42 protein-coding genes and 5 tRNA genes are annotated in these 57,671 nt (G+C 24.5%); 23 read left to right on the top strand and 24 right to left on the bottom strand.

Annotation, left to right across the window (positions count from 1 at the left end; translation table 11 throughout):
• Nucleotides 1-985 precede the first annotated feature (985 nt).
• Nucleotides 986-2,014: a tRNA (adenosine(37)-N6)-threonylcarbamoyltransferase complex transferase subunit TsaD gene (gene tsaD, locus AB4W63_RS00235; RefSeq protein WP_367681029.1), complete on the bottom strand. Its 1,029-nt coding sequence runs from the start codon at nt 2,012-2,014 to the stop codon at nt 986-988.
• Nucleotides 2,015-2,219: 205 nt separating this feature from the next.
• Here tsaD and rpsU point away from each other — a divergent pair, with 205 nt between their 5' ends.
• The 3 genes from rpsU to rpoD all read left to right on the top strand — a co-directional run bounded on the left by rpsU (nt 2,220) and on the right by rpoD (nt 6,301).
• On the top strand, nt 2,220-2,435 hold the full coding sequence (rpsU, locus tag AB4W63_RS00230; RefSeq protein WP_367681028.1) for a 30S ribosomal protein S21: 216 nt from the start codon (nt 2,220-2,222) through the stop codon (nt 2,433-2,435).
• Nucleotides 2,436-2,522: 87 nt separating this feature from the next.
• Nucleotides 2,523-4,259: a DNA primase gene (gene dnaG / locus AB4W63_RS00225; protein WP_367681027.1), complete on the top strand. Its 1,737-nt coding sequence runs from the start codon at nt 2,523-2,525 to the stop codon at nt 4,257-4,259.
• Nucleotides 4,260-4,453: 194 nt separating this feature from the next.
• Nucleotides 4,454-6,301: an RNA polymerase sigma factor RpoD gene (gene rpoD / locus AB4W63_RS00220; protein ID WP_367681026.1), complete on the top strand. Its 1,848-nt coding sequence runs from the start codon at nt 4,454-4,456 to the stop codon at nt 6,299-6,301.
• Between the two features lie 849 nt (nt 6,302-7,150).
• Here rpoD and argH read toward each other — a convergent pair.
• From argH to AB4W63_RS00205, 3 genes are all read right to left on the bottom strand, one after another.
• The gene (gene argH / locus AB4W63_RS00215; RefSeq protein ID WP_367681025.1) at nt 7,151-8,533 is read right to left on the bottom strand and encodes an argininosuccinate lyase; all 1,383 of its coding nucleotides are present in this window, start codon (nt 8,531-8,533) and stop codon (nt 7,151-7,153) included.
• 55 nt (nt 8,534-8,588) lie between these two features.
• Nucleotides 8,589-9,812 carry an argininosuccinate synthase gene (locus AB4W63_RS00210; RefSeq protein ID WP_367681024.1) on the bottom strand — a complete coding sequence of 408 codons (1,224 nt, stop codon included), beginning with the start codon at nt 9,810-9,812 and terminating at the stop codon, nt 8,589-8,591.
• 1,615 nt (nt 9,813-11,427) lie between these two features.
• Complete coding sequence (locus tag AB4W63_RS00205) at nt 11,428-12,249, bottom strand: methylenetetrahydrofolate reductase (RefSeq protein ID WP_367681214.1); 822 nt, start codon at nt 12,247-12,249, stop codon at nt 11,428-11,430.
• A gap of 670 nt (nt 12,250-12,919) precedes the next feature.
• Here AB4W63_RS00205 and AB4W63_RS00200 point away from each other — a divergent pair.
• The 14 genes from AB4W63_RS00200 (at nt 12,920) to purH (ending at nt 27,930) form a co-directional block, all read left to right on the top strand.
• Nucleotides 12,920-12,992, top strand: a tRNA-Thr gene (locus AB4W63_RS00200).
• 45 nt (nt 12,993-13,037) lie between these two features.
• Nucleotides 13,038-13,120, top strand: a tRNA-Tyr gene (locus AB4W63_RS00195).
• Nucleotides 13,121-13,247: 127 nt separating this feature from the next.
• Nucleotides 13,248-13,322 (top strand) — tRNA-Gly (locus tag AB4W63_RS00190).
• Nucleotides 13,323-13,330: 8 nt separating this feature from the next.
• A tRNA-Thr gene (locus tag AB4W63_RS00185) sits at nt 13,331-13,405 on the top strand.
• A 189-nt stretch (nt 13,406-13,594) separates the two neighbouring features.
• Nucleotides 13,595-13,978, top strand: coding sequence for a preprotein translocase subunit SecE (secE, locus tag AB4W63_RS00180; RefSeq protein ID WP_367681023.1), 384 nt, complete (start codon nt 13,595-13,597; stop codon nt 13,976-13,978).
• Nucleotides 13,979-13,980: 2 nt separating this feature from the next.
• Nucleotides 13,981-14,526 (top strand): transcription termination/antitermination protein NusG, encoded by a 546-nt coding sequence (gene nusG / locus AB4W63_RS00175; RefSeq protein WP_367681022.1) that lies wholly within the window; start codon nt 13,981-13,983, stop codon nt 14,524-14,526.
• An 81-nt stretch (nt 14,527-14,607) separates the two neighbouring features.
• A complete protein-coding gene (gene rplK, locus AB4W63_RS00170) occupies nt 14,608-15,036 on the top strand; it encodes a 50S ribosomal protein L11 (RefSeq protein ID WP_367681021.1) in 429 nt (142 codons plus the stop codon).
• Nucleotides 15,037-15,038: 2 nt separating this feature from the next.
• Nucleotides 15,039-15,743: a 50S ribosomal protein L1 gene (rplA, locus tag AB4W63_RS00165; protein ID WP_367681020.1), complete on the top strand. Its 705-nt coding sequence runs from the start codon at nt 15,039-15,041 to the stop codon at nt 15,741-15,743.
• 262 nt (nt 15,744-16,005) lie between these two features.
• Nucleotides 16,006-16,512: a 50S ribosomal protein L10 gene (gene rplJ / locus AB4W63_RS00160; protein WP_367681019.1), complete on the top strand. Its 507-nt coding sequence runs from the start codon at nt 16,006-16,008 to the stop codon at nt 16,510-16,512.
• Nucleotides 16,513-16,575: 63 nt separating this feature from the next.
• Complete coding sequence (rplL, locus tag AB4W63_RS00155; RefSeq protein ID WP_367681018.1) at nt 16,576-16,947, top strand: 50S ribosomal protein L7/L12; 372 nt, start codon at nt 16,576-16,578, stop codon at nt 16,945-16,947.
• Between the two features lie 272 nt (nt 16,948-17,219).
• Nucleotides 17,220-21,248: a DNA-directed RNA polymerase subunit beta gene (gene rpoB / locus AB4W63_RS00150; protein WP_367681017.1), complete on the top strand. Its 4,029-nt coding sequence runs from the start codon at nt 17,220-17,222 to the stop codon at nt 21,246-21,248.
• Between the two features lie 74 nt (nt 21,249-21,322).
• Nucleotides 21,323-25,546: a DNA-directed RNA polymerase subunit beta' gene (rpoC, locus tag AB4W63_RS00145; RefSeq protein ID WP_367681016.1), complete on the top strand. Its 4,224-nt coding sequence runs from the start codon at nt 21,323-21,325 to the stop codon at nt 25,544-25,546.
• Nucleotides 25,547-25,878: 332 nt separating this feature from the next.
• Complete coding sequence (locus AB4W63_RS00140) at nt 25,879-26,151, top strand: HU family DNA-binding protein (protein WP_367681015.1); 273 nt, start codon at nt 25,879-25,881, stop codon at nt 26,149-26,151.
• A 201-nt stretch (nt 26,152-26,352) separates the two neighbouring features.
• The gene (gene purH / locus AB4W63_RS00135) at nt 26,353-27,930 is read left to right on the top strand and encodes a bifunctional phosphoribosylaminoimidazolecarboxamide formyltransferase/IMP cyclohydrolase (RefSeq protein WP_367681014.1); all 1,578 of its coding nucleotides are present in this window, start codon (nt 26,353-26,355) and stop codon (nt 27,928-27,930) included.
• Between the two features lie 216 nt (nt 27,931-28,146).
• Here purH and metE read toward each other — a convergent pair whose 3' ends face one another.
• The 3 genes from metE to ftsY all read right to left on the bottom strand — a co-directional run bounded on the left by metE (nt 28,147) and on the right by ftsY (nt 33,711).
• Nucleotides 28,147-30,426 (bottom strand): 5-methyltetrahydropteroyltriglutamate--homocysteine S-methyltransferase, encoded by a 2,280-nt coding sequence (gene metE / locus AB4W63_RS00130; RefSeq protein ID WP_367681013.1) that lies wholly within the window; start codon nt 30,424-30,426, stop codon nt 28,147-28,149.
• Nucleotides 30,427-31,424: 998 nt separating this feature from the next.
• The gene (gene rpoH / locus AB4W63_RS00125; protein WP_367681012.1) at nt 31,425-32,279 is read right to left on the bottom strand and encodes an RNA polymerase sigma factor RpoH; all 855 of its coding nucleotides are present in this window, start codon (nt 32,277-32,279) and stop codon (nt 31,425-31,427) included.
• A 157-nt stretch (nt 32,280-32,436) separates the two neighbouring features.
• Nucleotides 32,437-33,711, bottom strand: coding sequence for a signal recognition particle-docking protein FtsY (ftsY, locus tag AB4W63_RS00120; RefSeq protein ID WP_367681011.1), 1,275 nt, complete (start codon nt 33,709-33,711; stop codon nt 32,437-32,439).
• An 88-nt stretch (nt 33,712-33,799) separates the two neighbouring features.
• Here ftsY and rsmD point away from each other — a divergent pair, with 88 nt between their 5' ends.
• The 3 genes from rsmD to dnaC are packed head-to-tail and all read left to right on the top strand — an operon-like array spanning nt 33,800 to nt 35,719.
• Complete coding sequence (gene rsmD / locus AB4W63_RS00115) at nt 33,800-34,387, top strand: 16S rRNA (guanine(966)-N(2))-methyltransferase RsmD (protein WP_367681010.1); 588 nt, start codon at nt 33,800-33,802, stop codon at nt 34,385-34,387.
• Nucleotides 34,388-34,421: 34 nt separating this feature from the next.
• On the top strand, nt 34,422-34,979 hold the full coding sequence (locus tag AB4W63_RS00110) for a DnaT-like ssDNA-binding domain-containing protein (protein WP_367681009.1): 558 nt from the start codon (nt 34,422-34,424) through the stop codon (nt 34,977-34,979).
• On the top strand, nt 34,979-35,719 hold the full coding sequence (gene dnaC, locus AB4W63_RS00105) for a DNA replication protein DnaC (protein ID WP_367681008.1): 741 nt from the start codon (nt 34,979-34,981) through the stop codon (nt 35,717-35,719). Before AB4W63_RS00110 ends, dnaC begins: the two co-directional genes overlap by 1 nt.
• A gap of 76 nt (nt 35,720-35,795) precedes the next feature.
• Here the strand turns inward: dnaC and efp are convergent, their stop codons facing one another.
• The 3 genes from efp to AB4W63_RS00090 all read right to left on the bottom strand — a co-directional run bounded on the left by efp (nt 35,796) and on the right by AB4W63_RS00090 (nt 38,548).
• Nucleotides 35,796-36,362 (bottom strand): elongation factor P, encoded by a 567-nt coding sequence (gene efp / locus AB4W63_RS00100; RefSeq protein WP_367681007.1) that lies wholly within the window; start codon nt 36,360-36,362, stop codon nt 35,796-35,798.
• A gap of 138 nt (nt 36,363-36,500) precedes the next feature.
• The gene (gene groL, locus AB4W63_RS00095) at nt 36,501-38,147 is read right to left on the bottom strand and encodes a chaperonin GroEL (RefSeq protein WP_367681006.1); all 1,647 of its coding nucleotides are present in this window, start codon (nt 38,145-38,147) and stop codon (nt 36,501-36,503) included.
• 110 nt (nt 38,148-38,257) lie between these two features.
• Entirely contained in the window at nt 38,258-38,548 is a 291-nt protein-coding gene (locus AB4W63_RS00090; RefSeq protein ID WP_367681005.1) for a co-chaperone GroES, read from the bottom strand.
• Between the two features lie 294 nt (nt 38,549-38,842).
• On the opposite strand from AB4W63_RS00090, the gene AB4W63_RS00085 reads away from it, so the two are divergent.
• Nucleotides 38,843-38,915 (top strand) — tRNA-Phe (locus tag AB4W63_RS00085).
• A 462-nt stretch (nt 38,916-39,377) separates the two neighbouring features.
• On the opposite strand, the gene mnmE is transcribed toward AB4W63_RS00085, so the two are convergent.
• The 4 genes from mnmE to rpmH form a co-directional block, all read right to left on the bottom strand.
• Nucleotides 39,378-40,742, bottom strand: coding sequence for a tRNA uridine-5-carboxymethylaminomethyl(34) synthesis GTPase MnmE (gene mnmE, locus AB4W63_RS00080; protein ID WP_367681004.1), 1,365 nt, complete (start codon nt 40,740-40,742; stop codon nt 39,378-39,380).
• A gap of 96 nt (nt 40,743-40,838) precedes the next feature.
• Nucleotides 40,839-42,344: a membrane protein insertase YidC gene (gene yidC, locus AB4W63_RS00075; RefSeq protein ID WP_367681003.1), complete on the bottom strand. Its 1,506-nt coding sequence runs from the start codon at nt 42,342-42,344 to the stop codon at nt 40,839-40,841.
• Between the two features lie 333 nt (nt 42,345-42,677).
• A complete protein-coding gene (rnpA, locus tag AB4W63_RS00070) occupies nt 42,678-43,022 on the bottom strand; it encodes a ribonuclease P protein component (RefSeq protein WP_367681002.1) in 345 nt (114 codons plus the stop codon).
• 11 nt (nt 43,023-43,033) lie between these two features.
• On the bottom strand, nt 43,034-43,177 hold the full coding sequence (gene rpmH / locus AB4W63_RS00065; protein ID WP_367681001.1) for a 50S ribosomal protein L34: 144 nt from the start codon (nt 43,175-43,177) through the stop codon (nt 43,034-43,036).
• Between the two features lie 1,082 nt (nt 43,178-44,259).
• Between rpmH and dnaN the strand changes: the two genes are divergently transcribed.
• A complete protein-coding gene (gene dnaN / locus AB4W63_RS00060; protein WP_367681000.1) occupies nt 44,260-45,366 on the top strand; it encodes a DNA polymerase III subunit beta in 1,107 nt (368 codons plus the stop codon).
• A gap of 230 nt (nt 45,367-45,596) precedes the next feature.
• Nucleotides 45,597-48,011 (top strand): DNA topoisomerase (ATP-hydrolyzing) subunit B, encoded by a 2,415-nt coding sequence (gyrB, locus tag AB4W63_RS00055; protein ID WP_367680999.1) that lies wholly within the window; start codon nt 45,597-45,599, stop codon nt 48,009-48,011.
• Between the two features lie 169 nt (nt 48,012-48,180).
• Here the strand turns inward: gyrB and atpC are convergent, their stop codons facing one another.
• From atpC to mnmG, 10 genes are all read right to left on the bottom strand, one after another.
• Nucleotides 48,181-48,588 carry an ATP synthase F1 subunit epsilon gene (gene atpC, locus AB4W63_RS00050; protein ID WP_367680998.1) on the bottom strand — a complete coding sequence of 136 codons (408 nt, stop codon included), beginning with the start codon at nt 48,586-48,588 and terminating at the stop codon, nt 48,181-48,183.
• A 113-nt stretch (nt 48,589-48,701) separates the two neighbouring features.
• A complete protein-coding gene (gene atpD / locus AB4W63_RS00045) occupies nt 48,702-50,102 on the bottom strand; it encodes a F0F1 ATP synthase subunit beta (protein WP_367680997.1) in 1,401 nt (466 codons plus the stop codon).
• 21 nt (nt 50,103-50,123) lie between these two features.
• Complete coding sequence (gene atpG, locus AB4W63_RS00040; RefSeq protein ID WP_367680996.1) at nt 50,124-50,993, bottom strand: ATP synthase F1 subunit gamma; 870 nt, start codon at nt 50,991-50,993, stop codon at nt 50,124-50,126.
• Between the two features lie 44 nt (nt 50,994-51,037).
• Nucleotides 51,038-52,579, bottom strand: coding sequence for a F0F1 ATP synthase subunit alpha (gene atpA / locus AB4W63_RS00035; RefSeq protein ID WP_367680995.1), 1,542 nt, complete (start codon nt 52,577-52,579; stop codon nt 51,038-51,040).
• A 14-nt stretch (nt 52,580-52,593) separates the two neighbouring features.
• On the bottom strand, nt 52,594-52,980 hold the full coding sequence (atpH, locus tag AB4W63_RS00030) for an ATP synthase F1 subunit delta (RefSeq protein WP_367681213.1): 387 nt from the start codon (nt 52,978-52,980) through the stop codon (nt 52,594-52,596).
• 14 nt (nt 52,981-52,994) lie between these two features.
• On the bottom strand, nt 52,995-53,129 hold the full coding sequence (locus AB4W63_RS00025; RefSeq protein WP_367680994.1) for a hypothetical protein: 135 nt from the start codon (nt 53,127-53,129) through the stop codon (nt 52,995-52,997).
• A 9-nt stretch (nt 53,130-53,138) separates the two neighbouring features.
• Nucleotides 53,139-53,612 (bottom strand): F0F1 ATP synthase subunit B, encoded by a 474-nt coding sequence (gene atpF / locus AB4W63_RS00020; protein ID WP_367680993.1) that lies wholly within the window; start codon nt 53,610-53,612, stop codon nt 53,139-53,141.
• Between the two features lie 121 nt (nt 53,613-53,733).
• Entirely contained in the window at nt 53,734-53,973 is a 240-nt protein-coding gene (gene atpE, locus AB4W63_RS00015; RefSeq protein ID WP_158341557.1) for a F0F1 ATP synthase subunit C, read from the bottom strand.
• 44 nt (nt 53,974-54,017) lie between these two features.
• A complete protein-coding gene (gene atpB / locus AB4W63_RS00010; protein WP_367680992.1) occupies nt 54,018-54,836 on the bottom strand; it encodes a F0F1 ATP synthase subunit A in 819 nt (272 codons plus the stop codon).
• 733 nt (nt 54,837-55,569) lie between these two features.
• Complete coding sequence (gene mnmG / locus AB4W63_RS00005) at nt 55,570-57,441, bottom strand: tRNA uridine-5-carboxymethylaminomethyl(34) synthesis enzyme MnmG (RefSeq protein ID WP_367680991.1); 1,872 nt, start codon at nt 57,439-57,441, stop codon at nt 55,570-55,572.
• Nucleotides 57,442-57,671 lie beyond the last annotated feature (230 nt).

Raw genomic sequence — 57,671 nt, 5'->3', positions numbered from 1 at the left:
ATTTTATATATTATTTTAATATTTTTTTTTTTATTTTTTGAATGTATTAATTAATTTGTTTAAGTTAACTATATGTAATATATAAAATATAAATATATTATAATAAATTTTTTTATTAGTATTAAACAGTTTCTTTTGAATAAATAATATAAAAAACAATAAAAAATTAAAATTAATTGTTTTTAAATAAAATATTTAGAGTATTTGCTTATCGAATTAATACCAATCTAAATATTGAAACAGAAAGAAAATAATAACTTATTGATAATTGGTTGTATTTTATTATATAAAGTAAAATTGTTTGTAAAAAATTTTACTTTATATAAAATTATAGAAAAATTTTTATTGTCACATCTTGTTTAAGTAACGACTGAATAAATCTTTAGTCTAACTTTATTTTTGACAAAAAATAAAATATTAACAATGTTTCAAATCTAAAGTATATAAGATGTATCAAAAATTTAACTAATTAATTGTTTTGTTTAAAAATTATGAATATAACTTTATTATTAAATATAATGTAGTTTTATTTATGTATAGTACAATGAAATATATATATATATTTTATATTTAAATATTTTACATTAAATATAATTAATGATTTTTAATTAGTAATTCATAGTTTAAAACGTGTCATTGATACAAATCAATTAGGTATAAACAGTTAAATTAATTTAGTTACGTTGCGTGATTTAATTAAATTTGGTTTGAAATTAGAAAACATACTTTAATATAATTTTATTGTTCAGTAGAAAAATTAGTTTCAGTTCTATTTTAATATGTTAAACATAAGTTGATAAATAAATAGAAATATGTGACTAGTTATAGTAAACGTTTATTATTTTATGTATTTTTATTTTATGTGTAAAAGATGTAATGGTTTATATATTTTGCAAAATAAGTAATATTATTTAAATTATTGATAATATTAAAAAATAATGTATGATATTTGTTTCATATATTTATTTTTATGAGATAAAAAAAGTTATGAAATTATATGGGATTTTGAAATTGACCAAGTAGCATTAACTTGTATTTTTGGTGAAGTGAAAATTCCTTTTTTGAATTTTAAAAAACCTAAATATGCAATCATAGCACCATTATCTGTACAAAACTCAGGATCTGCGTAGTATAAATTTCCATCTACACTATAAGTTTCTAACATTTTTTGCAATTTGATTCTTAATCTTAGATTAGAACTAACTCCTCCAGCTATAACTAATCTTTTATATCCTGTTTGGATAAGGGCTTTTTTACATTTAAATACCAGTACATCTATTATAGCATCTTCAAATGATCTAGCAATATCTGATTTTATTTTAGAGTTAAGCTTATTATTTTGAACTATTTTTTTTGCATGTGTTTTTAATCCAGAGAAACTAAAATTTAAGTTAGGATGGTGTATCATTGGTCGAGGGAAAACAAATTTAGTATTTATACTTTTTGCTGCTAATTTTGATAATTGAGCTCCTCCTGGAGGATTTATTCCAAGTAAAAGAGCGGTTTTATCTAACGCTTCTCCAGCAGCATCATCAATAGAAGTACCTATAATTTTATAATTCGTCATACTAATAGCATTTATTATTTGAGTATGCTTTCCTGAAACTAATAATCCTATAAACGGAAATTTAATAGAATTGTTAAATCGTTTCATCATAAAAGTGAGTAAGTGAGCTTCCATATGATTTATAGGTATAACGGGAATATTCCAAGAATAAGCTAAAGAACTTCCTATTGTGGCACCGACTAACAGAGAACTAATAAGTCCAGGTCCAGCTGTATAAGCTATAGCACTAATAGTAGAAATATTGTAGTTTATATCGTATAATGCTAAACGAATTAATGGTACAATGTCATTTAAATGTTTTCTCGCTGCTAATTCAGGTACAATCCCTCCATATTTTATATTTAATTGAGATTGACTATTTAATTGATTAGTGATTAATCCAAGTTTTTCATCAAAAATAGCAATTCCTGTATCGTCGCATGACGTTTCAATTCCTAAGATTCGCATATTTAATATTTATTAGATTATTTATTTTTTAAAAGAATAATATGTATTATACATAATTATTAAATTATTAAATATTTTATTTTTTAATTTATGTAGATAGAGTATAGTTACTTTGAACAGTTAACCTAATATTTTTTTTTTATTTTTTTAGTTTTTCATATATAAAACTATAATATATTTAGTTTTCAAAGAGGTTTATTGAAATATGCCAATAATTAAAGTTCGTGAAAATGAACCGTTTGATATAGCTTTAAGAAGATTCAAAAGATTATGTGAAAAAGCTGGTGTTTTAGCAGAAATAAGAAGAAGAGAATTTTATGAAAAACCAACTACACAAAGAAAAAGAGCTAAAGCTTCAGCTATCAAACGTTTGTCCAAAAAACTTAATAGAGAAAATATTAAGAGATTGAGGATGTATTAATTTTTTATTAAATTTTTTAGTAAATTTAGTTTGACCGTTCTTTTGTAAAGTACGGTCATGTTTTCTTTATTAAAATAGATATAATATATGAAAAAAAAGATATCAAAAGAGTTTATAAACTCATTGTTACAGAAAACAAACATTGTTAGTATAATAGAAAATCGTATAAAATTAATAAAAAGAGGAAGAAATTATAGTGCTAGATGTCCTTTTCATGTTGAAAAGTATCCTTCTTTTACAGTTAGTTATGAAAAACAATTTTATTATTGTTTTGGTTGTCATGTTCATGGAAACGTAATTGATTTTTTAATTTCATATGACAGGAAGACTTTTATAGAGGCTATTTTTGAGTTAGCTAGTATAAATAATGTAGATGTTTCTGAATTAACAATAAAACCCTTAAAAAAAGTTAGTAATTTTAAATATGTTAAATATTATCGAGTTATGAACTTTGTAACAAGAGTATATCAAAAAAACATATTTTTATCTTGTAATAATAAGTTTTTAAAATATTTAATTAATAGAGGAATTAAAAAAAAAATAATTAATTTATTTATTTTAGGTTGTTCTAGTAATATTTCATATACTTTTTTAAAAAAGATAAAAAAAAATGAAATGTTATTAGATTGTGGAATTTTTTTAAAAAATGATCAAAAAAAATTTCTTGATCGATTTATCAACCGTATTATTTTTCCTTTACGAGATGAAAATGGGCAAGTAATAGGTTTAGGAAGTAGAAATATAAATTCTGAATTTCCTAAATATTTAAATTCTCCAGAAACTATAATTTTTAAAAAAAGAAAATTTTTGTATGGTTTATATGAAGCTAGTTATATGAGTTCTAATCTTCCTTACTTAATAGTAGTAGAAGGATATATAGATGTAATTACATTAACTCAGTATAGTATTTTTCATTCAGTAGCATTACTAGGAACTTCTGTTTCAAATGATCATCTTCAATTATTATTTAAAAAAACAAATAACATTATTTATTGTTTTGATGGTGATAGAGCGGGACGAATAGCTTCTTGGAGATCTTTGGTTTGTTCTTTATCTTTTTTGAGCGATAATAGAAGTATTAAATTTATATTTATCCCAAAAGAGCATGACCCTGATTCTTTAGTAAGAAAAGAAGGTAAAATTAAGTTTTTAAAAAGAATAAAAAAATCTATTAGTTTATCTGATTTTTTATTGTATCAAACATTAAATAAAAAAAATTTAAATACTATAGATCAGAAAATTGACTTTATAAAGAAAATTATTCCGTTGATAAATAAAATTCCGGGAAAAATAACACGATTTTTAGTAAAAAATCAGTTATTTACAATTTTAGGGTTTTCTAGAATTAAAGAAGAACATATTTTTTTTAGAGAAAACAGTTATAGTAAAAATAATATTTTTTATTTAGACGTAAAACAATCAAATATACGTATATTAATAGGATTGTTAGTACAAAATCCTTATTTGGCTAGTATAATTCCTGATATTCATAATTTAAAAATTGCAAAAATTGAAAAAATAATATTTTTTTTAGAAATAATAGATATATGTTTGTTATATAAAAATATAAATACTGCTCAATTAATTGAATTATATAGAGGAACATATAAATTTAAAGCATTAAGTAAATTATCTCATATAGATCTTATGATAGAAGAAAAAAAAATATCTGAAGTTTTCTTAGATTTATTAGTTAAAGTATATAATAAAGCATTAGAAAAACAATATTTTAAATTAGTGTTAAAAGAAAAAACAATTGGATTATGTTGGATAGAAAAAAATATGTTATGGGAGATTAGTAAAATTTTATCAGGGAACTCGTAGAATATTTAAATTATTTTTTTTATTAAATGAATATATTTTAATAATTAAACGTTCATTTAATTATTCAAAAAATAAATTTTTATACAAAAAAATAGAATTTATCTTTATAAATAACTATTTAAGAATAAACATACTCATTATTGACAATAATTGTCAATGAACATCAATTAATAATAGTAGCATGGAAAACTTTTATGGAGTCGAATCCACAATCTCAATTTCAATTATTAGTGACTCATGGTAAAGAACAAGGGTATCTTACTTATACTGAAGTAAATGACCATCTACCAGATGATATAGTGAATTCTGAACAAATTGAAGACATTATACAAATGATTAATGATTTAGGGATCCAAGTGTTAGAAGAAGCCCCGGATTCTGATGATTTAATTATTTTAAATAATGATAGTTCTAATTCTGACGAGGATGCAATTGAAGTAGTAACTCAGGTTTTGTCCAGTGTTGAATCTGAGGTTGGACGAACTACAGATCCAGTTAGAATGTATATGAGAGAAATGGGTACAGTAGATTTATTAACTAGAGAAGGGGAAATTGATATTGCTAAAAGAATTGAAGATGGAATTAATGAAGTGCAATCAGCTATAGCTAAATATCCGAAGTCAGTTGACTATATATTAAAACAGTACGAAAGAGTAATTTCTAGTGAAATTCGTTTGTCAGATGTAATTGTTGGATTTATAGATTCTAATTTAGAAGAACAATCTAATTCTAAACAGTTACATAGCGATAGTCCATCTGTTTTAAAAAATAATGATATTTCTTTAAGTAATGTTAGTCACATAGAAGAGAGCAATGGAGAAGAGTATCATATTGTTGATCCGGAATTAGCTAAAGAAAAATTTTATCATTTGAAACAACAAAATGTTATTACAGATAAAATTATAAAAAAAATGAGTAGAAAACATTATTTTTCTACTAAAGAATTACGTAATTTGTCAGATATTTTCAAACAATTTAGATTAGCTCCAAAACAATTTGAGTATTTAGTAGATAGAATTCGAAAAATTGTTTTGCTAATTAGAAATTATGAACAGAATATTATTAATTTATGTATTGAAACATGTAAAATACCAAAAAAAATATTTGTTAAATATTATCTGAGTCGAAAAAATAATACTGATTGGCTAAAAAAAATTATTTTAATGAATAAATCTTGGTCGGAAAAATTAACTTTAGTAGAGAATAAAATAATTTTTTTCATAAAAAAATTAACAGATATTGAAAAAAAAGTAGGTTTATCTATAGAAGAAATAAAGAGTATAAATAAAAAAATGTCTATAGGAGAAGTAAAAGCCAAAAGAGCAAAAAAAGAAATGGTAGAAGCTAATTTAAGATTAGTAATTTCTATAGCAAAAAAATATACAAATAGAGGTTTACAATTTTTAGATTTAATACAAGAAGGTAATATAGGGTTAATGAAAGCAGTTGATAAGTTTGAATATAGAAGAGGATATAAGTTTTCAACATATGCTACTTGGTGGATTAGACAAGCAATAACTAGATCTATTGCTGATCAAGCTCGTACTATTAGAATTCCGGTTCATATGATAGAAACAATTAATAAACTTAATCGAATTTCTAGACAGATTTTACAGGAATTTGGTAGAGAACCAACTCCAGAAGAGTTGTCAAAAAAAATGTTTATTCCAGAAGAAAAAATAAGAAAAGTCTTAAAAATAGCCAAAGAACCAATTTCTATGGAGACACCCATAGGAGATGATGACGATTCACATCTTGGTGATTTTTTAGAGGATACATCTTCAGAATTACCTCTAGATTCAGCAACGTCTGAAAGTTTAAAATCAGCAACTAATCATATATTATCTGGATTAACAGAAAGAGAAGCTAAAGTTTTGCGAATGAGATTCGGAATAGACATGAACACTGATCATACTTTAGAAGAAGTAGGAAAACAATTTGATGTAACACGAGAAAGAATTAGACAAATAGAAGCTAAAGCATTACGCAAATTAAGGCATCCTAGTAGATCTGAGTTACTGCGTAGTTTTCTAGACGACTAGTATTATTTTTTTTAAAATATGAAACATATTAGTTAATAACTATTTTTTTTCACAATAAAAATGTGAAACGATAGTGTTGATATTTAATTATATAAAGTGTTCTTATGTATTTGATATAAATTGTATTTATAGAAAAATTTACCTGAATTTTTTTGTTATTGACAAGTAGTTATTTTAAATAAAAAATTTTTTTAATTAGTATAATATGCATTACTATGTTTTATTAAATTGCACGTATTTTAAATACTAAATATTTTTGATTATTATATAAATATATATAAATTATTTATATACAAGAAGAATAAATTTAATTCAAGAAAGAAATATTAAGTGTTTAAATATGGTTTAAATGTACAACATATATATATATAGTAATATTTTATAAATAAATTAGTTTTATATGGATATGTAGTTAAAACTTAAGTTCAAATAATATAATTATATATTTGTACAGTATACAAACACGATTTAGTTATTATAACTATATATATTAATATTTAATTTAAAAATATTATATTTGAAATTATTTGTCATATTAATATTATGAACTATAAACATACTATAGAGTAGAAGTAATTATTTATTAAAAAAAAAATAAAATATAAAAATAATAAATATGTAAATAAGTATGTAGTACTTATTTTAAAATGAATAAACTTAATTATTTGATATTTAATATTAATAGTTATTGATTAATTTATAAAAAATAAAAAATATACTTTTAATAGTGTTTATGCGATATGTTATCTTAAAACTTATAATGAGATTACATATCGTGTTAATAATATTAAATACGGAAAATAAACTAATAACACATATTATGTGTTTTTTATTAATAGTTTTTTATTTTTATTTTGTATTAAAAAATTTTTTTTTAGCTTCTTTTATAGCAAATAGTATTTGCCTTTTACATATACCTCCTGTAGAACTTCTTTTTTCTAAAATATTTTCTAATTTTAGATGATTATATACATCTTGATCAATAACATGAGAATATTTTTTAAAAGTTAATAAGTCTAATTGATCTAAATTTTTATTTTTTTTAATTGCTTCTAGTACTATATTTCCCACAATGTTGTGTGCAGAACGAAATTCTATTCCTTTTTTTACTAGATAGTCTGCTAATTCTGTAGCATTTGAGTATCCTTGTTCTGCTGCTTGACGACAAATTTTTTTATTTATTTGCATATTTTTTAAAACTAAAGAAGCCATTTTTAAACAGTTACTCCATGTTTTTAAAGAATCGAAAAGACCTTCTTTATCTTCTTGCATGTCTTTATTATAAGAAAGAGGTAATCCTTTAAAAACTACTAAAGTATTTATTAAAGATCCGTATACTCGTCCTGATTTAGCTCTAATGAGTTCTAAACAGTCTGGATTTTTTTTTTGAGGCATTAAAGAAGAACCAGATGTAATTTCATCGGATAATTGAATAAAATTGGCTTCTCCTGAATTAAAAAAAATTAAATCTTCAGAAAATCTAGACAAATGCATCATACTAATTGCAGAAGCAGAAAGAAGATCTAGTACGTAGTCTCTATCAGACACACTGTCTAAACTATTTTTAGTTTCTGAACTAAATCCCATATCTACAGATAAACTTTTTCGGTCAATGTTCCATGCTGTTCCAGATAACGCTCCAGATCCTAGAGGATTCAGGTTCATTCTTTTAAAAGAATCTTTAAGACGAATATTATCTCTTTTAAACATTTCTAAATAAGCCAAACACCAATGTGAAAATACGATAGGTTGAGCTCTTTGTAAATGTGTATACCCAGGAAGAATAATATCTATATTTAATTCTGCAGTAATAATTAATGTTTTTTGAAGATTTTTTATTTCTTGCATTAATTTATTTACTTTATATTTGCACCACAATTTTAAATCAGTTGTTACTTGGTCATTTCTACTTCTTCCTGTATGTAGTTTTTTTCCTAAAGAACCAATCATAGTAATGAGTTGCTGTTCTATCCAAGTATGAATATCTTCTGCGTTACTATTTAACATTATTTTTGGGTTTTTCTTTACTTTATTAAGTAGTACTAACAAAGCTTCTTCAATTTTTTTTTGTTCTAATTTTGTTAAAATATTAATTGAAGTTAAAGTTCGTGACCAAGCAATAGAACTTAAAATATCGTATTTTGCTAATTTGTAATCGACATCTAAAGAGTTATTAAATGTACAGAAAAAATCGTTTGGTTTTTTAGAAAATCTACCTCCCCATAGTGCCATTGCAGTGTTTCTCCTATTTTAATTTTTATTTATATATTAATAAAATTATTGATAATTATTTATTTTCTAATTTAATTTTGTTTAATGATCGGATTCTAGATGAAATAGAATATAGGTTTATGAATCCTTGTGCATCTTTTTGATTGTATATGTCATCTTGACTAAAAGTAGCATATTTTTTTAAATATAATGAATTGTGTGATTTTTTTTGAATAGGAATAACATTTCCTTTGTAAAGTTCTAATACTACTTCTCCGTTAATAACATTAGAAAGAGAATTTGCAGCAGATTGTAGTGATTGTCTTAATGGAGTAAACCAACGTCCATCGTATATTACGTAAGACATTTCTAATCCAATTTGTTCTCTCCATTTAAAACTTTCTCGATCTAAAACTAATTGTTCTATTGCTCTAATTGCAATATTCATAATAGTTCCACCAGGTGTTTCATAACAACCTCGAGATTTTATTCCAATTAGTCTGTTTTCTACTATATCGACTCTTCCTATACCATGATGTGATCCAATAGAGTTCAATAAGTTTAAGCATTCTAATGGGTTTAATTTTTTGTTATTTATTTTTATTATTTCTCCATTTTGTATAGAAATTAAAACTTTTTCTGGATTACTAGAAGTTTTTTTTGGATCTTTAGTCCAACTCCAGCAGTCAATATTAGGTTCTTTCCATGGATCTTCCAGTTGTCCTCCTTCTGTCGAAATATGCCAGCAATTTTCATCTTTACTATAAATTTTTTCTACAGTAGTAGTTGTAGGAATATTTTTGTTTTTTAAGTAGGTTATTAATTCTTCTCTGGAAGATATTTTCCATTCACGCCATGGAGCAATAATTTTTAGTTTAGGAGCTAAAGCTGCGTAAGCCATTTCAAATCGTATTTGATCGTTACCTTTTCCTGTTGCTCCGTGGCATAATGCTATTGAATTAGTTTTCAAAGCTAATTCAACTTGTGCTTTAGCTATTACAGGTCTAGCTAAAGCGGTTCCTAATAAATACTGTTTTTCATATAAAGCTCCAGTTTTAAGCATAGGATATATATATTTAGTTACAAAATCATAACGCAAATCATATATATAACATTGCTTAGCTCCAGAATAAATAGCTTTTTTTTTGATATCGATTAAATCTTTTTCAGATTGTCCAATATTAGCGACAAATGCTATTACTTCATAAGAATAATTTTCTTTAATCCAAGGAATAATAGCTGAAGTATCTAATCCTCCTGAGTATGCTAGTACAACTGTGTTTTTTTGAGTTTTTTGCATAAATCCTCTGATTTTTAAAACAAAATGTTAAGTTAGTTTTTAATTTTTAACATGAAATAGTAAAAAAAAATATAAAAGTATTTTTAAAAATTTAATAAAAATAGAAAATAATATATATAATTTTTAATTAATAAAGCATTGTTTTTGATACATTAAGTAATGTAAAAATATTGTTATCTTTAATAGATAAAATATGATTTCCTTTTAAAGGAAACTTATAATAAATAGTTTTAACTATATATACTTAGCGGTTTTATTATGTTGATACTATTTTAGTGTTTTAATTATAATTAAAACTATATATGTATGAAAATAAAACATTGTACAATACAAAGTAATGTATACGTTTGTAAGCGTGTTTTACTGTTTAATTATTATAAAAAAAATGATTATATATATTGTTTAAAAAAAATTAATTTAGGAAAAATATATTATATATATTTATATTTTTAATATTAAGTTTTAAGTTTTATATGAATTAATATAAAACATTTGATTTTACTTTTTTAATTTTAATTATTGTTGTAATTTTTTTTATATTATTGTTTTTTATGTTCAATAAACCTTCTTATTTTTCTATATAAATAATTGTAATATTAATAGTTTAATTTTTTATATATAAAACTAATGAATTTAATTTTTTATTAATTAAATATTTTTTTTAAATATTATAAAAAAGTGTTTATAGTATAAAATGTATTAATATTGAAATTTAATAGTTAATAAGAAAGTATTAAATTTTACGATTTAGAATATATAGCTTATATTATAAGCTAATTTCATTAACAATTGATAATTTATATAATCAGTAAAATATATATACAAATATTTTTTGATAAAAAATTAAAATATAAATTTTGAAATAATTGTGTTTTTAAATTTATATATATTAATATAAATTAAATTAATTTATGAAAAATTAATAAAAAAAATTTACTATTATTAATATTTAATATTTATTAAAAATAAAAAGTAGTATATGTGTTCTATTTTTAAAGAATAACGATATTATTAATATAATATAATATTAAATTTAAGTTTTTAATTAAACCAATTATATGTATAACCATTATATTTAAGTTTAATAATCTATAATAGAACTTTTTTTAAATAGTAACTTTATTAAAATCTACTTATTACTATAATAAATGTTTAATTTTAACGTTTATTTTGTTTTCAATATTTATTAGTTTAATATTTATACATATTACATATATAGCAGCTTATTTTAATAAGTATATAAAATTTGATCTTCTTTCACATTTATTTTCAGCTTCCTTATTTTAAAAAATTAAAAAAATAGTAATGTTTATAATATAGATACATTTAATTTACTATAATTTAATTGGTATATTTAGTTATTTTAATATATGCATGTTTTATGTTAACTAATTATAATTATTTATGTGATATTAATTGAATTAAAATTAAAAATAATTAATTGTATTTATAGTTTTTAAAATCAACAGATTTATAAACGATGGTTTTTGTCATTTAAGATTTAATTAGTTTTAAATTAAAAGAAAACAAATTAAGTTAATATGTTAATTAACTAAAATTATTATTTTTTTAAATAGATATTAATTATTATATAATTTAATTACATTCTATTTTTCTAAAAATTTTCTATTTTTAATATATGGGCGATAGAATATGTTAAGTATAATTTGTTTAATGTATAAAAATGAAATTTTCTAACTCCTTCTTTGTAAAGAACATCTATTATAGAGTTGGTAATGTATGAAGATGCTATATGAAATGGTATAGAATTAGGTGTTAAATTATTTAATAAATTAAATATTTTATTTGGAATATCCACATTAGTCATTGAAGAAAATTGTTTCAACTGTTGTATATTAATAATTGGTAATATTCCTGGGATTAAATCATTATGTATTCCAATTTTAGAACATTTATCTCTGAATCTTAAATATGTATTTGCATTAAAAAAAAATTGTGTAATAGCGCTATTAGCTCCAGCTAAAAATTTATTTTTTAAGTTTAATAAATCAAAAGTGGCATTTTTAGCTTCCGGATGAACTTCTGGATAAGCGGCAACGTAAATTTTAAAATTTTCTATTGTTTTTAATATGTTAATTAAGTCTATTGCATACATTGTATTAGAATTAGATTTGTTTATTCTATCTCCGCGTAATGCAAGAATAGATTTAATCCCATTTTCCCAGTATTTTTTAGCAATAGTTTGAAGTTCTCGTTTGTTATGATTAACACAAGTTATGTGAGGAACTGTATGTATTTGGTTATTTTTTCTTATTTTTTTTATTAATTTATAAGTTTTGTTTGTTGTTGTTTTATTTGGACTACAAGTTATAGAAATAAAAGATGGATTAAGAGATTTAAATTGATTTATATCTGAAAGAAGTTGTGTAATTGATTTTTCGTTTTTAGGAGGAAAAAATTCAAAAGATATAGAAATTGAATTAGTTAAATTTTCTTTTTTTTTTTTAATGTAGAATTTCTTTTATAAGAAAACATAGTATTAACCTGTTTGTATTACTTAATATTCAAATTTAATTGTTAAATTAATATTTAATTCTTATTTTTTGTTTAGTAAATTACTTTTTATATAAAATGTAAATAAATAATGAGATGATAAAAAAACTAAAATGTAGAGATGCATAATGAAATTATTTTTAGATTAAAAAGTTAATATATAAATTTATCAATAAATAAATTTGGTTATCTTCTACAGAAGATATAACTATAGTAATAGTTATTCATCTTGCTATTGTACTATTAAAATAGAAAATAAAAGCTAAAATAGTAAATGTTATTAACAGTAAATACACATTTTTTAGCAAAAAATACTAATATAATGAAATAAATATTATTTTGGTTTAATTTTTTTGTAATTTCTATTATATTTTAAATTATTAGTAATAAATAGTAATTAAATTAACAATAATATATTGTATTTTTAATGTTTTAAAAAAATAAAAAACTAATTTAGTTAATTTTAAAAATATAATATATTATATACAAATGTGATTTTATCATATATAATTTAATTACTTCAATGAATATGCATAATATTATATATATATATATATATATTTATAAGATGTAAACAATATAAATATATTATAGCCGGCTTAGCTCAGCAGGTAGAGCAACTGACTTGTAATCAGTAGGTCACCAGTTCAATTCCGGTAGCCGGCATACGATATATATGTTTTGTTTTTTATAAAAAATTTTACTATACATGGTGGGATTCCCGAGTGGTTAAAGGGATCAGACTGTAAATCTGCCGTCATTAGACTTCGAAGGTTCGAATCCTTCTCCCACCAAAATAGATTGTATTATTTATTTTTAGTGTTATTTTTTATTTTTTTATCCATAAAATAAAAAGTTTAATATATTAAAATATTTTCAAATTTAATGAAGTTATCGAATCACTAAACATCAAAAATATATGCGGATATCGTATAAAGGCTATTACTTCAGCCTTCCAAGCTGATAATGCGGGTTCGATTCCCGCTATCCGCTCCAAATATTATGCTGGTATGGCTCAGTGGTAGAGCACACCCTTGGTAAGGGTGAGGTCCCCAGTTCAAGTCTGGGTATCAGCACCATCTGCGTAAATATCTTTAAGTAAAATAGTATTTATAGAAAATAAATATGTATGTACAACTAATTACTATTATCCTTTTCACTCGTCAAAAAAAAAAATGTATAACTATTGAAATTTGATTATTTAAAATGATTAATCAGTGTATTAGTTATTTTCAATAATATATCATTTTTTTGTTTAAGGATAGTTTATGGGATATAATTGCCAGTTAAAAACGCTTTTCAATATAAAAGAATGGCATAAGTGGTTATTTATTTTTTTGTCTTATTGTAGTATAGAAATAAGTAATTTTTATAGAGAAAAGTTATGTATTTTTCTTCATATTATAATACTAAGTGTATTTTTTATTTGTATAGTAATAACAGTGTTTTGTACAAAAATTGGAAGGTATGTAATTAATTTATTAATAGAATCAAAAAAAGAAATAAAAAATGTTATTTGTCCTAGTATTAAAGACACTTTTTATACTTCTCTATTTATCATAGTGATTACAGTTTTAATGTCGTTAGTTATATATGGAATAGATAAAACATTTTTTTATTTAATATCGTGTATAATTAAATTAGGATGTTAATTATGGATTCTAAAATAAAAAAACGTTGGTACGTTTTGCAGGCTTTTTCTGGTTTTGAAACAAAAGTAGTAAATTCTATTAATGAACAGATAAAATTACATAGCATGGAGCATATGTTTGGAAAAATTATGGTTCCTACAGAAGAAGTTGTGGAAATTCGTAGAGGACAGAAGAAAAAAAGTGAATATAAATTTTTTCCAGGATATGTTTTAATTCATATGGTTATGAATAATGATAGTTGGCATTTAATACGCAGTGTACCTCGTGTTTTAGGGTTTATAGGAGGAACAACGGAACGACCTTTACCTATAAGCGATAAAGAAGTTGATGCAATTATAAGTAGATTAGAAAAGATAGGAAATAAACCAAGGCCAAAAACGTTATTTGAACCAGGTGAAACAGTTAGAATAAAAGATGGTCCGTTTTCAGATTTTAACGGTGTAGTAGAAGAAATTGATTATGATAAAAACAGGTTAACGGTATCAGTATCTATTTTCGGAAGAGCTACTCCTGTAGAATTAGATTTTTCGCAAGTAGAAAAAAATTAATTTAATCGTGTGTAGTAAATACAGACACATATTTTATTTTTAAAATTATTTAAAATTTATTATAGATACAGGTAAATAAATATGGCAAAAAAAGTTCATTCTTTTGTAAAATTACAGGTTTTAGCAGGAATGGCAAATCCTAGTCCACCAGTAGGTCCGGCGTTAGGACAAAGAGGAGTTAACATAATGGAATTTTGTAAATTATTTAATTCTAGAACAAAAGATATAGAAAAAGGACTACCTGTTCCTGTCATTATTAAAGTTTTTTCTGATAAAACATTTACTTTTGTTATAAAAACAACACCTGCTTCTGTATTAATAAAAAAAACAATAGGAATTAAATCTGGATCCAGTAAAGCTAATCAAGAAAAAGTAGGGGTAATTACTCAAAAACAATTAGAAAGTATTGCGAAAATAAAAGAAAAAGATATGACAGGTTCTAGTTTAGAAAATATTGTTAGATGTATTGAAGGAACAGCAAAATCAATGGGTGTAACTGTGGAGAAGTAGAAGTGAAAAGAATTTCAAAGAGAATGAAGCGTGTTTATGAAAATATAGATGTTAAAAATAATTTCGATATAATAACTGGACTTTCTTTATTAAAAAAAACATCTTATTCTAATTTCGTTGAAAGTGTTGATGCATCAATTCATTTAGGTATAGATTCTAAACAACCTAATCAAAATGTTAAAGGAACAGTAACTTATCCTTTCGGGTTAGGAAAATCTATTATTGTTGTGGTTTTTACACAAGAACTCAATTCACAATTAGCTAAAGAATCTGGTGCTGACTTTGTAGGAATGGAAGATTTAGCTGAAAAAATAAAAAACAAAAATATTAAACCTGATGTAGTAATTGCATCTCCGGATGCTATGAATATAGTAGGGAAGTTAGGACCATTTTTAGGTCCTAGAGGATTAATGCCTAACCCAAAATTAGGAACAGTTACTGATAATATAAAAAATGCAGTTATTAATGCAAAAAAAGGTCAATTTTATTATAAAAATGATAAAAATGGTATTATTCATGCTGCTATAGGAAATATTTCTTTTACAGAAAATAATTTAAAGGAAAATTTGTTAACCTTATTATTAGCTTTAAGAAAGTCAAAACCTGTTCATTCAAAAGGTCAATTTATACAAAAAATTTCATTATCTACTACTATGGGTGCTTCAGTTATAGTAGATAAATCGAGTTTAAATATATCCTTAGTATAAAATTAGTTTATTGGAATTATTCAATTAATTAGTTTTAATTATTAAATATTTGCATGTATTTTTATACCAACTTAATTATTGTGAGAAAATTAAAAGATCATATTTAACTTATAAAATTCACATAATTTATTCATTTTTCATATGAAATATAACTAATATATTTATAAGAAAATTTATATAAAGTATAAATTTAAACAAGAATTTACGAAATGTACATAGTACTGTTTAATTTTATTAAGGTATATAGGAGTAAAAATGTAGAATGGCAATAAATAAAAAAAAAAAAAAAACTATCATTTCTAAAATAACTAAAGTAAATAATGTAGCTATATCTGCTGTTATATCTGATATCACTGGAGTTTCAGTAAATAATATTACTAAGTTAAGAAAAGAAGCCAAAAAAGTAGGTGTAGTAGTTTATTCCGTGCGTAATTCATTACTTAAGAGATCAGTTAATGGAACAATATTTCAATGTTTAGAAAATCAATTGAATGGACCAACTTTAATAGCATATTCTTTAGAGCATCCAGGTAGTGCAGCAAGATTGTTAGATAAGTTTCAGAATAAAGATATTAAGTTAAAGATTAAAGGTGCTGTTTTTAAAAATAAAATGTTATTGCCTAATGAAATTAAAAGTTTGATTGAAATGCCTACTTATAATGAAGCAATTAGTAAAATAATGTCAATTTTACAAGAAATATCAATTGGAAAATTATTTAAAACAGTAATAGCTATATATAATAAGAAAAAAGATAGTATAAAAAAATAAAAATATTTTTTATATATTCCTAAAACAAATAAATAGTTACAATGAAGATTAGGATAATTTAATATGTCGGTAACTAAAGAAAAAATTGTAGAAGCTATATCAAATATGTCAATTGAAAATGTAATTGATTTAATCTCTGATATGGAAAAAAAATTTGGAGTTTCTGCTTCTTCTATTTCAAATAGTGTATCTGGAAATTCAAATGCAGCTGTAATTGAAGAAAAAACAGAATTTACTGTTTTTTTAAAATCGATAGGTCCTAATAAAGTATCTGTAATTAAAGCTGTACGAAGTAATAGCGGATTAGGATTAAAAGAAGCTAAAGATTTAGTAGAGTCAGCTCCTACTATTGTTAAAGAAAATATTAATAAAGAAGATGCTAATTCTTTAAAAATGAGTTTAGAATCAGCTGGAGCTGAAGTAGAAATTAAATAAATGTTTAAAATTATGGAACAGGTATTTTTGCTAAATTTGTTTCTATTAGCAGCTGGTGATTAATAAGTCACCAGCTTTTTTACATTAACTTAATTCAAAGAAAATAGTATTATTTTCAATGTTTTTAACGTCTATATGATTAAGCAAAATAGTGTAGCGTAGTTAAATATTATTATTATTATTTTAATAATAGTTTTTATTTATAAGAATTTAATTATTTTAATAATTAAGTATAAAAAATATAATATTGTTATTATTTAGATGAGGAATTCATGATTTACTCCTATACTGAAAAAAAACGAATTCGTAAAGATTTTGGAAAAAGACCAAAAGTATTAGATATTCCTTATCTTTTATCGATTCAGTTGGACTCTTTTAAAAAGTTTATTAATCAAAATGTTGATGGAGAATGCGGATTAGAATCTGCTTTTCGTTCTTTGTTCCCTATCAGAAGTTATAGTGGTAATGCAGAATTACAGTATGTTAAATACCGTTTAGATAATACAAGTTTTGATGTACAAGAATGCCAAACAAGAGGAATGACATATTCTTCTCCTCTGCGAGTTAAACTACGGTTAATAATTTATGAGAAAGAAGCATCTCAAACGACAGTTAAAGATATAAAAGAACAAGAAGTATATATGGGAGAAATTCCATTAATGACAAGTAATGGAACGTTTATTATTAATGGAACTGAACGAGTTGTAGTATCGCAATTACATCGTAGTCCTGGTGTTTTTTTTGATAGTGATAAAGGAAAAACTCATTCTTCTGGGAAAGTTCTATATAATGCTCGTATAATTCCTTATCGAGGATCTTGGTTAGATTTTGAATTTGATGCTAAAGATAATTTATTTGTTAGAATTGATAGAAGAAGAAAATTTCCAGTTACTATTTTATTACGAGCTTTAGATTATAATATAGAACAAATATTAGAAATATTTTTTAAAAAAAATATTTATCAAATGCGTGAAAATAAATTTTTTTTAATTTTATCACCGAATAGACTCCGTGGGGAAACAGCTTTATTTGATATAAAGGCAAAAGAAAAAATATATGTAAAAAAAGGAAGTCGAGTTACTACCAGACATATTAATATGTTAATTCAAGATAAGATTGATTATATAGAAGTTCCAGTTGAGTATTTAGTAGGACGAGTTCTTGCAAAAGAATATTTAGATCAAAATTCTAATAATGTTATTATTGAAGCAAATGCCATTCTTTCTTTAGAAATTATAGAAAAAATTAAGAACAGTGGATATAGTGAAATTGAAACGATATTTACAAATGATTTAGATTATGGATCGTATATATCAGAAACTCTTCGAATTGATAATACTATTAATAGAGATACTGCTCTTACAGAAATTTACAGAATGATGCGTCCAGGAGAACCACCTACAAGAGAAGCGGCTGAAGTTTTATTTAACAATTTGTTTTTTTGTGAAGAAAGATATGATTTATCACCAGTTGGTAGAATGAAGTTTAACAGATCTTTATCCAGAGTTGATATAGATGGAAAAAGTGTTTTATCTAAAATAGATATTGTTGATGTTATATTAAAAATAATTAGTATTAGAAATGGAAAAGGAGTTGTAGATGATATTGATCACTTAGGAAATAGAAGAATTCGTTCTGTTGGAGAAATGGCGGAAAACCAGTTTAGAATAGGATTAGTTCGTGTAGAACGAGCTGTAAAAGAAAGATTATCTTTAGGAGATTTAGATACATTAATGCCTCAAGATATGATTAATGCAAAACCTATTTCGGCTGCAATTAAAGAGTTTTTTGGAACTAGTCAATTATCTCAATTCATGGATCAGAATAATCCTTTATCTGAAATTACGCATAAAAGAAGAATATCAGCTCTTGGAATCGGAGGTTTAACTAGAGAAAGAGCAGGTTTTGAAGTAAGAGATGTTCATCCAACTCATTATGGAAGAGTTTGTCCTATAGAAACCCCAGAAGGTCCAAATATAGGTTTAATAAACTCTTTATCTGTATATGCTAGAACTAATAAATATGGTTTTTTAGAAACGCCGTATAGAAAAGTTATAAGTGGAATAGTAACAAACGATATTACTTATTTATCTGCTATTGAAGAAGGTAATTTTATAATAGCTCAAGCTAATACAAATTTAAATAAAGATGGACGGTTAATAGATGAATTAGTTACTTGTCGTTATCATGGAGAATCTGGTTTATTTTTTTATAAAAAAGTAGAATATATGGATGTTTCTACACAGCAAATTGTATCTGTTGGAGCGTCATTAATTCCTTTTTTAGAGCATGATGATGCAAATCGAGCATTAATGGGAGCTAATATGCAACGTCAAGCTGTTCCAACTTTAGTAACAGAAAAACCACTTATTGGAACAGGAATGGAACGTGCAGTAGCAGTTGATTCTGGAGTTACAGTCGTAGCTAAGAGAAGTGGAAAAATTCAATATGTTGATGCATCTCGAATTGTTGTTAGAGTAAAAAAAGAAGAAATGAGTTTAGGAGAATCAGGAATAGATATTTATAACTTAACTAAATACACTAGATCTAATCAAAATACGTGTATAAATCAAACTCCATGTATTAATTTAAGTGAAAAGGTAAAAAAAGGAGATGTATTAGCTGATGGACCTGCTACAGATTTAGGGGAATTAGCATTAGGTCAAAATATGCGTGTAGCATTTATGCCATGGAATGGATACAATTTTGAAGATTCTATCTTAATTTCGGAAAAAATAGTACAAGATGATAGGTTTACTACTATTCATATTCAAGAGTTAAGTTGTATTTCTAGAGATACTAAATTAGGACCTGAAGATATTACGGCTGATATACCTAATATAGGAGAGTCTGCTTTATCAAAATTAGATTCTTCAGGAATAGTATATATAGGAGCTGAAGTTACTGGCGGAGATATATTGATAGGAAAAGTAACGCCAAAAGGAGAAACACAATTAACACCTGAGGAAAAATTATTACGCGCTATTTTTGGAGAAAAAGCATCTGATGTAAAGGATTCTTCTTTAAGAGTACCTAATGGAATTTCTGGAACTGTTATTGATGTTCAAGTGTTTACTCGAGATGGTATAGAAAAAGATAAACGTGCTTTATCAATAGAAAAAATGCAGTTGAAACAAGTTGAAAAAGATATTTCTGAAGAAAAGAAGATTTTTGAGTTGAGTTTATTTAATCAAGTAAAAGAAGTATTAATTAATTCAGGTATATCTCTGGATAAACTCAAATCTATTCCATATGAACGTTGGTTACAATTTAAATTAAAAAATAAATCTGAAGAAGAAAAAATAAAGACTTTATCTATTCAATATATTGAATTAAAAAATAAATTTAAAAAAAAATTGAAAGAAAAATGTAGTAAAATCATTCAGGGAGACGATTTAGCTCCTGGAATATTAAAAATTGTCAAAGTTTACTTAGCAGTAAAAAGACAAATCCAACCTGGAGACAAAATGGCTGGAAGACATGGAAATAAAGGAGTTGTTTCAAAAATTAATCCTATTGAAGATATGCCTTATGATGAACATGGAGTTCCAGTAGACATAGTTTTAAATCCTTTAGGAGTGCCATCAAGGATGAATATAGGTCAAATATTAGAAACTCACTTAGGATTAGCAGCTAAAGGAGTAGGAGAAGTAATAAAAAAAATGTTAGAACGTAAAGAAAAAATTAAATTTTTGCGTAAATTTATGCAAAAAGCTTTTGATTTAGGTTCTAATGTACAGCAAAAAGTAAATTTGAAAGAATTTACTGATCAAGAAGTGATTTGTTTAGCAAAAAATCTAAAAAACGGAATGCCTATTGCTAGTCCTGTGTTTGATGGGGCGAAAGAAAATGAAATTAAAGAAATGCTGCAGCTAACAAATCTACCTTCTTCTGGTCAAATTGATTTATTTGATGGAAGAACTGGGGATAAATTTGAACGTCCAGTAACAGTTGGATATATGTATATGTTAAAGTTAAATCATTTAGTAGATGATAAAATGCATGCTCGTTCTACTGGTTCTTATAGTTTAATAACTCAACAACCGCTAGGAGGAAAAGCTCAGTTTGGTGGTCAAAGATTTGGAGAAATGGAGGTGTGGGCTTTAGAAGCATATGGGGCCTCTCATACCTTACAAGAAATGTTAACAGTAAAATCTGATGATGTCAATGGTAGAACTAAAATGTATAAAAATATAGTAGATGGAAATTATAACATGGAACCAGGAATGCCTGAATCTTTTAATGTTTTATTAAAAGAAATAAGATCGTTAGGTATAAATATTGATTTAGAAGACGAATAGTTATTTTTAATTGTTAGGACAATCTATTTTGTGTTTATTTTATTTAAATATTTTACTCCATTAGGAGCTAATTAGTGAAAGAATTATTAAAATTTCTCAAGGTTAAAACTAAAGTTGAAGAATTCAATTCTATAAAAATAGCACTATCTTCTCCAGATATTATTAGATCATGGTCTTTTGGAGAAGTCAAAAAACCAGAAACAATTAATTATCGTACGTTTAAACCGGAAAGAGATGGTCTTTTTTGTTCTAGAATATTTGGACCTATAAAAGACTATGAATGCTTATGTGGTAAGTACAAACGTTTAAAACACCGTGGGGTAATTTGCGAAAAATGTGGAGTAGAAGTTACACAAAGCAAAGTTAGACGAGATAGAATGGGGCATATTGAATTATCTTCTCCTATCGCACATATTTGGTTTTTGAAATCACTTCCGTCACGAATAGGTCTTTTATTGGATATGCCATTGAGAGATATTGAAAGAGTTTTATATTTTGAGTCTTATGTGGTAATTGAAAATGGTATTACTTCTTTAAAAAAGAAACAAATTTTGAGTGAAGAACAATACTTAGATTCTTTAGAAGAATTTGGTGATGAATTTTATGCGAATATGGGAGCTGAAGCTATACAATCTTTATTAAGAAAAATGGATTTATTATCCGTATGCAAAGATTTACGTAGTGAAATTGGTGAGACAAATTCAGAAACTAAAAGAAAAAAAATTACTAAGCGAATAAAGTTATTAGAGTCATTTATAAAATCAAAAAATAAACCAGAATGGATGATTTTAACTGTATTACCAGTACTTCCTCCTGATTTAAGACCGTTAGTTCCATTAGATGGAGGAAGGTTTGCTACTTCAGATTTAAATGATTTATATAGAAGAGTTATTAACAGAAATAATCGTTTAAAACGATTGTTAGATTTATCTGCTCCAGATATTATTGTTAGAAATGAAAAAAGAATGCTTCAAGAAGCAGTTGATGCGTTATTAGATAATGGAAGAAGAGGTAGAGCTATAACAGGGTCTAATAAAAGACCGTTAAAATCTTTAGCAGATATGATAAAGGGAAAACAAGGAAGATTTCGTCAAAATCTATTAGGTAAAAGAGTAGATTATTCAGGAAGATCAGTAATTACTGTTGGACCTTATTTGCATTTAAATCAATGTGGTTTACCAAAAAAAATGGCGTTAGAATTATTTAAGCCTTTTATTTACGGAAAGTTAGAAAAGAAAAATTTAGCTGCTACTATAAAAGCAGCAAAAAAAATGGTAGAAAGAGAAGAACCAGAAGTATGGGATATATTAGATGAGGTAATAAAAGAACATCCTGTATTGTTAAATAGAGCTCCAACTCTACATAGACTTGGGATACAAGCATTTGAACCGATTTTAATAGAAGGAAAGGCTATACAATTGCATCCTTTAGTTTGTGCTGCGTATAATGCAGACTTTGATGGAGATCAAATGGCTGTTCATGTTCCACTAACAAAAGATTCTCAGTTAGAAGCACGTTCTTTAATGATGTCTATTAATAATGTTTTATCTCCTGCTAATGGAGAACCTATTATAGTTCCTTCTCAGGACGTTGTCTTAGGATTGTACTATATGACTAGAGAAAAAATAAATGGAATAGGAGAAGGAATGGTTTTATCAGGTCCAGAAGAAGCTGAAATAGCCTATAGTACAGGATCTGCTGAACTACATGCGTCTGTAAAAGTAAGAATTGTTGAGTATACAAAAGATAAAAAAGACAAATTTGTAAAGAAAACAACTATTTATGATTCTACTATAGGAAGAGCAATATTATGGATGATAGTTCCTAGAGGATTACCTTATTCTACAGTTAATACAACATTGGGAAAAAATCTAATTTCTGCAATGTTAAACAGTTGTTACCGTATTTTAGGATTAAAAGATACAGTAAAGTTTGCTGATCAAATAATGTATACTGGTTTTTTCTATGCTGCTCGTTCTGGAGCATCTGTTGGAATTGACGATATGGTTATTCCTAAAGAAAAACAAAATATTATTCTAGACGCAGAAAATGAAGTATTGGAAATAAGGGATCAGTTTCAAGCAGGTTTAGTTACATCTGGCGAAAGATATAATAAGGTTATTGACATATGGGCTTCAGCGAATGAAAGAGTAGCTATTGCTATGATGAAAAATTTATCAAGTGAGAAAATTATAAATAAAAATAACCAGGAAATCAATCAAATATCTTTTAATAGTATTTTTATGATGGCTGATTCTGGAGCTAGGGGTTCTGCTGCTCAAATTAGACAATTAGCAGGAATGCGTGGACTAATGGCTAAGCCTGACGGATCTATTATAGAAACTCCAATTATAGCAAATTTTCGAGAAGGATTAAACGTATTACAATATTTTATTTCTACTCATGGAGCGAGAAAAGGTTTAGCTGATACAGCTTTGAAAACAGCAAATTCAGGTTATTTAACACGTAGATTAGTAGATGTAGCACAAGACTTAGTAGTTACTGAAGATGATTGTGGTACTTACGAAGGTATTATCATGAGTCCTGTTATAGAGGGAGGAGAAATAAAAGAAACGTTAAGGGAAAGAGTTTTAGGAAGAGTCATAGCTGAAGACATTTTAATATCAAATTCTTTACAGGTTTTAGTACATAGAAATACTCTTTTAAATGAAGAAATATGTGATTTATTAGAAAAAAAATCTATAGATAAAGTAAAAGTAAGATCAGTAGTACATTGTGAAACTGATTTTGGTATTTGTGCTTATTGTTATGGAAGAGATTTAGCTAGAGGATTTTTAGTAAAAAAAGGAGAAGCAATTGGAGTAATAGCCGCTCAATCTATTGGAGAACCAGGAACTCAGTTAACAATGAGAACCTTTCATATAGGTGGAGCAGCGTCACGTTCGGCGACTGAATCTAGTATACAAGTAAAACATAGTGGAATAGTAAATTTGCATTATTCTAGTTTTGTAAAAAATTCTTTCAATGAAATAATTATTACATCTAGAAATGCAGAACTTAATATAATTGATCAGTTCAATTGTGTAAAAGAAAGTTATAAAGTTCCTTATGGTGCAATTTTATTTAAAGGAAATAAAGAATCAGTTGTTTCTGGGGATGTTATTGCTAAATGGGATCCTCATACTATACCTGTAATAACTGAAGTAAATGGATATGTTCAATTTGTAGATATAGTTGATGGTCAAAGTATAACTAGACAAACAGATGAATTAACAGGATTGACGTCTATTGTAGTATTAGATAGTTCTGAACGTCCTTTAACAGGAAAAGATTTACGTCCTGCCTTAAAAATTTTAGATATAAATAATAAAGACGTATTTATATTTGGAACAGATATTCCAGCACAGTATTTTTTACCGGGAAAGTCTATTATTCAGTTAAATAATAAATCGTATGTTACTTCAGGAGATACTTTAGCTAGAATACCGCAGGAATCAGGAGGAACGAAAGATATTACTGGAGGTTTACCTAGAGTAGCTGATCTTTTTGAAGCAAGAAAACCTAAAGAATTAGCAATTTTAGCTGAAATTAGTGGTTTTATATCTTTCGGAAAAGAAACAAAAGGTAAAAGAAGATTAATAATAACATCGGTAAATTTAGATGAAAAACATGAAGAAATGATACCTAAATGGAGACAGTTAAATGTTTTTGAAGGTGAAAGAGTAAAGAAAGGAGACATCATATCTGATGGTCCGGAATCATCTCATGATATTTTAAGATTAAGAGGAGTGCAATCGGTAACTCAATATATAGTTAATGAAGTACAAGAAGTCTATAGATTACAAGGTGTTAAAATAAATGACAAACATATTGAAGTTATAGTCCGTCAAATGTTGAGAAAAGCAACCATTATAGATAATGGAGAATCTGATTTTTTAAAAGGAGAACAGGTTGAATATTCTAGAATAAAAATAGAGAATAGAAAGTTAAAAAAACAGTGTAAAAAAATTATTTCTTTTTCTAGAAATTTACTAGGAATTACAAAAGCATCATTAGCTACAGAATCTTTTATATCAGCGGCTTCTTTTCAAGAAACAACACGTGTTTTAACAGAATCAGCTGTTGCTGGGAAGAAAGATGAATTAAGAGGTTTAAAAGAAAATGTAATTGTTGGAAGATTAATTCCAGCTGGAACTGGATATGCATATCATAAGGAGAGATTAGATAAAAAGAAAAAATTAGAAAAGAATAGTAAAAAATCTGTTTCTTTACATATAAGTGTAGAAGAAGCATCTGCTAATTTATCAGAAATGTTAAATGCAACCTTAAAAAAATAAAAAGTATTCTTTCACATTTTTAAATTAATATAAGATGTATATAACATTTTTAAGTATAAAAAAATATATATTTATTTTTATTTAAAATAGAAAAATAGTACTGTCAGTTTGATAACTTTATTAAGTTGTATAAGTATATTAGTAACGTATAATCAAATTTATTGTATAAAAACATTTATTTTATAGCAAAGAAAACACAATATTTTTATAAAAAAATCGTAAAACAAAAAATAAAAATAAATAATATTTATTGTGTATTTTAAAAGAAAAGAAATGATTTAATTAAATTTTAAATTATTAATTAAAAATATAGTATTGAGGAGTAAAAGGTTATGAATAAAACTCAATTAACAAGTTCTATTGCAGAAGAGACAAATGTATCTAAAGTACAGGTAAAAAAAATTTTAGAATCTATGTTAAAAACTATTGTTTTTTCTTTAAAAAATGGTAAAAATGTTCAAATAGCAGGTTTTGGTACTTTTAAAGTGCATAATAGAGCAGCTAGAATTGGTAGAAACCCGCAAACAGGAGAAAAAATAAATATTGCAGCAACGAAAGTACCTACTTTTATTTCAGGAAAAGCTTTTAAAATAGCTATAAAATAAATTTATATAAATATGTTTTATATATATACGGTTTTTAAGAATTTACTATTTAATTTTTGTTTTATTTTAAATGAGCAGGTTAAATCAAAAATCATATTTTTTAATATATAACACTAAAATATACAAATATTATTATTCAATAAAATATTTAATTTTAAAAAAAATAAATTAATACAATATTCGAGGTTTATTAGAACTATAATGATTGATTTAAAAAAAAAAAGAAATGCTTTAGTCAGTGTATTTAATAAATTAAACATAGTAAAATTTTGTCAAGAATTAAAAAAAAGAAATTATATCATTTATACAACTACAGGAACATATCAAAAATTACAACAATCTGGAATTCATTCAATAGAATTAACGGATTATACGCATTTTCCAGAGATTATGGATGGACGTGTAAAAACGTTACATCCGATGATTCATGGTGGGATTTTATCTAGAAGAAAAATAGATGAAAACACATTAAAAAAATACGAAATGATATTATTCGATATAGTTGTTGTAAATTTTTTACCTTTAGACAATTTAATTTTAAATCCTAAGCATACTATAGATACAGTTGTTGATAAAATAGATATAGGTGGTCCAGCTATGATTAGATCAGCAGCTAAAAACTATAAATTTGTTACTGTTGTAGTTGATCCAAATGATTATTGTAAAGTAATAAAAGAGATAGATGATTATAAAAATAATCAGGTATCTTTAACAACTAATATACAGTTAGCTACTAAAGCTTTTGAGTATATTGCTGATTATGAATTAAATATTTCAAGGTTTTTTAAAGAAATAGTATTAAAGAGTGAAAAAGACAAATGTGTTTTTAAAGAAGATATTTTTTTAAAGCTTAAGAAAGTAGATGATCTTCGTTATGGAGAAAATCCAGATCAAAAAGCAGCTTTATATTCTTTTTATTCATCTGATTGTAGTTTGAGTAAAAAGAATATGATTACAGGTAATAAAGAATTGTCATATAACAATATATATGATGGAGACATAGCATTAGAATGCGTTACTAGTTTTAAAGAACCAGCTTGTGTTATTATTAAACATGGTTCTCCATGTGGTGTATCAATAGGTGTGTCTGCAGTTCATGCTTATTCTTCAGCGTACAAATGTGATCCTATATCGACTTTTGGAAGTATAATTGCTTTTAACTGTTTATTAGATGAAATAGTTGTTGCAAAAATAATAAAAAATTCTTTTGTAGAAGGAATATTAGCTCCAGAAATTACTTGTTCTGCAAAAAAAATGTTATCATCTAAAAAGAATATTAGGGTATTAATTTATAAAATACCAATTAAAAAAAATAATTTCTTTGAAATAAGATCAGTTAATGGAGGAGTATTATTACAAGAAAAAAAAAATATAAATATGGATAAAAAATGGAATATAGTTACGAAAAGAATTCCAAGTGAAAAAGAAATGAAAGATGCAAAATTTGCTTGGTTAGTTTGTAAATTTTTAAAATCGAATGGTATTGTATGTGTTTCTGACTATTCTACAATCGGAATTGGTTCCGGGCAATCTAGTAGAATAGATGCTGTAAAAGTAGCTATTAATAAAGTGAAAAATACAAATATTAAATTTAATAATATTGTTTTAGCTTCAGATGCTTTTTTTCCATTCAAAGATTGTGTAAATTTAGCTGCTAGAAACGGTGTAACTTGTATGATCCAACCTGGAGGTTCAATCAGGGATAATGAGGTTATTCATGCAGCAAATAAAAGTAATATATCTATGATTTTTACTCAAGATAGAACTTTTAGGCACTAGTATCGTTTTTTATTTATTAAAATTATTATTTCTTAATAAGAACGTTGATAGTAACGTTTTATTTTTTATATAAAAATTTATTTAATAATTAAGAATATAAACTCTAATTAGTATGTAATTAAATTTAATAACTATTTATTATTTTGTACAAAATAATAAATAGTGTACTACTTTTTATTAGTACACTATTTATTATTTTAACTATTAATTAATTTGTTAAATTTTTTGAAATTTTTTTCGTACATTTTTTGTTGCAGTTACTATGTTTTCTAAAGATTGTTGTATTTCTTTCCAGTTTCTTGTTTTTAATCCACAGTCAGGATTAACCCATAATCTGTTTATAGAAATATATTTTAATGCTGTTTCTAAGGTTGATTGAATTGATTCGATAGTAGGAATGGTAGAAGAATGGATGTCATAAAATCCAGGTCCTATTTCATTGCTGTATTTATGTTTTTGAAACAGTTTTAATAATTTAATATCAGACCTAGAAGTTTCAAGAGTAATTACATCAACGTCTAATTTAATAATAGCTTCTATAATATCATTAAATTCACAGTAACACATATGTGTATGAATTTGTGTTTCATTTTTAGTTTTATAGTATGTTAATCTGAAAGATTCAGTAGCCCAATTTAAATAATTTTTCCATGATTGTTTTCTTAGAGGTAATCCTTCTCTTAAAGCAGGTTCGTCAATTTGAATAATATTTATTCCTATTTTTTCTAAATCAAGTACTTCATCTTGTAAAGCTAAAGCTAATTGATAAGCAACTTGGCTTTTTTTAATGTCATCTCTTATAAAAGACCAACATAAAATAGTAACTGGACCTGTTAACATTCCTTTTATTGGTTTTTTTGTTAAGGATTGAGCATATTTCATCCATTTTATAGTCATTGGTTTAGAACGTGATATATCACTTATAATAATTGGAGGTTTAACACATCTTGAACCATAACTTTGAACCCAGCCATTAGATGTAATTAAAAATCCGTTTAGTTGTTCACCAAAATATTCGACCATATCATTTCTTTCTACTTCCCCGTGTACTAATACATCAATATTTAGAGATTCTTGAAATAAAATTATTTTTTTTATATTTTCTTTTATCTTTTCTTCATAATCATTACTACTAATATTTTTTAATTTAAAGTCGAGTCTTAATTTTCTAACAGATTCAGTTTGAGGAAAAGATCCAATAGTTGTAATTGGTAAAATAGGTAATTTTAGATGTTTTTTTTGTTCTAAGCTTCTAATAGAATATGGAGATTTTTTATATTTATAAAATTTGTTTGTTTGGAATGTTTCTATTTCTTTTTCTCTTTTTTTATTTTGGTTTAGCTTTATTCTAGAAAGAACAGGTTTACTCCATTTTTTTAATAGTGAATGGTTGCTAGTAATTAAAGCTGTTTTTAATAAGAATAACTCATGACATTTTTCTAAAGCGAAAGATAACCAACTTTTTTCTGTTTTGCTAATTTTATTTTCCACAGAAAGATCGATTGGAACGTGAATTAATGAACATGAAGTACCGATACAGATATTGTTTTTGTTTTTTTTAATTAAATTAATTGTGTTAATGGCTGAATTTAAATTTGTTTTCCAAATGTTTCTTCCATTAATTATTCCTAATGATAATAGCCATTTTTTTGGTATATTATTGCATAATGAATTAATATTGCAATTTTTATTAGTAATATCAACGTGTAAACCTTGAACAGGTAGTTCTTTAATAGTTTCTATATTATGGTAGACATTTCCAAAATAGGTTGTTAACAATATTTTTTTTGAACTTTTTATAAATTCATAAGAAAATTTAAATGCGTTTAACCATTTTTCTGAAAGATCTAATGTAAGTATAGGTTCTTCTATTTGTATCCAAGTTATTTTTCTTTTTTCTAACTCAGAAATTATTTCTTTATACACATGCAAAATTTTTGTTAGTAAATCTAGGCGATGAAAGTTTTCTTCTTTTTCTTTTCCTAACCATAAATATGATATAGGTCCTAATATTACTGGCTTTACATTAAAATCTAGTGCAATAGCTTCATCTACTTCTTCTATAAGTTGTTTCCATGAATAAGTAAAGCTGCTATTTTTTGTGAATTCAGGTACTATATAATGATAGTTAGTATTAAACCATTTTTTCATTTCTGATGGGATAACGTGTTTTCTTTTAGACTGATAACCTTTAGCAATTTTAAATATAGTATCAATGTCAATAGTATGACTATCTTTTTTAAATCTTTCTGGGATATTACCTAATAGCATAGTTGTATTTAAAACATGATCATACCATGAGAAATCACCTACAGGTATAAGATCAATTCCAAGTTCTGCTTGTTTTTTCCAATTATTTATTCGAATTTTTTTTCCTTCAGTAAATAATTGTTCTTTTGTAAATTTGTTACTCCAGTATTTTTCTTGAGCCTTTTTAAGTTCTCTATTAGTTCCGATTCTAGGAAATCCTAACGTATGAGTAAAAATAGTAGTCATATTTTCCCTTTTTAGCTTTTTTGCATTGTTTTTCTAAAATAATGATTTTTATAATAAAAAAATTAAACTTTTTTTATGAATAAAAATATATATATTGTTTCATTATTTTTAATTCATTTTTTTTCATACTAATATATTTTTAGTATTCTATATTAGATACAACTAAAAATAGTTTATATGTATAGATTATATAATTTCTGTTCTTTTATTTAAGTAATTTACTTCAACTTAGTTAAGTTTAGTTATTAAAGAATCAATTTTATTTTCATTAAAGTACAGTATATAGTATATATACAGATGTAGTTTTTTAGAAGAGATAAAAAAACGTTTCATACTTACTACAAATATAATTATATGTACATTAATAGTTAAAAGTTAACAGTTAAAAGTTAATAAAAAAAAATAAAATTTTATAAATTTTTTAGTAGTTATACAAATAATAACAGTAGATAAAAAAACAGTTTAATAAAGTAAATTATATTTAGTGAAAAAAGCAAAATAATTAAATATTGTGAAAAATTGTAATATTTTCTATAAAATAGATAAAAGTAATTTAATTAATTAAATACATTTTAAATTAAAGAGAATAATTGAATATATATTAAATAGTAATTTAGATAATATTTAGTTTTATATTTAAATCTAGTGTTATTTTTTGTGCATTAATTATAATTAATAAGTTACTTAAATTGAATAAATTTATTATTTTAAATAATTTTTAGTTTAAAATTTGTAGTTTTTTTAAATTTGAAATAAATAAACATTTATCTAAAATAGAAAATAGATTAATAATCATATATCAATATATGTATTTATGTTAAATGTGTAAAATATTTTTTTTGTATATTGATGCATAACATAACATATTATATTAGAGTTAGATTATTCACGTTTACTTTTTATTTAATATTAGGTTATTAGTTTATTATTGAATAATAAATGGTATGTATATATGTGTTATTATTTATTTTATATTGAAATTCATAATTAATATTTTCTTATTTTTTTATTTCATTTCTTAGTTTTTTTATAGCATTTTTTTCAAGTTGTCGAACTCTTTCTGCTGATATACCATAGTAATTTGCTATTTTTTGTAATGTTATTTTTTTTTCGTACAACCATCTTACATGAATAATATATCGGCTACGTTCGTCCAGTTTCAAAAGGGCATTGCTTAACTTGTTGACCGCATATTTTTCCCAATCATCTTTTTCTACTGTATTTGCAAAATTAGAACTATTATCTTTTAAATAAGGAAGAATAGATTTTGTTTTTATATCACCGTATTCTTCTTCAGGTAGAGTATTGAATGTTATATCTTGAGCAGACATTCTTGATTCCATTTCTTTTACATCTTCTATACTTACACCTAATTCATGAGCTACTATTTCTATTTCTTTAGAATTAAACCAACCTAACCTTTTTTTAGTTTTTCTAAGATTAAAAAATAGTTTTCTTTGAGATTTTGTTGTAGCTACTTTAACTATTCTCCAATTTCGTAATACATATTCATGTATTTCAGATTTTATCCAATGTACTGCAAAAGATACTAATCTTACTCCTATTTCTGGATTAAATCTTCGAACAGATTTCATTAAACCGATATTTCCTTCTTGTATTATATCCGCTTGAAGTAATCCATATCCAGAATAATTTCTAGCAATATGAATAACAAATCTTAAATGAGATAAAATTAAAATTTTTGCAGCTTCTAAATCTTTAAAATAAAAAAATTTTTTAGATAATTCCTTTTCTTCTTTTAACGATAACATAGGCCACAAGTTAGCAGATCTAATATAAGAATCAAGATTACCGAGATTCGGATTTGATAATAGTGTAAATTTTTTTATCATATAGTATCTTTTAGATAGTTAATATTTTTTATATAAGTATAATACTACACTATATTTATAGTTTTGTTTTATACATTGTGAACTGATATTTTATAAAAATAAAATTTTATATTTATAAGGTTTAAAATAATAAAAGTATTTTTTAAATAAATAAATGTTATTTATTATTTTTTTCAAATAAAATTTCAATAAATTTTTTCTTGTTAAATTCTTGTAAATCATAAATTTTTTCTCCAAATCCAAGATAATTAATAGGAATAGAGAATTGATCAGATATAGCAAAAATAACTCCTCCTTTTGCTGTTCCATCTAACTTAGTCACAATAATGTTATTAACGCTGATCATGCTATTGAATAAATTCACTTGTTGTAGTGTGTTTTGTCCACTACATGCGTCTATTACTAAAGTAACTTCGAGATTAGATGATTGATTATGTTTTTTTATTATTCTAACAATTTTTTTTAATTCTTCCATAAGATGTTGTTTGTTATGTAATCTACCTGCTGTATCCGAAATTAAAATATCTATTTTTTTTGCTTTTGCAGCTTGAAGGGAGTCATAAATAACTGCAGAAGGATCAGTTCCTATTTTGTTATAAATGACAGGTACTTTATTCTTTTCTCCAAACACTTTCAATTGATCTACAGCTGCAGCTCTAAAAGTATCTCCGGCAGCTAACATTATTGAATTTCCTGATTGTTTAAACTTATACGCTAGTTTTCCAATAGTGGTAGTTTTTCCTACTCCATTAACGCCAACTATTAATATTACTTTTGGTTTTTTTTGGTTTGTTTTTATTTTTTCTTTTGAAGGTTTATTTAAAATATCTAACAGATTTTTTTTTAGAATAAAAAAAATTTTAGATTTATCAGTAGTATTATTTTTATATACTTCTTTTTTTAAAGATTTAATAATATTATTGGTAGTGTTTACTCCAAAATCAGATAATAATAACATTTCTTCAATTGATTCGAATAAATCATTGTTTTCTTGGTTAGAAAAGAAAATTTTTTTTATTTTTTTTTCTAAATAATTCTTTGTTTTTTTTAAAGAAAATTGCAATGATTGAAATACATTATTGTATCTATTTTCATTTTGTTTATTTTTTATATTTTTTTGGATTTTATTATTTAACAATGTAGTAGATAGTTTTTGTTCCTGATTATCTAATCTTTTATTAGAATATTGATCGATTTTTGATATTTTTTTTTGATTGTTATTAATTAATTTTTGAGCATTTTGGTTTTTTATCTTAATTTTTATTGTTTTACTTTTTTTTTCTAGAACAAGTGCATTTTTTAAAATTGTTATTTTATCTTTTTGTGTTTCTTGGTGATTATTTTGTTTTTGGTTTTCTTCTAGTTTATTATCATTTTTTTTTTTTTTACGCCACAACCAAGAAAAAAAATTATTATAGTGTTTTTTAGACATAAAGATCCTTATATAGGATAGATGTAATATTTTATATTAAGCAAATTTTAGATTTTCTATTTAACAATTTAAATATTCAAAATATTTTATGAAAAAATTAAAAAGTTTAAAAAATTATCCTAAAAAAATACGCATTATTTCTGGAAAATTCCGTTCAAGAATAATTAAACTGCCTTCATTTTCTTATAATCTAAGACCAACAACTAGTAATATGCGTGAAACTCTTTTTAATTGGTTAAATACAGTTATTAAAGATTCAGTGTGTTTAGATTGCTTTTCTGGAACTGGAGCGTTGAGTATAGAATCTGTGTCTCGTGGAGCGAAGAGTGTTACATCTCTTGAAATTAACAAAAAATTAGTAAATAATATAAAAAAATATTTACAATTAATTTCAATAAGTAATATAAATACAATTTGTATTAATTCTATCATTTGGTTAAAAAAAAGAAACATAAAAAAACAATTTGATATCGTTTTTATTGATCCTCCTTTTTTTCAAGGATTAGTACAAAGAACAATAAATTTACTAGAAGAGTATAATTGGTTAAAGGAAAAATCATCTATATATATAGAACGAGAAAATACCAGTACTAACTTAATTATACCAAATTGTTGGGTTTTATATAAGAACAAAGTATCTAAAAATGTAATATATAGCTTATATATTCGTTGTTAAATTAAAAATGATAGTTTTGCTATAGGAATACTAGATGTCTATTAATTTGATTGTGTCAAATATAGTAACATTTGAACTTTTTTGTAAAAGTCCTAAAAAATATTTATGTTTAGGAAATGAATCAGGTATTGTTGAAATAAAAAAAAATAAACCGATTATGTATGTTGTTTCTGCTAGTTTATTAAATAAGTTAGTATCCATAACATATAAAGAGTATTTTTCAGAGTCAGTAAGAGAAAGTAAAAAAATATTAGTAGACTTTAAAAAAAAAAAAAATTTGCCCGTTTTTACTGTTGAAAAAAAATTTAAAATGTATGATGAGTGGGTTCCTGATGATGATTTTATTAAAAAGTCGTTGATTTGGGGAATTAATTTAATTACTCCTGTTACGGAATCAGAATTATCTTTTTTTATTTCTTATTGGAAAGTAGAAGGTCGTTATTTTTACCATATACAATGGCAGCAAAAATTAGCACAAAGTTTAGATTATAGTAGAAATAAGAGTTTTTTATTGGGAAAAAAAGAAACAAGTATGTTTGAAAAAGAGTCTTATTTGAATAATGAGGTTCCAATTGGTTTTAGAGAAAAATAATGAAAAAGAATATTAATTTTTTAACTCGATTAAAAAAGATAGTACCTGAACATGTGAAGCCTAAATTTAAAACTGATAAGGAACTTTTCTATTGGAATCAAAAAGAAGGGTTTTTATCTTCTAATACGATTTTAGAGAGAAATAATACGTTAAGATTTAAAAAAGCTTTAATTGAATCTGGAATAAGAGAACTATATATTAATTGTTCTTTTGAAAATTATCAAGTTGAACATGATGGGCATAAAAGAGTTGTAGTAGCTGCTAAACGGTATGCTAAAGAATTTAATACAAATATAGCTAGTTTTATATTTTCAGGAAGACCTGGAACCGGAAAAAATCATTTAGCATCTGCGATAGGTAATTATTTAATTGTGCATGGAAAATCAGTTCTTATTGTAACCGTAGCAGATTTAATGTCAAATATGAAAGGAACTTTTAATGGATATAGTAGAATTACCGAAGAAAATTTATTACATAATTTAAGCACTGTAGATCTTTTAATGATTGATGAAATAGGAATGCAAATAGAATCAAGGTATGAAAAAGTAATAATTAATCAAATTGTAGATAGGCGATCATCCTCGAAACGTTCTACTGGTATGTTATCTAATTTGGACTATAGAGGAATGCAGCAACTTTTAGGAGAGAGAGTAATAGATAGGATGAGATTAGGTAATGGATTATGGTTAAATTTTGAATGGGACAGTTATAGACAATTTGTTAATGAAAAAAAATATTAGAGTAAATTCATTGTTTTTTATAATGTATAAAAATGGACATAATGTAAATACGTTGTCAGGTTATGTATATAACTTGTTATTTTATTCTTGAAATGTACTGAGAACTTCTAGTATCTATTTTAATTTTGTCTCCTGTTTTAATAAATAATGGAACTTTTATAGTTGCACCTGTATTTAATTTCGCTAATTTATTTCCTGAAGTAATGGATTTTTTTTTGTAGTATGGATTAGTTTGAACAACATATAAATCTATAAAATTATTTGGAATAACTGTAATCATCTTTTCATTCCAAATAGTTGCTTGGTATTCTACTTCAGGTATAATCCATTTTTCATTTTCTTTTAATAATTTTTTTTCTATTGAATATTCTTCAAAATTAGTTTTTTCCATAAAAAATAATGATTTATGATTTTTGTATAAATAATATACTGAAATGTTTTTTATGTTAGCTATAGGCAATGAATCAGTACTTTTGCAAGTTTTTTCTATTTTTTTCCCATTGTACAGTTGTTTTAGTTTTATTCTGACAAATGCTTGTCCTTTTCCTGGATTTACAAAAGTGCTACTAGTTATTATGTATGGTTCATTGTTAAAAACTATTTTAGTGCCTTGTTTAAATTTAGCTGTATAATTTTCTGACATTTTCGAATAATCCTAAGTATTTAAACTGTATAGAAATATGTAAAAGATTAAAAACTCGTTCTCAATAATATATATAAGTATATATTTTGTCTATATAAATTTTGTCGTATACTAATATTAGTTGAGAACGAGAAATAATTACATCATACCGCCCATTCCACCCATTCCAGCACCAGCGGCAGGAGAACTTATATCTGATTTTTCTTCTTTTGGTAAATCAGTTACCATGCATTCTGTTGTAATCATTAGTCCTGCTACAGAAGCAGCATACTGTAATGCTGATCTAGTAACTTTTGTAGGATCTAATATTCCAAATTTAATCATATCACCATATTCATCAGTAGCCGCATTATATCCGTAATTTCCTTTTCCATCTTTCACGTTATTAGTTACAACTGATGGTTCTTCACCTGAATTAGAAACAATTTGTCTTAAAGGAGCTTCCATTGCTTTTACAGCAACTCTTATTCCTACGTTTTGATCTTCATTTTGTCCAGATATTTTAGATATTTTTTGTGCTACTCTAACTAAAGCAACTCCACCACCAGGTACTACGCCTTCTTCTACTGCTGCTCTAGTAGCATGTAGCGCATCTTCAACTCTCGCTTTCTTTTCCTTCATTTCTACTTCTGTCGCAGCTCCTACTTTTAACACTGCTACTCCACCAGATAGTTTAGCTAGTCTTTCATTTAATTTTTCTTTGTCATAATCAGAAGTTGCTTCTTGAATTTCTTGTTTTATTTGAGCTATTCTACTTTTAATTTCGGATTTTTTTCCGATTCCGCCAATAATAGTAGTAGTATCTTTTGTTATAACTACTCGTTTTGCTTGTCCTAAGTCTTCTAGTGTAGTTTTTTCTAAATTCATAGCTAATTCTTCGGATATAACGGATCCAGAAGTTAGAATAGAAATATCTTGTAGCATAGATTTTCTTCGGTCTCCAAATCCTGGAGCTTTTACAGCTGCTATTTTTACTATTCCTCGCATAGAATTTACTACTAAAGTAGCTAATGCTTCGCCTTCTAAGTCTTCAGAAATAATTAATAAAGGTTTACTTGATTTTGCTACAGCTTCTAATATAGGTAGTAGTTCTCGAATATTAGATATTTTTTTATCTGCCATTAAAATATATGGATTATCTAGTTCTACTATTCCTGTTTCAGGTTTATTAATAAAATATGGAGATAAATATCCTCTATCAAACTGCATTCCTTTAACTACTTCTAATTCATTTTGTAATCCTGTTCCTTCTTCTACTGTAATGACTCCATCATTTCCTACTTTTTCCATAGCTTCGGCAATTAAAGATCCAACTTTTTCATCAGCATTTGCTGATATAGTTCCAACTTGTGTTATTGCTTTAGAATCAGAACAAGGAACAGATAATGATTTTAATTCATCTACAGCATTAATAACAGCTTTATCTATTCCTCTTTTTAAATCCATAGGATTCATTCCTGCTGCTACTGCTTTTAAACCTTCATTGACTATAGCTTGTGCTAACAGCGTAGCAGTGGTTGTTCCATCTCCAGCAGCATCATTGGCTTTTGATGCAACTTCTTTAACCATTTGAGCACCCATATTTTCAAACTTGTCTTCTAGTTCTATTTCTCTAGCTACGGAAACTCCGTCTTTTGTTATACTTGGAGCTCCGAATGATTTATCTAGAACTACATTTCTTCCTTTTGGTCCTAAAGTTACTTTTACAGCATCTGCTAATACATTTACTCCTCGAAGCATTTTAATTCTTGCTTCGTTTCCAAATTTTACATCTTTAGCAGCCATAGTTTTTTTCCTTATATAAATAATTTATTTTTTTTACATGCTATGTAAAATATAAAAATATTTTAATTAAATAAAAATTTAGTTTTATTACATAAATTTTTATACGTTAATTATTCTACAATTGCTAATATGTCACTTTCATTTAAAATTAATACATCTTCATTATCAATTTTTTCAGTTTTAGATCCATATCCTTCGTTAAAAATAACAGTATCTCCAATTTTTACTTCTAATTTTTGCAAATTTCCGTTATCTAATACTTTACCTTTTCCTACAGCTAGAACTTTCCCTCTAGTAGATTTTCCTGCTGCTGATCCTGTTAAAACTATTCCACCCGCTGATTTTGATTCTATTTCTTGAGGTTTCACTATAATTCGATCATATAATGGACGAATGTTCATTTTTTTTCTCCTATTCTATAGTGTTACCAAATTGTTAAATTGTATTTAATTTTGTTAAAACATACTTTATGTCTAATGTAGATATGTGGATTCTAATTTAAACTTTCAAGTAGTTTTTAAAATTTTCTATAAAAAATTATCTTTTAGTAAAGAATAATTTAAATAACATTATTATAGATAGAATAATTCAGAAATGAAAAAAAAATTTCTTTAAAATATTTTTTTTTTAAAAAATGCAAAAATTTAAATTTATTAATTGACATGTAAGTATGTTTAATGGTTATATATTATATAGCCCGAATAGCTCAGTTGGTAGAGCAGGGGACTGAAAATCCCCGTGTCGGTGGTTCAATTCCGCCTTCGGGCAAATTTTTAATTTTTTTAGAACAGTTTTATCTTTATATGTTAAAATTTTTACATAAAAATATATTTTTTTTTTTGTTCTATATATTTAATATATAATATTCTTTATTATATATATTGTATTTTTTTATTTTTTTAATAAATTCAAATAATGATCTATTCTTATTAATTAAAAAGAAACAAATTTTTTTTTAAATATGCATTTAAACTTCGTATTAAAAGAACGGTCTTAATAATTAAAATCTTTTCTATTATACGAATTTTTTTTAACAAATGATTTCATATGATAAAAATAAATTAATAATTAATAAATGTAAGCACTTATTTTAAAAATAGATAAATTTTTAATTTGCATATGGTAGCGGATTAACAGCTAGATTTATTTCAAAAAAAATGTGTTGGACATATATATCTGTATTTGAATATATAGATATACAAAACATATTTACAGTTTATTTAAATAAATTCACTTACCAATACAAAAAGTAGAAAATATAGATTCCAATAAGTCTTCTGTTGTAAATTCCCCAGTTATTTTTCCAAACTTTTTTTGAATTAATCTTAAATCTTCTGCTAATAGTTCTATATTTTTAGTTTTTTTCCAGATATAGATTGTTTTTGATAGATGTTCTAAGATATTGTTTAGTATATAAGAATGTCGCCTTCTAGAAATAAATAATCCTTCTGAACTAATATTATTAGTTATTATTTTTTGTAAATGTGATTTTAAATCATTTATTCCTGTATTTTCTTTTCCAGATACAAAGAGACAGTTTCCTAATTTTAAATTATACTGAACTCCAGGTTTTTTATTGATTAAGTCGCATTTATTCATAATAATACTAATTTTATTTTTTTTTACAGAAGATTTAAGTATAGAATTGTATATCGATATATTTTCTTTGTTAGATTTACTACAGTCTAAAATTAATAATATATAATTACACTGTTTAATTTTTTCCCATGTGCGCTTAATACCTATTTTCTCTACTTCATTGTTTGTATTATGTATTCCAGCTGTGTCTAGTATATGTAGTAGGTGACCATTTAAATTTATTTTTTCTTTTAAAATATCTCTAGTAGTACCTTTTATTTCAGTAACTATTGCTGAGTCATTTAGTGATAATCGATTAAATAGCGTAGATTTTCCAGTATTTGGAGGTCCTACTAAAGCTAATTGAATTCCTTCATGAAGGATACTTCCTTTATTTTCTGATAGTTGAATAATTTTTATTTGTTTTAATATATTTAATAAAGTGATATTAATACTATTAACATCAATAGAAACAGATTCTTCATAAGAGAAATTTATATGAGTTTCAATTCTAGTCCTTAATTTTGTTATTAACTTTGTAATATTAGAAATATTAACAGATAAATTGCCTTCCATAGATTGTAATGAATAAATAGCAGCTTCTTCAGTATCAGAATTAATTAAATCAGCTATGGCTTCAGCTTGCACTAAATCTATTTTTCCATTTAAAAATGCTCTTTTAGAAAATTCCCCAGGATGAGCTATTCGAACGTTTTTTATTGTAAGAATAGTTTTTATAAGCATATCTAATATTATAGGGTTTCCATGTCCTTGTAATTCTAAGGTATCTTCACCTGTAAAAGAGTTCGGGGATGGGAACCATAAAGCAATTCCTTTATCTATAATTTTTCCATCATGATTAAAAAAATCTGAATATGTTGCATATCTTTCTTTTGGAATTTTCTTTAAAATTAGTTTTGCTACTTTTTTGCATTGTTTTCCTGATATGCGTAATATTCCAACTCCAGACTTTCCTATTGGAGTTATTTGAGCTATGATAGTTTTTGAGTTAGTCATTTTATATCCATAAATGCTAAATTAGTGACCGCGTACTTATAAATTTTTTTTTATTATTTAGATAAGATTACCATTTTATATTTATCTACAAGATTATTATTTATTAATTTTATTAAAAATAAATTTGTTTTGAACAATTGTGATTAAGTTATTAACTGTATAGTATAAAACTAAACCAGATGGAAAACATAGAAAAAAACAGGTTAATATTATAGGTACAAATAACATATATTTTGGTTGAATAGAATTTGAATTATTAGTTTTTGATATCTGTTGAATATAAAACATAGTTAATCCCATAAAGATTGGAAGTACGAAATACGGGTCTTTAGAAGATAAATCATTAATCCATAATATAAAACCAGCATGTCTTAGTTCTACTGAAGCTACTAACATAGTATATAGAGATAAAAATAATGGCATTTGAAGTAATGTTGGAATGAAACTTTTAATTGGATTTATTTGTTCTGCATTATATAAAGATATAATTTTTTCATTAAGTTTCTTTTTATTATTTTTATATTTTTGTTTAATTCTTTCAATTTCCGGTTGCAATAGACGAAATTTTTCTGAAGATATATATTGAATTTTAGTTAAAGGGTACATGATAGCTCGAATAGTTAATGTTGTTAAAACAATAGCCCAACCCCAGTTATTAACTATTTTAAAAAAAAAGTTTAATAGTTTAAATAATGGTTTAGAAAAAAACCACAAGTATCCATAATCTACAGTAAAATCTAAGTACGGAGCTATGTTTTTCATTTCTTTTTGAATTTCTGGCCCAACCCATAACGAGGATGATATTTTATGGCAGAAGTTTTTATTTATAGATATTAAGTTTGATTGACAATTTATAGAGACTTGATTTTTTTTTATATTTTTTCTAAAAAAAATATTGTTTTCTGTATTGCCGGGAATCCATGCTGTACAAAAGTATTGTTGAATCATAGCTATCCAACCTTTTTTTGTATGTATTTTTTTAGCATCATTCGATTTTATATCTTCAAAACTTTCCTTTTTAAATTTGTGTATATCGCTAGAGTAAGCTGATCCTCGATATGTGTTTTTAGAGAAAATAGAATTATAGTTAAAATTTGCATTTGGAATATTTATATTTTGTTGTAATTTATGAAGTGTAGATACGTGTATATTTTTATTATAGTTATATATATCATATTCTATTTTTATTCTATAATCTCCTTTATTAAGGATAAAAGTTTTAATATATAGCGAATTATTTTTACTTTTCCAAATCAACGGGATATATATTGTTTTTTTATTTAAGTTTTTCAAATAAAAATTTTTTTTATCTATTTTATAAATTGGTTTTTCTTTACAGTGTATAGAACTGTCAGGTCCATCATTTCCTATTATTTTACTATTAGCTTGGTATATAAAATTTGAGTTTTTTTTTAATAGCTTAAATGGTTTATTTGAGTTTATTTTTTTTTTGTATTTAAGTAAAGATACTTCTTCAATGTTTCCTCCTATAGTATTTATAGAAGCGCAAATAACATCATTTTTAAGATATATAATATTATTCTTTTCTAAATTTTTGAAAGCACATTTGCTTTTTTTTATTATGTTATTTTCATGGATCAATATTTTTTTATTTTGGGTAAAATTGTGAGAAATATAATTTTTATATATATGAAAAGAATATAAAATTATACATAAGAACATTAGAATAAAAATATTACGTTTTAAATACATTAGAAATGTTCTCTTTTTTATGAACGGATAATATTGTGCTTAACATATGTATAAAGTATCATTATTAGTAGTAGTGTATAAAACATGTATTTAATTATTTAAGTGTATATACTAATAATTTATATAATATTGGTTTACAATTTTATATATTTTTATTTTTAATAATAATTAGAAATATAAAAATATATAAAGTATATTAAAATTAATTTATAATTTTTTTGTTTAACAATATCTTATCCAAAGATTTTTCAGTGTTTTTGTCAAATCATGATTTGATTGACAATGTATATTTTTTTGATTAATTACAACTACAAAGTCCATAGGAATTAATTTATCTTGTATTAGTCTAAAACTTTCTCTAATTAGTCTTTTTATGTTGTTTCTTTTATTAGATAATTTAATTTTTTTTCGACTAATACTACATCCTAAGCGAGGATAGCTAAATTTATTTAAAGATCCTAAAATACTGAATTTTTTATTACTAACTCGATAGTGATTAGAAAAGACTCGATTAAAATCAGTAGATTTTAATAATCTTTTTTGTTTAGATAAGGAAAATAGAATCATAAATAATAATTTTATTTAGTAGAAACAGTAAGTTGGATACGAGATTTAGATCTTCTTCTAGAAAGAATTGCTCTTCCATTTTTTGTAGACATTCTATTTCTGAATCCATGTTTTTTATTTCTTTTTAAAATAGAAGGTTGAAAAGTTCTTTTCATAGTTTTTTCTCTTTTATTGTATGAAAATTAAGTTATTTTTTTCTGAATAATGTTAGTTTAAAAGTTGTAGATATTTTATTTTTATAACGTTTAGTATTCAAAATATACATATATGTGTATATATATTTATATTATTTAAAGATTTTTACTTTTTAATATTTTTTACATTTGTAATTATATATAAATATTATTACATTTTTGTAAAAATTAACATAATTATATTTTTAACAATTTATTTTTTAACGTAGATGATTAATAATGTTAAAAATGCATTATGTATTTAGAAAATAGAATGTTTATGGTCTGTTTACAAAGAATTTTTCTTGTGTAATTATTATATATAATAAAAAAAATACTTATTTAATAAGTGAATAATTTAATTATTTTTTTTGAAAATGAATCAAAAAACTTTAGATTTAAATAACAGTTATGATAATTTATTCTGTAGCATTAATAATAATTTTTTATTAAAAAAAAATGTTGTGATATTTAAAAAATTAAGAAATAACTGTATTTATATAATTTAAATGTATTAAAATTTTATTATTTAGGCTGATGTATTGTACGTTTTTAATAAATTTTAAATAAAATTTGTAGAATTAATATTCTATTTATAAGTAAAAATAATAAATAAATTTAATTAATAGTATAAATTTTTTTTAAATGTTTAAGATCGTGTTTTAGGCATGTAATATACTGTATATTTTATATTTATGGAAGTATGAAATCTATTACACTCATACAAAAACATAAAAAACACAGATGATTAATGCATTCATAAACATATATATATATGTTTAATAATCTAAAATTTAATAGACATTAACAACTATAATAATCATGTATTATTGACAATAAATACAGTATAAATACATGTATTTCACATAATTTAAATTGTTCATTTATAACATATGTAATATTGTTTATATAGATATTTGTATTTTATATAGAAACATTTAACGTACAAGTATAACCAATAGTTAGAATTATTCATATAAAGAATAAATTATATTTTTTAATTAGTTTGAAAAAAATGTTAAATTATCAATAATTCTTATTAAGAGTTTACTTCTATTAAAAATATGAAATTAACAATAAATAGAGATTTATTATTATCTTCAGTAAAAAAAATCATATCTATTGTTGCTAAAAATCCAACAATGGTAGTAATTGAAAACATATTAATAAAATCGCAATCTAATAAATTAGTTTTAATTAGTACTAATTTAGATGTTGAAATAACTTCTATAATTGATTCATTTTCAAGTGTTTTAGACTTCGAGTTTATTACGTCTGGACGTAAATTATTAGAAATATGTAAAGTTTTCCCAAAAGATTCAGAAATGTGTATAAGAATTAAAAAAAATAGTAATAGAATTATTATAAATTACAAAAATAGTTATTTTAAATTATGTACTATGTCTTCAGAAAATTTTCCGTTATTTAAAGATATAAATAAATCTATATGTTTCTCTATTTCTAAAAAAACATTTCGATATTTAGTTGAATCTATAGTATTTTCTATGGGGAATAATGACATACGGCATTATTTAAACGGAATATTTTTTTTATATAAAGATAGTAAGTTAGAAACTGTTGCTACAGATGGACATAGAATGGCATTAGTAAGTATAAAAAAAGATTTAAATATATCAAATTTTTCTATTATAATTTCTAGAAAGGCTATTTTAGAAATAATTAAAATTATAAAAGAAAATAAAGGTTTAATATTTTTTGAAATTGATTATAAAAATATTTTTATACAAGTAAATAATACAATTTTGAAATCAAAACTAATTGATGGGAAATTTCCAAACTATACTAATGTAGTGTTAAATAATTTTTGTTCCAAAATAGAAATTAATACAAAGCTATTAAAGTTAATATTAACTCGAGCTTTAATTTTATCCGATGAACAGTTTAATGGGGCGCATATTTCAATTAATAATAATAAGTTAATTATAGTTGCTAAAAATTCTTCAAATGAAATGTCTAAAGAATTTATAAAAATTAATTATTTAGGTACTCCGATAGAGTTTGGAGTAAATGTAAAATATATATTGGATGTGTTAAATGCTATTTTAGGAGAAAATATAATAATTTTTTTAAATAATCCTGTTAACAATATTCATATTCAAGACAAAACTGATTCTAATTCAATATATATTATCATGCCTTTAATTTTATAATAAATTCTATTAATAATAGATAAATTTATGAAATTCGATAAGAAAAAAATTTATTTATTAGAATAAAATATAACAAGTGACATATTTATCATTTTTTAAAATTTAAATAATTCAGTAACAAATAAAATTTAGAATTAGTATATTTATTTAGTTTATGTATATTTTCATTAAGTTTATTGTAGTTTTATAAACAATGATGTTTGGTAGTTTAAATAATAATAAGGATTTTTATGAAACACTTGTACAATTCATCAAATATAAAAATTTTGAAAGGATTAGATGCTGTAAAGAAACGTCCTGGTATGTATATTGGAAATACTGATGATGGAAGTGGGTTGCATCATATGGTTTTTGAAGTAGTTGATAATTCTATAGATGAAGCTTTAGCTGGATATTGTAAAGAAATTAATGTAAAAATGCATGTCGATAATTCTATATCTGTAAAAGATAATGGTAGAGGAATTCCTGTAGATATTCATCCAGAAGTAGGGGTATCGGCAGCAGAAGTAATAATGACTGTATTACACGCTGGAGGAAAGTTTGATGATAATTCTTATAAAGTCTCAGGAGGATTACATGGGGTTGGTGTTTCAGTTGTTAATGCATTGTCGGAAAAATTAGAATTAACTATTTATAGAGATAAGAAAATATTCAAGCAGACATATCGAAATGGTATTCCAAATAATAATTTACTAGAAGTAGGAAATACGAAAAAAACAGGAACTAAAATTCGGTTTTGGCCTAGCAGTAAGATTTTTTCAAATATTTTTAAATTTCAATTTAGTGTATTATCTAACAGATTGCGTCAACTTTCTTTTTTAAATTCAGGGGTAAGTATATATTTAAAAAATATAAAAAAAAAAATAAATGAGCATTATTTTGCTAAAGGTGGGATAAAAGCTTTTGTAAAATATTTAAATAAAAAAAAAAAAAATATTCATGGAAAGATGTTTTATTTTTCATCTAAAAAATGTAATACAAAAGTTGAAATAGCTATGCAGTGGAATAATTCTTTTAAAGAAAATATAAATTGTTTTACAAATAATGTACCTCAGCCTAATGGTGGAACTCATTTAGCTGGATTTCGATCAGCGATGACTAGAACTTTAAACAGTTATATTGAAAAAGAAGGTTACTTAAAAAGAAATAAAGTTAACACAACAGGTGATGATGCGAGAGAAGGACTAGTTGCAGTAATTTCAATAAAATCTTCAAATCCAAAATTTTCTTCTCAGACAAAAGATAAATTAATATCTTCAGAAGTAAAATCTGCAGTAGAATCATTAATGAATGAATATTTCTTAGAATTTTTATTAGAAAATCCTAATGATGCTAAAATAATAGTTAATAAAGTATTAGAAGCAGCAAGAGCTCGTGAAGCTGCAAAACGTGCAAGAGAAATGACTCGTAGAAAAAATATTTTAGATTTGACTGGATTACCAGGAAAATTATCTGATTGTCAAGAAAAAGATCCGTCTTTGTCTGAAATATATTTAGTAGAAGGAGATTCAGCTGGAGGATCAGCAAAGCAAGGTAGAAATCGCAATAACCAAGCTATTCTTCCTTTGAAAGGAAAGATTTTAAATGTAGAAAAAGCAAAGTTTGAAAAAATGCTTTCTTCGCAGGAAGTAGCTACTTTAATTACCGCATTAGGATGTGGAATTGGAAAATATGAATATAATCCAAAAAAATTACGTTATCATCGAATTATTATTATGACTGATGCTGATGTAGATGGTTCTCATATTAGAACTTTATTACTAACTTTTTTTTACCGACAAATGCCAGAACTAATAGACGGAGGCCATATATATATAGCTCAACCTCCATTATATAAAGTAAAAAAAGGTAATAAAGAAAAATATATAAAAGATGATGTAGAAATGCAAGAATTTCAATTTAATACAGCATTAGAAAATATAGTGCTATCTAATAATTTAAATAGAACACAGATTGATAAAAATGGAAATTATGAATTAAAAAAATTTTTGAGAAGATATTTGAAAATTCAAAAGTTAATAAACATGTCTAATTTAAATACTCCTTGTAATGTCTTAAATGCATTACTACATCAAAAACGTTGTAATAGAAAAAAAAAAATAAAGACATATCAATGGACTATGAATTTGATTAAATATTTAAATATAAGAAACGTAGGGAACATTCATTATTCTGGAATAGTAAAAAAAAATATAGATAATATTAATTACAAACCTATATTAAAGATTTTTGAGTATGGAAAGAGTAAAATTTGTGAGTTAGACGAAGGTTTTTTTAATAGTAAATTATATGAAGATATTTATTTATTTAGCAAACAATTAAGGTACTTTATTAAAAATAAATTTGTTATTCGAGATAATGAAAAAGAATATTTGATTGAGGATTTTGAAAAAGTTTTATTAAAATTGTTTAAAAGATCTCAAAAAAATATTTATATACAAAGGTATAAAGGATTAGGAGAAATGAATCCAGATCAGTTGTGGAATACGACTATGAATCCTAAAACTAGACGTATGTTAAATATTAGAGTAGAAGATGCAAAATCAGCAGACAAACTATTTACTGTTTTAATGGGGGATACTGTTGAACCGCGTAGAGCTTTCATAGAATTAAATGCATTAAAGGCTAAAAACATTGATATTTAGGCAGACAAAAAACATTTTTAATAGAAAATAATACTTTCTTTGAATTTTATATTCATATATATATTGAAATTTAAAAAACGTTAAATAAAGAGAATTAGTCTAATTAAACGGTAGGCTAAAATAATTTCCTACCGTGAAATACTAAAGAATTATAAAGTACAAATAATTCCTATATATTACTAATATTTAGTAATTCTAATTTAGCTAATTGTTTTTTTAACTGATGTGTTATTTTCATTTTTTTTGAAAATAATTGAGTGTTGTTTATACATTTTTTTATCGTAGTAATTTTTTTTGTAATTTTTTTTATATCTATATCTTTTTTTTGTAGTATTGTTTTTCCTAAAATAGTTATTAAAAATGGTTGTACTTCTAATATTCCTGAAGATATATATATATATTTTATAGTATTATTACTTTTAATTATAGATATAATACCAGGTTTTATAGTTGTAAGAAGAGGAGCATGTTGGGGATATATATTTAATTCTCCTTCAATTCCAGGAACTTTAATTGATTTTATTTTTTCATAAAAACTCTTGTGTGTCATAGACACTAAATTGAGATGTAATTCCATACTGATTTCTCATTTTAATTTATAACTATATAAGATTTATGTAAAATTATATAAATTTTAAAATAAATAAATTTATATTTTTAATATACAAGGAATATATTTAATATATAAGATTATAATAGTTTAGATTTTTTTATTGCTTCTTCAATAGATCCAACCATGTAAAAGGATTGTTCAGGTAAGTGATCTAATTCTCCTGTAATTATTTTATTAAAACCTGAAATACTATTTTTTAAGCTTACATATTTTCCAGTATATCCAGTGAATATTTCTGCTACAAAAAAAGGTTGAGATAGAAAACGTTGTATTTTACGAGCTCTACTAACAATAGTTTTATCTTCTTCAGAAAGTTCATCTATTCCTAGAATCGCTATAATGTCTCTTAGTTCTTGGTACCGTTGTAGAATTGTTCTTACAGAGTTAGCTGTTTGGTAGTGTTTTTTTCCTATGATATCTGGATCTAACTGACGACTAGTAGAGCTTAAGGGATCCACAGCAGGATATATTCCTAGAGATGCTATTTGACGACTAAGAGTAATAGTAGAGTCTAAATGTGAAAAAGTAGTAGCTGGAGACGGATCGGTAAGATCGTCAGCTGGAACATAAACAGCTTGTATAGAAGTAATGGAACCTTTTTTTGTTGATGTAATACGTTCTTGTAAAATACCCATTTCTTCAGATAAAGTAGGTTGGTATCCTACAGCAGAAGGTATTCTTCCCAAAAGAGCAGATACTTCAGTTCCAGCAAGAGTAAAACGGTATATGTTATCAATAAACAATAATACATCTTTCCCATCGTGTCTAAATTTTTCTGCTAAGGTTAATCCTGTTAAAGCTACTCTTAATCTGTTTCCAGGAGGTTCATTCATTTGTCCATATACCAGTGCTACTTTATCTAGTACGGAAGAATCTTTCATCTCTTTGTAAAAATCACTTCCTTCTCGTATTCTCTCTCCAACTCCAGTGAATACAGAGTACCCATGATGTTCTGTGGCAATATTTCTAATTAATTCCATCATATTAACGGTTTTTCCAACTCCAGCTCCACCAAACAGCCCAACTTTACCTCCTTTAGAAAAAGGACACATAAGATCTATTACTTTAATTCCAGTTTCTAAAATTTCTTGAGACGCAGATTGTTCAATATATTTTGGTGCTGGTCTATGAATATCCCATTTTTCTAAATTAATGTTTTTATTTTTCGTTTGTATTGGTCCTTTTTCATCGATAGGTTCTCCTAAAACATTAATAATTCGTCCGAGCAAGGGTTCTCCTACTGGAACTTGTATACAATGGTTTAAATTTTTTACTCTTAATCCACGTTTAAAACCATCAGAAGATCCCATAGCGATAGTTCTAACAATTCCACTTCCTAAATGTTGTTGTACTTCTAGAATTAAAGTTTTTTTAATAGTATCTACCTGTAGAGCATGATATATTTTTGGAATGAATTTAGAGGAAAATTTTACATCTATTACTGCACCAATTATTTGAACTATTACACCTGTTTTCATATTATATCACCTATATATATATTAATTTAAATTTACCGTAGACGCACCTGATATAATTTCAATAAGTTCTTGAGTAATACTGGATTGACGAGTTTTATTATATTCTAATTCTAAGTGCTTTATTATATTATTACTATTATCATTAGCTGTTTTCATAGCTATCATGCGTGCTGAATGTTCGCTAGATAGATTGTCTAAAATTATTTGGTACATCATTATTTCTACATAGTGGTGTAATAGTTTATTTAAAGTTTCTTGATCATGTGGTTCGTAGATATAATCCCAATTGTTTTCTTTATTATTTTTTTTTTCTGGTTGTATAGGTAATAACTGAATAATTATAGGAGTATAAAAAATAGTATTGTTATATTTATTATATGCGATTAAAATTTGGTCAATTTTTTTATCAATATATTCTTGTAAGAAGTTATTATAATAGGTTTTACATTTAGAAATAGTTAAATTTTCTTCTACTTTTTGAAAATTAAAAATATTTTTTTTGAAAATAGTATTTAGAGCATAGAATGCTTTTTCTCCCAATATATTGAATTTTACGTTAATATTATTTTTTTTATATTTTTCTATAGTATTCAGTACTATTTTTAATAAATTATTGTTTAAACTTCCACATAATCCTTTATTACTAGAAATAACTATAATTCCTACATTTTTCACTTTTCTAGTTTTTAAAAATAAGTGTTTGAATTCTAGGTGTCCTTTTTTTAAATTATCAATCATTGTTTGAAGAGCATTTAAGTAAGGACGCATTGTATTAATTTTTAATTGATTTTTTTTTAATTTTATACTTGATATTGTTTCCATAGCTTTTGTTATTTTTTGTGTGTTTTTTATACTATAAATTTTATTTTTAATTTCTTTAGTACAAAGCATTATAAATTCCTTTTTTTTTAAAATTTAGAAAGTTAGTAAAACCATTAAAAAGATTTCCAAGAAACAGATTTTTTAAATAATTTAATGCAATTTATTAGGTCAGATTCAATTTCAGAGTTATATAATCCTTTAGATCCAATTGTATCTGATAATTTTTTATGATATGTTTTAAAATAAGTTAGAAGTAGTGATTCGAAAAGACGAATTTTATTAACTTCGACATCGCTCAGTAATTTTTTTTCTGCTGCTATTATTAGAATAGCTTGTTCTTGAACACTTAAAGGGTTATGTTGATCTTGTTTTAACAGTTCGATGAGTTTTTGTCCGTAGATTAACTGATTTTTAGTAGCAATATCTAGATCAGATGAAAATTGTGAAAAAGAAGCTAATTCTCTGTATTGAGCTAATGAAGTTCGAATATTACTAGAAAATTTTTTTATGATGTTAGTTTGGGCAGCTGCTCCAACTCTGGATACCGAAATTCCTGGATTAATTGCAGGTCTAATTCCTGCATTAAAGAGATTTGATTCTAAAAATATTTGACCATCTGTGATAGAAATAATATTTGTAGGAATAAAAGAAGAAATATCTCCAGCTTGAGTTTCAACTATAGGAAGAGCTGTTAATGAACCTGTTTTTTTAACTCCTGTTTTTTTTTCTACATAGTCTTTTGTAACAGAGGAAGATCTTTCTAATAATCTAGAATGAAGATAAAATATATCTCCAGGAAAAGCTTCTCTTCCTGGAGGTCTTCTTAGTAATAGAGAAATTTGACGGTATGCAATAGCATGTTTAGATAAGTCATCGTATATAATTAGTGCATCTTCTCCTTTATTTCTAAAAAATTCACCCATAGTACAACCAGAATATGGAGCTAAATATTGCAATACAGCTGCTTCTGAAGAAGATGAAGATACGATAATAGTATAGTCTAAAGCATTATACTTTTCTAAAGTCGTAACCACGTTAAGTATGGTAGACAATTTTTTTCCTATTGCTACATAGATACATTTTATATTTTCTTTTTTTTGATTAATAATAGTGTCTATAGCTAGAGTAGTTTTTCCTGTTTGTCTGTCTCCTATAATAAGTTCGCGTTGACCTTTTCCTATAGGAGTCATAGTGTCGATAGATTTATAGCCAGTTTGTAATGGTTTTGTGATAGGAGATCTGTCTATCACTCCTGGTGCAGTTGTTTCTATTTTAGAAAATTTTTCATATTTTATTTTTCCTTTTCCATCAATTGGTTCTCCTAAACTATTGACTACTCTTCCTAAAAAGTTATTTCCAACAGGAACTTCTAAAATTCTTTGAGTACATTTTACAGTCATTCCTTCGTATATGTTTGTATAGTCTCCTAATATAACAGCACCTACTGAATCTTTTTCTAAGTTTAAAGCCATACCATACATATCATTTGGAAAAGATAACATTTCTCCTTGCATGACATCTGATAATCCAATAATTCGGACTATGCCATCTCCTACAGAAACAACTGTTCCTTCATTATATGTTTCGTTGAAAGTTTTAAATTTATCTATTCTTTGTTTAATTAAGTCAGTAATTTCGCTAGTATTTAAATGCATTAGATTAAATCCTTTTATAAAGATATAAATTTTTTTAAATTTTTTAAATTATTTTTAACAGTTCCATCTATAACGTTATCGTTTATTTTTATTAAAAAACCATCAATTATAGATGGATCAATGAAAAATTTTAAGTCTATTTTTTTTAAAAAACGATGTTTTAAAAACTTTCTAATATTTTGTATATTTTCTTCATTTAATGTTCTTGAAGAAATAATATTAGCGGTAATTAAGTTTTTATCTTTATTTACATAGTTAATGAATTCTTTAAATATATTAGGAAGAAGTAAAAATCGTTTATTTTCAGCTATTATTTTTATAAAATTTTTAAATTGTAAAGTAATATAACGTCTAGTAATTAGTAAAAATATTTTTGTAGTATATTTTTCAGATAAAAATATAGATAAATGATAATTTATATTTTTTTTTTTATAATAAAAGAAGATAAATTAAGCATAGATGTCCATTCAGGTATACAATTTTTTTTTTTTGCATATTTAAAAGCAGCTTTTGCGTAAATTTTAGATATATTGTATTCAATACTCATCATTTTAACCTATTAAGTAAAGTTAGAAAAAAATTTTTTTACTATTTTTTCGCTTTTTAATTTATCTACAGAGCTGTGAATGATTTTTTCAGCAATAGATATAGATAATTTAGTGATTTTATGTTTTAAAGTTTCAATTTCCTGTTGATATTGTAATTTTATTTGGGTTTTTATTTTTTTAATAGATTCTATTTCTTTTTTTTTTGCTAAATCTTCTGCTTGTTTTAAAATAAGATTTTTATTTTTATAAGCTTTATTAATAATGTTAATGGCTAAAATTTTTGCTTTTTCAATTTTTTTTTTTGCTGTTTTTTTAGCAAGGATTAAATCGAGTTTGGCTTGATTAGAAAAAATTAAACCAGCACGGATTTTTTTTTTTCGATTATTAATAGAATTAATAATAGGTGGCCAGATATATATCATGCAAAAAAATACAAAAAAAATGAAAGAAATAGTTTGTCCAATCATAGTTGCATTTAGATTCATAAATACTATTCCTTATAAAAAATGATTTTAAAGATTTGTATATTCTAAAATTTAAATGATTAATAGTAATGTTATTAATATTATTCTTAATAAGATGTAATTTAAATTATATATAATAAGATTAAGCTACAGAAAATAGCATGTATAAAGCTAAACCTACAGTTATCATAGGAATTGCGTCTAATAATCCCATGACAATAAAAAACTGAGTCCTTATTAATGGAGTTAAATCAGGTTGTCTAGCTGTTCCTTCTAAAAATTTACCTCCAAGAATTCCAATACCAATAGCTGCTCCTATTGCTGATAGTCCGATCATAATAGCTACAGCCATATATATAAAATTAACATTTACATGTTCCATGATTTTCCTTTTTAATTATTTAGTTTCATATAAGTAAAATTTATTTAATGCTTTGTACATGTTTGAGATAGATAAACAATAGTTAGCACCATGTATATAAATGCTTGCAAAGTTATTACAAGAATATGAAGGATAGCCCAAGGTAAACTAAGTGTCCATTGTGACCACCAAGGCATTAAACCAGATATCAATATAAATATGATTTCTCCTGCATACATATTTCCAAATAATCTCAATCCTAGTGAAATAGGTTGTGATAATAAGCTAATACACTCTAAAATTAGATTAAATATATAAAAAATCGGATGAGAAAATGGTTTAGTTATTAGTTCTTTTGAAAAAGAAAATAATCCTTTGTTCTTTATATTATAAAATAAAACCAAAAAAAATATTCCTAAAGACATAGATAATGTAATATTAATGTCAGCGGTTGGAACAATTCTTAAGAAAGGTAGTTTTAATTCATATTGACTTATTAATGGAAATAAATCAACAGGAATTAAGTCCATGCAATTCATTAAGAATATCCAAGCAAATATTGTCAAAGATAGAGGGGCTATTAACTCATTTTTTTTTTTAAACATATCTTTAATATTAGATTCAATAAAATTAATAACCATTTCTATAAAAATCTGTAAATTTCTAGGATTTTCGTTATTAAACGATTTGGATCCTATATAAAAAGTTATTAAAAATATAGATCCAAGCAAAAAAGATATGGCTATAGAATCAATATTAACTATCCAAAAAGTATTTTTAGTATCATGAAAATTAACTATTTTAAAAGTATTTAAATTAAGTTGTAAATGATGTAAATGGTGAAGAATATATTCTTTAGAATTATTAATAGTATTAAAATCCATAGTTATAAATCCTTGTTTAAACTATATGGAATATTTATTTTAAAATATTGTATGCTTCGCATAGATTATCTAATTAGTAAATTAATTTAATAAATTAAATTAATAAGCATACAATAAGTTTATTTTAAAAAAATAATTACGATATATAAACATAGTTTATTTATATCGTAATTATTTATTTTTTAAAATAGTGGATAGATAAAATATCTAGATATTTAAAATGTATTTAAAAGAAATGTAAAAATATTTATTAAATATAGTTAATTTTTTAAAGAGATTGTATTTTAATAGAAATAAATTTTAAAAAAAATTATAAATTAAAGATTTTTGTATAAAAATTTAATATGTATTAATTTTTTTTATTATATGAAAAATTTAAATACTATATATAGATAACCATATTTTATATATATTGTATAGTATACAAAATACAGTAAATTATTTTAAATGAAATATATATGTAAAGTTAATAAATAACATAAAGATGCAAAATTGATTGTAATATCAATATATGTGTTTATTAAATTTATTAGTTTGAATTTATATATAAGTAAAAAATATTGTGTCTTTAATATAGAAATAAAATTCAAATATATACTTTATGAAAGCGATTAAAACATTTTCTATTTAAAATTAATTTAAAATAGATTTTAAGCTATGTCATATAGGATTATTATTATAATTTAATTATGAAAAATTGTGAAATTTATTTCAAATATGTTTAAAAAAATATTTATTTAAAAGTTCCACGTTTTATATGAATTAGCAAAATCGAAATTGTAGCTGGAGTAATCCCAAATGTTCTAGAAGCTTGACTAATAGATATAGGTTTATGTTTGTTTAGTATGATTTTTGCCTCATTAGATAATCCTGGTATTTTTTCATAATTAAAAGATATTGGTAAAGAAAAGTTTTGTTGTAGTTTTTGTTTATTTATTTCTTTATTTTGTCTTTGAATATATCCTGAATATTTTGCAGATACTTCAATTTCTTCAATAGCTTCTTTATGATTAATTCCAGGTTGAAACATATCTAAAGAAATTAGTTTAGTATATGTTACATCTGGTCTTTTTAATAAAGTTAAACCATCTGTTTTTTTACTTATCAGTATTTTTAATTTTTTTTTAAGTATTTTAGAGGAACAGGGGATTATTATATTTTTAATTCGATATGTTTCTTTTTTTATAATTTCTTGTTTTTTATTATAGGCAATCCATCTATTTTTTTTTATTAATCCTAGTTTATAAGCTTTTTCAGTTAGTCTTAAGTCAGCATTATTTTCTCTTAGAATTAATCTGTGTTCAGCACGCGAAGTAAACATTCTATATGGTTCTTTTACACCTTGAGTACATAAATCGTCAATCAATACTCCTAAATATGCTTCATGTCTTTTAGGAATCCAATACTTTTTTTTATATACGTTTAGAGCAGCGTTTATTCCTGCTAATATTCCTTGAGCAGCAGCTTCTTCGTAACCTGTTGTTCCGTTTATTTGTCCAGCTAAAAATAATCCTTTTACTATTTTACTTTCTAAAGTTAATTTTAAATCTCGTGGATCAAAAAAATCATATTCTACAGCGTATCCAAATTGAGTTATTTGAGCGTTTTCTAATCCACAGATAGAATGAACAAAGTCTGTTTGAACAGGTATGGGTAGACTAGTAGAAATCCCGTTTGGATAAATTTCATTGGAGTATAATCCTTCTGGTTCTAAAAATATTTGATGGCTTGATTTATCAGAAAAACGGACAACTTTGTCTTCAATAGAAGGACAATACCTAGGTCCTTTTCCTTTTAAAAAACCTGTATAAATAGGGCTTTTATGTAAATTTTCACGTATTATCTCATGAGTTTTTTTATTAGTATAAGTTATAAAGCAAGATACTTGAGGGAGTGTAGGGAATAAAGATGATTTTATAAAAGAAAAGTGAGGAATAGGAACATCGCCTTTTTGTTCTACTAATTTTGTAAAATTAATAGAATCTTTTTTGATTCTTGGAGGTGTTCCAGTTTTTAATCTATTGTTTTTTAGTGGAATTTGAGATAAAAAGTTTGCTAATTTAATTGAAGAATGATCTCCTGTTCGACCTCCATGTTTTTTTTTTAATCCAGTATATAATTCTCCTTTTAAAAAAGTGCCCATAGTTAAAATTGTTGATTTAGAATAAATTTTTTCTTTTTTGTCAGTTATTATACCTAATACGGTATTATTTTTTATAATTAATGCTGTAACTTCTCTTTCAAGAATACTTAAATTTTTTTCTTTATTTAATTTTTTTTGAATGTACTTTTTATAAAAAAGTTTATCAGCTTGAGCTCTTGTAGATCTTACTGCTGGTCCTTTGCTAGAATTCAATATTTTAAATTGAATTCCAGAATTGTCGATAGCTTCAGCCATGATTCCACCTAAAGCGTCTATTTCTTTTACTAAATGACTTTTTCCTATTCCTCCGATTGCTGGATTACAAGATAAAGATCCTATAGAGTTTTTATTTTTTGTAATAAGTAATGTAGAGTATCCCATTCTACTAGATGCTAATGACGCTTCAATTCCAGCATGACCACCACCTACAACTATAATTTGAAATGTGTTAATTTCTAACATTTTCGACTCCTATCTATGAGATTTAATAGAATGTAATAATTATAAATAGAAAACACGTAAAATACAGTTTCTTCTGTAAAGAATAGTTCTTTAAAATTTATAAGTATTAACTATTAGTAAAATACTAATATTCTATAAATTTAAAAAAGATGACAATTATTTTAAATAAATTTATTCTATGAATAGAGTTTTAAATTATTTATTAAATAGAATTAATAAAATGTGGATAA

Origin of the sequence: Buchnera aphidicola (Anoecia corni) (assembly GCF_964056675.1) — a bacterium.
GTDB classification, from domain to species: domain Bacteria; phylum Pseudomonadota; class Gammaproteobacteria; order Enterobacterales; family Enterobacteriaceae; genus Buchnera_E; species Buchnera_E aphidicola_B.
Note: the sequence above shows the minus strand (reverse complement) of the source record. Positions and strands in the feature narration are given on the sequence as shown.

Bases quoted from the DNA above. Each gene is read 5' to 3' on its own strand.
- tsaD (WP_367681029.1), bottom strand. From the start codon at position 2,014: ATGCGAATCTTAGGAATTGAAACGTCATGCGACGATACAGGAATTGCT.
- rpsU (WP_367681028.1), top strand. From the start codon at position 2,220: ATGCCAATAATTAAAGTTCGTGAAAATGAACCGTTTGATATAGCTTTA.
- dnaG (WP_367681027.1), top strand. From the start codon at position 2,523: ATGAAAAAAAAGATATCAAAAGAGTTTATAAACTCATTGTTACAGAAA.
- rpoD (WP_367681026.1), top strand. From the start codon at position 4,454: ATGGAGTCGAATCCACAATCTCAATTTCAATTATTAGTGACTCATGGT.
- argH (WP_367681025.1), bottom strand. From the start codon at position 8,533: ATGGCACTATGGGGAGGTAGATTTTCTAAAAAACCAAACGATTTTTTC.
- AB4W63_RS00210 (WP_367681024.1), bottom strand. From the start codon at position 9,812: ATGCAAAAAACTCAAAAAAACACAGTTGTACTAGCATACTCAGGAGGA.
- secE (WP_367681023.1), top strand. From the start codon at position 13,595: ATGGGATATAATTGCCAGTTAAAAACGCTTTTCAATATAAAAGAATGG.
- nusG (WP_367681022.1), top strand. From the start codon at position 13,981: ATGGATTCTAAAATAAAAAAACGTTGGTACGTTTTGCAGGCTTTTTCT.
- rplK (WP_367681021.1), top strand. From the start codon at position 14,608: ATGGCAAAAAAAGTTCATTCTTTTGTAAAATTACAGGTTTTAGCAGGA.
- rplJ (WP_367681019.1), top strand. From the start codon at position 16,006: ATGGCAATAAATAAAAAAAAAAAAAAAACTATCATTTCTAAAATAACT.
- rplL (WP_367681018.1), top strand. From the start codon at position 16,576: ATGTCGGTAACTAAAGAAAAAATTGTAGAAGCTATATCAAATATGTCA.
- rpoB (WP_367681017.1), top strand. From the start codon at position 17,220: ATGATTTACTCCTATACTGAAAAAAAACGAATTCGTAAAGATTTTGGA.
- AB4W63_RS00140 (WP_367681015.1), top strand. From the start codon at position 25,879: ATGAATAAAACTCAATTAACAAGTTCTATTGCAGAAGAGACAAATGTA.
- purH (WP_367681014.1), top strand. From the start codon at position 26,353: ATGATTGATTTAAAAAAAAAAAGAAATGCTTTAGTCAGTGTATTTAAT.
- metE (WP_367681013.1), bottom strand. From the start codon at position 30,426: ATGACTACTATTTTTACTCATACGTTAGGATTTCCTAGAATCGGAACT.
- rpoH (WP_367681012.1), bottom strand. From the start codon at position 32,279: ATGATAAAAAAATTTACACTATTATCAAATCCGAATCTCGGTAATCTT.
- ftsY (WP_367681011.1), bottom strand. From the start codon at position 33,711: ATGTCTAAAAAACACTATAATAATTTTTTTTCTTGGTTGTGGCGTAAA.
- rsmD (WP_367681010.1), top strand. From the start codon at position 33,800: ATGAAAAAATTAAAAAGTTTAAAAAATTATCCTAAAAAAATACGCATT.
- AB4W63_RS00110 (WP_367681009.1), top strand. From the start codon at position 34,422: ATGTCTATTAATTTGATTGTGTCAAATATAGTAACATTTGAACTTTTT.
- dnaC (WP_367681008.1), top strand. From the start codon at position 34,979: ATGAAAAAGAATATTAATTTTTTAACTCGATTAAAAAAGATAGTACCT.
- efp (WP_367681007.1), bottom strand. From the start codon at position 36,362: ATGTCAGAAAATTATACAGCTAAATTTAAACAAGGCACTAAAATAGTT.
- groL (WP_367681006.1), bottom strand. From the start codon at position 38,147: ATGGCTGCTAAAGATGTAAAATTTGGAAACGAAGCAAGAATTAAAATG.
- AB4W63_RS00090 (WP_367681005.1), bottom strand. From the start codon at position 38,548: ATGAACATTCGTCCATTATATGATCGAATTATAGTGAAACCTCAAGAA.
- mnmE (WP_367681004.1), bottom strand. From the start codon at position 40,742: ATGACTAACTCAAAAACTATCATAGCTCAAATAACTCCAATAGGAAAG.
- rnpA (WP_367681002.1), bottom strand. From the start codon at position 43,022: ATGATTCTATTTTCCTTATCTAAACAAAAAAGATTATTAAAATCTACT.
- rpmH (WP_367681001.1), bottom strand. From the start codon at position 43,177: ATGAAAAGAACTTTTCAACCTTCTATTTTAAAAAGAAATAAAAAACAT.
- dnaN (WP_367681000.1), top strand. From the start codon at position 44,260: ATGAAATTAACAATAAATAGAGATTTATTATTATCTTCAGTAAAAAAA.
- gyrB (WP_367680999.1), top strand. From the start codon at position 45,597: ATGAAACACTTGTACAATTCATCAAATATAAAAATTTTGAAAGGATTA.
- atpC (WP_367680998.1), bottom strand. From the start codon at position 48,588: ATGGAATTACATCTCAATTTAGTGTCTATGACACACAAGAGTTTTTAT.
- atpD (WP_367680997.1), bottom strand. From the start codon at position 50,102: ATGAAAACAGGTGTAATAGTTCAAATAATTGGTGCAGTAATAGATGTA.
- atpG (WP_367680996.1), bottom strand. From the start codon at position 50,993: ATGCTTTGTACTAAAGAAATTAAAAATAAAATTTATAGTATAAAAAAC.
- atpA (WP_367680995.1), bottom strand. From the start codon at position 52,579: ATGCATTTAAATACTAGCGAAATTACTGACTTAATTAAACAAAGAATA.
- AB4W63_RS00025 (WP_367680994.1), bottom strand. From the start codon at position 53,129: ATGATGAGTATTGAATACAATATATCTAAAATTTACGCAAAAGCTGCT.
- atpF (WP_367680993.1), bottom strand. From the start codon at position 53,612: ATGAATCTAAATGCAACTATGATTGGACAAACTATTTCTTTCATTTTT.
- atpE (WP_158341557.1), bottom strand. From the start codon at position 53,973: ATGGAACATGTAAATGTTAATTTTATATATATGGCTGTAGCTATTATG.
- atpB (WP_367680992.1), bottom strand. From the start codon at position 54,836: ATGGATTTTAATACTATTAATAATTCTAAAGAATATATTCTTCACCAT.
- mnmG (WP_367680991.1), bottom strand. From the start codon at position 57,441: ATGTTAGAAATTAACACATTTCAAATTATAGTTGTAGGTGGTGGTCAT.